This window comes from Enterobacter adelaidei, assembly GCF_041937165.1.
GTDB lineage: Bacteria > Pseudomonadota > Gammaproteobacteria > Enterobacterales > Enterobacteriaceae > Enterobacter > Enterobacter adelaidei.
Genome location: NZ_CP154353.1, coordinates 3,317,578 through 3,375,248, shown reverse-complemented (window position 1 = coordinate 3,375,248; position 57,671 = coordinate 3,317,578). Strand labels below are relative to the sequence as shown.

The 57,671-nt window shown below is 54.6% G+C and carries 51 protein-coding genes (2 of these 51 only partly in view); 26 read left to right on the top strand and 25 right to left on the bottom strand.

The window, feature by feature from the left end; all coding sequences use genetic code 11:
- A protein-coding gene (gene celB, locus AAHF05_RS16450) for a PTS cellobiose transporter subunit IIC (RefSeq protein WP_028016129.1) crosses the window boundary here: on the bottom strand, window positions 1-887 show its 5' portion. Its footprint begins 433 nt before the window's first position; the window shows 887 of its 1,320 coding nt (coding positions 1-887); the start codon lies at window positions 885-887; the stop codon falls past the left edge of the window.
- 147 nt (window positions 888-1,034) lie between these two features.
- Between celB and AAHF05_RS16445 the strand changes: the two genes are divergently transcribed.
- Window positions 1,035-1,859, top strand: coding sequence for an XRE family transcriptional regulator (locus tag AAHF05_RS16445; RefSeq protein WP_129324023.1), 825 nt, complete (start codon window positions 1,035-1,037; stop codon window positions 1,857-1,859).
- On the opposite strand, the gene arsC is transcribed toward AAHF05_RS16445, so the two are convergent.
- Entirely contained in the window at window positions 1,856-2,212 is a 357-nt protein-coding gene (gene arsC / locus AAHF05_RS16440) for an arsenate reductase (glutaredoxin) (protein WP_108090874.1), read from the bottom strand. The genes AAHF05_RS16445 and arsC overlap by 4 nt on opposite strands.
- Before the next feature lie 18 nt (window positions 2,213-2,230).
- Entirely contained in the window at window positions 2,231-3,694 is a 1,464-nt protein-coding gene (gene bepA, locus AAHF05_RS16435; RefSeq protein WP_028016132.1) for a beta-barrel assembly-enhancing protease, read from the bottom strand.
- A gap of 222 nt (window positions 3,695-3,916) precedes the next feature.
- Between bepA and AAHF05_RS16430 the strand changes: the two genes are divergently transcribed.
- Window positions 3,917-4,981, top strand: a complete 1,065-nt coding sequence (locus tag AAHF05_RS16430; protein WP_114977550.1) for an AI-2E family transporter — start codon at window positions 3,917-3,919, stop codon at window positions 4,979-4,981.
- A 95-nt stretch (window positions 4,982-5,076) separates the two neighbouring features.
- Here the strand turns inward: AAHF05_RS16430 and bcp are convergent, their stop codons facing one another.
- Both bcp and AAHF05_RS16420 read right to left on the bottom strand, forming a co-directional pair.
- Window positions 5,077-5,547 (bottom strand): thioredoxin-dependent thiol peroxidase, encoded by a 471-nt coding sequence (gene bcp / locus AAHF05_RS16425; protein ID WP_129324024.1) that lies wholly within the window; start codon window positions 5,545-5,547, stop codon window positions 5,077-5,079.
- Entirely contained in the window at window positions 5,547-6,116 is a 570-nt protein-coding gene (locus AAHF05_RS16420; RefSeq protein ID WP_028016134.1) for a glycine cleavage system transcriptional repressor, read from the bottom strand. The genes bcp and AAHF05_RS16420 overlap by 1 nt, the downstream gene beginning before the upstream one ends.
- Window positions 6,117-6,261: 145 nt before the next feature.
- Here AAHF05_RS16420 and dapA point away from each other — a divergent pair, with 145 nt between their 5' ends.
- From dapA to ypfH, 6 genes are all read left to right on the top strand, one after another.
- Complete coding sequence (gene dapA, locus AAHF05_RS16415) at window positions 6,262-7,140, top strand: 4-hydroxy-tetrahydrodipicolinate synthase (protein ID WP_049007810.1); 879 nt, start codon at window positions 6,262-6,264, stop codon at window positions 7,138-7,140.
- Between the two features lie 16 nt (window positions 7,141-7,156).
- Window positions 7,157-8,191, top strand: a complete 1,035-nt coding sequence (bamC, locus tag AAHF05_RS16410; protein ID WP_028016136.1) for an outer membrane protein assembly factor BamC — start codon at window positions 7,157-7,159, stop codon at window positions 8,189-8,191.
- 109 nt (window positions 8,192-8,300) lie between these two features.
- Window positions 8,301-9,014, top strand: coding sequence for a phosphoribosylaminoimidazolesuccinocarboxamide synthase (gene purC, locus AAHF05_RS16405; RefSeq protein WP_014071282.1), 714 nt, complete (start codon window positions 8,301-8,303; stop codon window positions 9,012-9,014).
- Between the two features lie 120 nt (window positions 9,015-9,134).
- Window positions 9,135-10,004 carry a neutral zinc metallopeptidase gene (locus tag AAHF05_RS16400; protein WP_049007811.1) on the top strand — a complete coding sequence of 290 codons (870 nt, stop codon included), beginning with the start codon at window positions 9,135-9,137 and terminating at the stop codon, window positions 10,002-10,004.
- Entirely contained in the window at window positions 10,004-11,950 is a 1,947-nt protein-coding gene (locus tag AAHF05_RS16395; RefSeq protein ID WP_108090871.1) for a tRNA(Met) cytidine acetyltransferase TmcA, read from the top strand. The genes AAHF05_RS16400 and AAHF05_RS16395 overlap by 1 nt, the downstream gene beginning before the upstream one ends.
- 73 nt (window positions 11,951-12,023) lie before the next feature.
- Window positions 12,024-12,719 (top strand): esterase, encoded by a 696-nt coding sequence (gene ypfH / locus AAHF05_RS16390; protein ID WP_028016139.1) that lies wholly within the window; start codon window positions 12,024-12,026, stop codon window positions 12,717-12,719.
- Between the two features lie 38 nt (window positions 12,720-12,757).
- Here ypfH and AAHF05_RS16385 read toward each other — a convergent pair whose 3' ends face one another.
- From AAHF05_RS16385 to AAHF05_RS16375, 3 genes are read right to left on the bottom strand one after another with little or no spacing between them, the layout of a single operon-like run.
- Complete coding sequence (locus AAHF05_RS16385; protein ID WP_014171111.1) at window positions 12,758-12,955, bottom strand: YpfN family protein; 198 nt, start codon at window positions 12,953-12,955, stop codon at window positions 12,758-12,760.
- 24 nt (window positions 12,956-12,979) lie between these two features.
- Entirely contained in the window at window positions 12,980-14,107 is a 1,128-nt protein-coding gene (gene dapE, locus AAHF05_RS16380; protein ID WP_114977553.1) for a succinyl-diaminopimelate desuccinylase, read from the bottom strand.
- A 10-nt stretch (window positions 14,108-14,117) separates the two neighbouring features.
- Window positions 14,118-14,468 (bottom strand): ArsC family reductase, encoded by a 351-nt coding sequence (locus tag AAHF05_RS16375; protein ID WP_129324025.1) that lies wholly within the window; start codon window positions 14,466-14,468, stop codon window positions 14,118-14,120.
- A gap of 387 nt (window positions 14,469-14,855) precedes the next feature.
- Between AAHF05_RS16375 and ypfM the strand changes: the two genes are divergently transcribed.
- Window positions 14,856-14,915, top strand: a complete 60-nt coding sequence (gene ypfM, locus AAHF05_RS16370) for a protein YpfM (protein WP_015572204.1) — start codon at window positions 14,856-14,858, stop codon at window positions 14,913-14,915.
- Between the two features lie 109 nt (window positions 14,916-15,024).
- Here the strand turns inward: ypfM and acrD are convergent, their stop codons facing one another.
- Together acrD and narQ are read right to left on the bottom strand one after the other, a co-directional pair.
- Window positions 15,025-18,138 (bottom strand): multidrug efflux RND transporter permease AcrD, encoded by a 3,114-nt coding sequence (acrD, locus tag AAHF05_RS16365; protein ID WP_129324026.1) that lies wholly within the window; start codon window positions 18,136-18,138, stop codon window positions 15,025-15,027.
- A 142-nt stretch (window positions 18,139-18,280) separates the two neighbouring features.
- Window positions 18,281-19,975, bottom strand: a complete 1,695-nt coding sequence (narQ, locus tag AAHF05_RS16360) for a nitrate/nitrite two-component system sensor histidine kinase NarQ (protein WP_128348018.1) — start codon at window positions 19,973-19,975, stop codon at window positions 18,281-18,283.
- 152 nt (window positions 19,976-20,127) lie between these two features.
- Here narQ and aegA point away from each other — a divergent pair, with 152 nt between their 5' ends.
- The 3 genes from aegA to AAHF05_RS16345 all read left to right on the top strand — a co-directional run bounded on the left by aegA (window position 20,128) and on the right by AAHF05_RS16345 (window position 23,908).
- Window positions 20,128-22,104, top strand: coding sequence for a formate-dependent uric acid utilization protein AegA (gene aegA / locus AAHF05_RS16355; RefSeq protein ID WP_129324027.1), 1,977 nt, complete (start codon window positions 20,128-20,130; stop codon window positions 22,102-22,104).
- A gap of 65 nt (window positions 22,105-22,169) precedes the next feature.
- Window positions 22,170-22,763 carry a GDP-mannose pyrophosphatase NudK gene (gene nudK / locus AAHF05_RS16350; RefSeq protein ID WP_028016145.1) on the top strand — a complete coding sequence of 198 codons (594 nt, stop codon included), beginning with the start codon at window positions 22,170-22,172 and terminating at the stop codon, window positions 22,761-22,763.
- A gap of 101 nt (window positions 22,764-22,864) precedes the next feature.
- On the top strand, window positions 22,865-23,908 hold the full coding sequence (locus AAHF05_RS16345; RefSeq protein WP_129324028.1) for a DUF1176 domain-containing protein: 1,044 nt from the start codon (window positions 22,865-22,867) through the stop codon (window positions 23,906-23,908).
- On the opposite strand, the gene ygjK is transcribed toward AAHF05_RS16345, so the two are convergent.
- The 6 genes from ygjK to ebgR form a co-directional block, all read right to left on the bottom strand.
- Entirely contained in the window at window positions 23,905-26,250 is a 2,346-nt protein-coding gene (gene ygjK, locus AAHF05_RS16340; protein ID WP_374936387.1) for an alpha-glucosidase, read from the bottom strand. The two genes, AAHF05_RS16345 and ygjK, sit on opposite strands and share 4 nt — an antisense overlap.
- A 13-nt stretch (window positions 26,251-26,263) precedes the next feature.
- Window positions 26,264-27,322, bottom strand: a complete 1,059-nt coding sequence (ygjJ, locus tag AAHF05_RS16335; RefSeq protein WP_028016148.1) for a protein YgjJ — start codon at window positions 27,320-27,322, stop codon at window positions 26,264-26,266.
- Between the two features lie 38 nt (window positions 27,323-27,360).
- Window positions 27,361-28,797 carry an amino acid permease gene (locus tag AAHF05_RS16330; protein ID WP_028016149.1) on the bottom strand — a complete coding sequence of 479 codons (1,437 nt, stop codon included), beginning with the start codon at window positions 28,795-28,797 and terminating at the stop codon, window positions 27,361-27,363.
- 56 nt (window positions 28,798-28,853) lie between these two features.
- A complete protein-coding gene (locus tag AAHF05_RS16325; RefSeq protein WP_028016150.1) occupies window positions 28,854-29,303 on the bottom strand; it encodes a beta-galactosidase subunit beta in 450 nt (149 codons plus the stop codon).
- Window positions 29,300-32,383, bottom strand: a complete 3,084-nt coding sequence (gene ebgA / locus AAHF05_RS16320; protein WP_332616388.1) for a beta-galactosidase subunit alpha — start codon at window positions 32,381-32,383, stop codon at window positions 29,300-29,302. Before ebgA ends, AAHF05_RS16325 begins: the two co-directional genes overlap by 4 nt.
- 146 nt (window positions 32,384-32,529) lie before the next feature.
- Complete coding sequence (ebgR, locus tag AAHF05_RS16315; RefSeq protein ID WP_129324030.1) at window positions 32,530-33,513, bottom strand: transcriptional regulator EbgR; 984 nt, start codon at window positions 33,511-33,513, stop codon at window positions 32,530-32,532.
- Window positions 33,514-33,650: 137 nt separating this feature from the next.
- On the opposite strand from ebgR, the gene AAHF05_RS16310 reads away from it, so the two are divergent.
- The gene (locus AAHF05_RS16310) at window positions 33,651-33,983 is read left to right on the top strand and encodes a tRNA-binding protein (protein WP_049007822.1); all 333 of its coding nucleotides are present in this window, start codon (window positions 33,651-33,653) and stop codon (window positions 33,981-33,983) included.
- Window positions 33,984-34,073: 90 nt separating this feature from the next.
- Here the strand turns inward: AAHF05_RS16310 and tkt are convergent, their stop codons facing one another.
- On the bottom strand, window positions 34,074-36,062 hold the full coding sequence (tkt, locus tag AAHF05_RS16305; RefSeq protein ID WP_129324031.1) for a transketolase: 1,989 nt from the start codon (window positions 36,060-36,062) through the stop codon (window positions 34,074-34,076).
- 19 nt (window positions 36,063-36,081) lie between these two features.
- Complete coding sequence (gene tal, locus AAHF05_RS16300) at window positions 36,082-37,032, bottom strand: transaldolase (RefSeq protein ID WP_129324032.1); 951 nt, start codon at window positions 37,030-37,032, stop codon at window positions 36,082-36,084.
- Between the two features lie 289 nt (window positions 37,033-37,321).
- On the opposite strand from tal, the gene maeB reads away from it, so the two are divergent.
- A complete protein-coding gene (gene maeB, locus AAHF05_RS16295; RefSeq protein ID WP_129324033.1) occupies window positions 37,322-39,601 on the top strand; it encodes an NADP-dependent oxaloacetate-decarboxylating malate dehydrogenase in 2,280 nt (759 codons plus the stop codon).
- Window positions 39,602-39,620: 19 nt separating this feature from the next.
- On the opposite strand, the gene hemF is transcribed toward maeB, so the two are convergent.
- Window positions 39,621-40,520: an oxygen-dependent coproporphyrinogen oxidase gene (gene hemF, locus AAHF05_RS16290; RefSeq protein WP_049018208.1), complete on the bottom strand. Its 900-nt coding sequence runs from the start codon at window positions 40,518-40,520 to the stop codon at window positions 39,621-39,623.
- The gene (amiA, locus tag AAHF05_RS16285; RefSeq protein ID WP_023308739.1) at window positions 40,520-41,395 is read right to left on the bottom strand and encodes an N-acetylmuramoyl-L-alanine amidase AmiA; all 876 of its coding nucleotides are present in this window, start codon (window positions 41,393-41,395) and stop codon (window positions 40,520-40,522) included. The genes hemF and amiA overlap by 1 nt, the downstream gene beginning before the upstream one ends.
- A 212-nt stretch (window positions 41,396-41,607) precedes the next feature.
- Between amiA and AAHF05_RS16280 the strand changes: the two genes are divergently transcribed.
- From AAHF05_RS16280 to pdxK, 10 genes are all read left to right on the top strand, one after another.
- Window positions 41,608-42,033, top strand: coding sequence for a GNAT family acetyltransferase (locus tag AAHF05_RS16280; RefSeq protein WP_023308738.1), 426 nt, complete (start codon window positions 41,608-41,610; stop codon window positions 42,031-42,033).
- Window positions 42,020-42,469 (top strand): DUF2919 domain-containing protein, encoded by a 450-nt coding sequence (locus AAHF05_RS16275; protein ID WP_028016158.1) that lies wholly within the window; start codon window positions 42,020-42,022, stop codon window positions 42,467-42,469. The genes AAHF05_RS16280 and AAHF05_RS16275 overlap by 14 nt, the downstream gene beginning before the upstream one ends.
- 63 nt (window positions 42,470-42,532) lie before the next feature.
- Window positions 42,533-43,108: an RpoE-regulated lipoprotein gene (locus AAHF05_RS16270; RefSeq protein ID WP_129324034.1), complete on the top strand. Its 576-nt coding sequence runs from the start codon at window positions 42,533-42,535 to the stop codon at window positions 43,106-43,108.
- Window positions 43,109-43,200: 92 nt separating this feature from the next.
- Complete coding sequence (locus tag AAHF05_RS16265; protein ID WP_028016160.1) at window positions 43,201-44,100, top strand: Dyp-type peroxidase; 900 nt, start codon at window positions 43,201-43,203, stop codon at window positions 44,098-44,100.
- 176 nt (window positions 44,101-44,276) lie between these two features.
- Window positions 44,277-45,290, top strand: coding sequence for a sulfate ABC transporter substrate-binding protein (locus AAHF05_RS16260; protein ID WP_049005822.1), 1,014 nt, complete (start codon window positions 44,277-44,279; stop codon window positions 45,288-45,290).
- A complete protein-coding gene (cysT, locus tag AAHF05_RS16255; protein ID WP_028016162.1) occupies window positions 45,290-46,123 on the top strand; it encodes a sulfate/thiosulfate ABC transporter permease CysT in 834 nt (277 codons plus the stop codon). Before AAHF05_RS16260 ends, cysT begins: the two co-directional genes overlap by 1 nt.
- Complete coding sequence (cysW, locus tag AAHF05_RS16250) at window positions 46,123-46,998, top strand: sulfate/thiosulfate ABC transporter permease CysW (RefSeq protein ID WP_028016163.1); 876 nt, start codon at window positions 46,123-46,125, stop codon at window positions 46,996-46,998. The genes cysT and cysW overlap by 1 nt, the downstream gene beginning before the upstream one ends.
- Window positions 46,988-48,082, top strand: coding sequence for a sulfate/thiosulfate ABC transporter ATP-binding protein CysA (cysA, locus tag AAHF05_RS16245; RefSeq protein ID WP_129324036.1), 1,095 nt, complete (start codon window positions 46,988-46,990; stop codon window positions 48,080-48,082). Before cysW ends, cysA begins: the two co-directional genes overlap by 11 nt.
- Window positions 48,083-48,199: 117 nt before the next feature.
- Complete coding sequence (gene cysM / locus AAHF05_RS16240; protein WP_129324037.1) at window positions 48,200-49,111, top strand: cysteine synthase CysM; 912 nt, start codon at window positions 48,200-48,202, stop codon at window positions 49,109-49,111.
- A gap of 5 nt (window positions 49,112-49,116) precedes the next feature.
- Window positions 49,117-49,953 (top strand): pyridoxine/pyridoxal/pyridoxamine kinase, encoded by an 837-nt coding sequence (pdxK, locus tag AAHF05_RS16235; RefSeq protein WP_028016166.1) that lies wholly within the window; start codon window positions 49,117-49,119, stop codon window positions 49,951-49,953.
- 44 nt (window positions 49,954-49,997) lie between these two features.
- On the opposite strand, the gene crr is transcribed toward pdxK, so the two are convergent.
- The 5 genes from crr to cysZ form a co-directional block, all read right to left on the bottom strand.
- Window positions 49,998-50,507 carry a PTS glucose transporter subunit IIA gene (gene crr, locus AAHF05_RS16230; RefSeq protein WP_003861316.1) on the bottom strand — a complete coding sequence of 170 codons (510 nt, stop codon included), beginning with the start codon at window positions 50,505-50,507 and terminating at the stop codon, window positions 49,998-50,000.
- Between the two features lie 40 nt (window positions 50,508-50,547).
- Complete coding sequence (ptsI, locus tag AAHF05_RS16225) at window positions 50,548-52,275, bottom strand: phosphoenolpyruvate-protein phosphotransferase PtsI (RefSeq protein ID WP_028016167.1); 1,728 nt, start codon at window positions 52,273-52,275, stop codon at window positions 50,548-50,550.
- 44 nt (window positions 52,276-52,319) lie between these two features.
- Window positions 52,320-52,577 carry a phosphocarrier protein Hpr gene (gene ptsH / locus AAHF05_RS16220; RefSeq protein ID WP_000487600.1) on the bottom strand — a complete coding sequence of 86 codons (258 nt, stop codon included), beginning with the start codon at window positions 52,575-52,577 and terminating at the stop codon, window positions 52,320-52,322.
- 317 nt (window positions 52,578-52,894) lie between these two features.
- On the bottom strand, window positions 52,895-53,866 hold the full coding sequence (gene cysK / locus AAHF05_RS16215) for a cysteine synthase A (protein WP_014884739.1): 972 nt from the start codon (window positions 53,864-53,866) through the stop codon (window positions 52,895-52,897).
- A gap of 163 nt (window positions 53,867-54,029) precedes the next feature.
- The gene (gene cysZ / locus AAHF05_RS16210) at window positions 54,030-54,791 is read right to left on the bottom strand and encodes a sulfate transporter CysZ (RefSeq protein WP_129324038.1); all 762 of its coding nucleotides are present in this window, start codon (window positions 54,789-54,791) and stop codon (window positions 54,030-54,032) included.
- A 230-nt stretch (window positions 54,792-55,021) separates the two neighbouring features.
- On the opposite strand from cysZ, the gene zipA reads away from it, so the two are divergent.
- Together zipA and ligA are read left to right on the top strand one after the other, a co-directional pair.
- Entirely contained in the window at window positions 55,022-55,984 is a 963-nt protein-coding gene (gene zipA, locus AAHF05_RS16205) for a cell division protein ZipA (protein WP_129324039.1), read from the top strand.
- Between the two features lie 69 nt (window positions 55,985-56,053).
- Window positions 56,054-57,671, top strand: the 5' portion of a protein-coding gene (gene ligA / locus AAHF05_RS16200; RefSeq protein ID WP_374936386.1) for an NAD-dependent DNA ligase LigA. The gene runs 398 nt beyond the window's last position; only the first 1,618 of its 2,016 coding nucleotides appear in the window; it begins with the start codon at window positions 56,054-56,056; the stop codon falls past the right edge of the window.

Genomic DNA, 57,671 nt, shown 5'->3' with positions numbered 1-57,671 from the left:
GTTGCCCCTGCGCCGCCCATCCAGATCATGTCAAAAAATTGCTCAGTGATGATGTGCGGCGGGGTTGTGCCGGCCTGGATAGCAGCGATGTTGTCGGTCTGGTTCTCCATCCACAACGGACGAATAATGCCGTTGATCATCGAGCCTGAGTTAATGCCCACTGACCACAGAATAGTGATGCTGAAGACGGTCATCAGCGCGCCAAAGTAAGAGGTGCCGTAGTGACGCACCGGTGTAGCAACGACTTCATAAATGAACTGGTGAATGGTGTTGTAGTGGGTATTTTCAAAGACGATGCGAATAATCAGCACCAGAATCATCACCAGCAGCGCCGGGATCAGCGCGGCGAACGACTCCTGCACCGCTGGCGGTACGCCATCTGGCATTTTGATGACCAGATTTTTGCGCTTCAGCCAGCAGAACAGCTCCGTCCACAGCAGCGAACCTATCATCGCAACAAACAGCCCTTTACTGCCAATCCACTCAACGGGTATCACGGTGATGCCGCCGTTTTCAGCCACTTTGATAAAGGGGGTCAGGATCAGGAAAGCGACCAGCGACAGAATACCGCAGGAGATGCGATCTTCACCGTAGTGCTCGGCCAGGCGAAACGCCACCAGGAAGCTGATGAACAGCGACATGGTCGAGAACACCGCATTAAACGGGATCTCGATAATGGCACTCCAGCTTTCACCAAAGGCCTGAGACATAAACTGCTGGTAGGTTTGATTCGGGAACGACGAGATCACCAGCAGAATAGAGCCGACGATGATAAATGGCATGAATGAAACGTAGGCACCGCGAATCGCACCCAGATGACGCTGCTGAGCCGTTTTGGCCGCCAGCGGCATCAGTTTTGCTTCAAGAAATCCCAGAACATTGTTCATTGTGAACTCCGTACAAGATTGAGTGGTGTTGTTTATGTTATGTGTGTGGATTATCAGTGAAGCGTGGCGAACGAAAGGTGAAATCGGTCACAAAGCATTCGTTGATGTTATATAAGTCTTATAAGATTGGTTTCATGGAGCTTTGCGATGGAAATTAAACTGCACGCCAATGCCACGACGACACCACGTATTCGTCGCTACCTCCAGCAGTCTGATAAAAGCGACAGAGAGCTTGCGGTTGAGCTTGGGATCTCGGTGACAACCGTCAGGCGCTGGCGCAATCGCGAACAGGTTTCAGATAACCATACGACGCCAAAAGTGATACACAAAGCGATGAGACAAGAGCAGGTGACTCTGGTCAATACGCTGCGTGACATACTGGGCGCACCGCTGGATGAGTTGCTGCTTCTGGTGAATGACGTTCTGGGGATCCCCGTTTCCAGAGCGACCCTGAACCGTTATCTGAAGCCCGCCTCGGCAACACAGAAGGGGGCACCGTTGCAGGGTAAAAAGGCGCTGAAAGCTGGCATCGTGCCGCATCAGCTGGAGTTACATCATCTGCCTTTGTCGCTGCATATGGACGATGGTGGGGAGCAACACCTGCTGTGGGCACGTGAGCCGGTGAGCGGCTGGTGTTTTGCCCGGCTTTACGCGGGCGTATCACCTCAGCTCCTGACTCGCTGGGTTCAGGCGTTACTTGAAGCGTGTCCGGCACTTATACAATCTATTGAGACTTTTGGTTTTGACATAACGCTGCCGGGGCAAGATATCGCCGTAAAAGTGCATGCGCAAAAACACAGCGCCGTACAGGTTGCAGCACCTTTACAGGACATTATCCCGCGCGCGAAAAGTGTACCTGCCGGAGAGTTGCTCATTCAGCTGTGCGAATTTTACAATCAGGGTAAAGCGCAGAAAAAACTGGGAGACAGCACGCCGCAGGCGTTTTTGAACGCGCTGCGGCGGGGGAATTAGAGTATATCGAGTACGTCTTCCGGCGGGCGTCCAATGCGTGCGTGGCCGTTTGCCACGACTATCGGACGCTCGATCAGCTTAGGATTTTCAACCATAGCCTGCACAAGCTCGGCCTCAGTGAGACGGGTGTCATCCAGATTGAGCGACTTGTACAAGTCTTCTTTCTGGCGCATCAGCTCTCTTGCACTTCCCATACCCAGCATGTGCAACAGCTGGCGAATCGTCTGTGCGTCCGGCGGTGTCTCGAGATAGAGCACCACTTCCGGGTCAATACCGTTAGACTTCAGCAGGCTCAGGGTATCGCGGCTCTTGGAGCAGCGCGGATTGTGGTAAATTTTTACGGCGTCTGTCATGACGTGAATTCTCCTTTATTACATCTTCTCGTACGGCTTAAAGCGCTGTTGCAGGCCGCGAAGCTGATCGATTCGCGCGTCGTAACGGGCCTGCTGGAGGCTGCCGAGTTTGACCTGCGCGCTGGCGCTGCTGAGTGCGGAAATAGCCTGATCGAGGCGCCCCACCAGGGCAAAGCCTTCGGCACGCGCCGCCAGCTCCTGATCGCGGTTGCCCAGTTGGGCTTCCGCCTGAGCGAGCAGATCCCAGCCGTTTTGATCGTCTTTATTATTAAAGGTATAGCGGTTCAGAATGGTCGCCGCTTCAGCAGGTTGACCACCCTGTAAGTAAGCGTTCGCCAGGTTAAGCTGCAGCACCGGGTTAGTACGTACGTCCTTCGCCCCTTTCAGCCGATTAATGGCATCGGTGGTTTTCTTCTGCCCCAGATCAATATCCGTCGAGAGATCGAGATACCACGGGTTATTCGGGTCGGCGGCCAGAAGGGGTTGCAGCGCTTTACGCGCCTCGTCGTATTTGCTGGCTTCCATTGCCTGTAAAGCCTGACCATACTGGGCGGCGTTTTTTTCACGCACATTGCCTTTCGCCAGGGAATCCAGCAGATCGCTGGTGAGCTGGTTACGCCCGGAATTGTACATTCCAAGCGTTCTCACTTTCGCCATGTAGAAATCCTGCGACGACTGGACCACGACCGGGCGCATCTGGTTGGCACGGTTACGCGCATCTGACAGGCGACTTTCCGGTAAGGGGTGGGTGAGCAGAATTTCTGGTGGACGGGAAGAGTAACGTGCCTGATCGAGCAGTTTTTCCAGGAAGCTCGGCATAGCCTGTGGGTCAAAGCCAGAACGTTGCAGCACCTGAATCCCGATGCGGTCTGCTTCCTGTTCGTTTTGTTGCGTAAAGCTGATCATCCCCTGTCGCGTTCCCGCGAGGGTACCGGTTAATGCCGCCATCCCGGCCTGTGGGCTGGCCATGGCCAGCAAAATAGAACCCAGCGCTCCGACCCAGGTCAGCGGGGCATTACGTTTCTGGTCTTCCATCGCGCGTGCCAGGTGGCGTTGGGTGACGTGCGAAATTTCGTGTGCCATAACGGAAGCCAGTTGGCTTTCGTTATCGGAGTAACGGAATAATGCCGAATGCAGCACCACGTTGCCGCCAAAGAAGGCGAAGGCGTTGATTTCGTCATTATTGATTAAATAGAAGTGGAAGGGCGTTTTTACCGAGTCGGCATGCGCAACCAGACGCATCCCCAGACCGTTGATGTACTGAACAAGTAACGGGTCATTGATGAGCGGGGCGCTACCGCGCAACTGGCGAACATAGTAATCACCCATTTGCATCTCTTGCCCAATGGAGAGCGTGCTTCCTGCTGTGGTGCCCATGTCCGGCAATGAATCGGACGAGTCAGCAAAAGCGGGCAACACCTGACCGACCGTCAGTGCGGCTATCAGTGTTGCAACCAGTGTTTTTTTCAACTGCCTGAACATAACCACTGTCCTGTATGTTGGTTGTGCTAATTTGACCGATGAACCGGCATATCGTTCATCGCAGCTCGCCTTGCGAGTGTAGCCGTGTTGCAGCATGAAGAAAATCCCATTCATCAGGCTTTTGCGAATCGTGACAGTGAGACAAAAAGCGAAAGTCTTTTTTGTGACAGTTAGATACAATTCACATTCTCACTCCTGCAATTCGATTCAGGGAAGGGTTGTATGCTCGAAATGTTAATGCAGTGGTATCGGCGTCGGTTCAGCGACCCGGAAGCCATTGCTTTGCTGGTTATTCTGGTCGCCGGATTTGGCATTCTGTTCTTCTTCAGCGGTCTTCTCGCGCCCCTGCTGGTGGCGATTGTGCTGGCGTATCTGCTGGAGTGGCCAACGGTGCGGCTGGAACATATTGGCTGTTCCCGTCGCTGGGCGACCAGCATCGTACTGGTGTTGTTTGTCGGCATTCTGCTGCTGATGGCGTTTGTTGTCATGCCGGTTGCCTGGCAGCAGGGAATTAACCTGATCCGCGATATGCCGGGCATGTTGAATAAACTTTCTGATTTTGCCGCCACGCTACCGCGTCGCTATCCAGCCCTGATGGATGCAGGGATTATTGATGCGATGGCCGAAAATATGCGCGCCCGCATCATGACCATGGGCGATTCGGTAGTGAAGTACTCACTGGCCTCCCTGGTGGGATTGCTTACCCTGGCGGTTTACCTCGTGCTCGTTCCGCTGATGGTGTTCTTCCTGGTCAAAGATAAAGAGCAGATGCTGAACGCCGTCAGGCGCATTTTGCCGCGTAATCGCGGGCTGGCAGGACAGGTCTGGCAAGAGATGAACCAGCAGATCACCAACTACATTCGCGGCAAAGTGCTGGAGATGATTGTGGTCGGGGTCGCGACGTGGATCGGCTTCCTGATCTTCGGTCTGAACTACTCGCTGCTGCTGGCGGTTCTGGTGGGCCTCTCAGTCCTTATTCCGTATATCGGCGCGTTTGTGGTGACCATTCCGGTTGTGGGTGTCGCGCTGTTCCAGTTTGGCCTCGGGACTGAGTTCTGGAGCTGCTTCGCGGTGTATCTGATTATTCAGGGGCTGGATGGTAATCTGCTGGTGCCGGTACTGTTCTCAGAGGCGGTGAACCTGCATCCGCTGGTGATTATCTTATCCGTGGTAATTTTCGGTGGGTTGTGGGGATTCTGGGGCGTGTTCTTTGCCATTCCGCTGGCAACACTGATTAAAGCCGTGGTTCACGCCTGGCCGGATGTACCGGCGATAGAAGACAAGTAGTTTTTGCGCGGCCTGATGCCCTCATACCGACCCTCTCTCATGGGAGAGGGCGTAAACACTAAAAACGGCAACCTGAGTTACCGTTTTGCTGTTTATCAGGCACTTTGTTTCAGCCAGTTCAACACCACGTCGTGGTGATTGCTGGTTTTGAAGTCATCAAACACATGTTCAACTTTACCGTCAGCGTCAATCAGGAAGCTGATACGGTGAATGCCGTCGTAGGTTTTACCCATAAATGTCTTCTCGCCCCAGACGCCGAACTGCTCGCACACCTGATGGTCTTCGTCAGAAAGCAGCGTGAAGTTCAGCAGCTCTTTCTCGGCAAATCGTGACAGTTTTTCTGGTTTATCGGTGCTGATGCCCAGCACTTCCACGCCGATTTTTTTCAACTCGTCCATGTTGTCGCGTAAGCCGCAGGCCTGTACGGTGCAGCCGGGGGTCATGGCTTTCGGGTAGAAATAGACCAGAACACGCTGTCCCTGGAAGTCGGTCAAATTTACTTGCTCGCCGTCTTGATCCGGTAAGCTAAATTTCGGTGCGATATCACCGGCTTTCAGTGGATTCATTACTCAACTCCATCCTGTTCGTGCTGCGAATAATTGACGACGCTTATACTGCCTTGCGCGTTTAATTCTGTACAGAGGGCTTTGAACGCTTGCTCGATATTTGACGCATCCTGTGAGGCAGGGCTGTGTGCGGTAATTTGAATAAAGAGCGTGGGAACGGCGCTCTCGTCGCCCGGCTGTGTACGGGAAACGAGCTCAGCGATGTTCATCTGATGGCTGTCAAATAGCGCGGTAAAGCGCTCAATCAGATGGGGGGAATCAGGGACTTCAACCTGCACCCAGACAGTCGCCGGCATAGCCGGACGCGGGCGCGCGGTGGTACGTTTCATCACGATCAGCAAATCCAGCTCCGCACCTTTCAGTGGCAGGGTAGATTCGATAAGCGTAATCGCATTCCATGTTCCGGACAGCAGCATAATAAACGTGAACTCTTCGCCAAGCATCGCCAGGCGGCTGTCTTCGATATTACAGCCGCAGCTGCTCACGTGACGGGTGATGGTGTTCACGATACCCGGCCTGTCGGCACCCAGCGCAGTGATAACCAGGTAATGTTGTGATGAGGTTGTCAAACCTGTTCTTCCTTTGCATGGTTAAGTCTTCCTAAGGAAAGCATAAAAAAAACATGCATACAACCGCCTGAGGGCCTCAGGTCGCTTGCTTTTATTACAGTTCCAAACGTACCATTGAGACTCTTGTTCGCACAGAGGATGGCTCATGTTCACGGGAAGTATTGTCGCGCTTGTAACACCGATGGATGAAAAAGGTAATGTCTGCCGGTCAAGCATGAAGAAGCTGATTGATTACCATGTCGCCAATGGAACCTCGGCGATCGTTTCGGTAGGGACTACCGGTGAATCTGCAACGCTGAGCCACGAAGAGCACGGCGATGTGGTCATGCTGACCCTGGAACTGGCTGACGGACGTATTCCTGTCATCGCGGGGACAGGAGCTAATGCAACCGCAGAAGCTATCAGTCTGACCAAACGTTTTAATGACAGCGGTATTGTGGGCTGTCTGACGGTAACCCCTTACTACAACCGTCCTACTCAGGAAGGTTTGTTCCAGCACTTCAAAGCCATCGCTGAACATACTGACTTGCCACAAATTCTGTATAATGTGCCGTCCCGTACTGGCTGCGATATGCTGCCGGAAACCGTTGGTCGTCTCGCGGAAGTAAAAAATATTATCGGTATTAAAGAGGCGACAGGGAACTTAAGCCGCGTTCATCAGATCAAAGAGCTGGTTTCAGACGACTTTATCCTGTTGAGTGGTGATGATGCGACCGCGCTGGACTTTATGCAGCTCGGTGGTCATGGCGTGATCTCCGTAACGGCAAACGTTGCGGCGCGCGATATGGCTGAAATGTGCAAACTGGCAGCAGCGGGTCACTTTGATGAAGCGCGTGTCATTAATCAGCGTCTGATGCCGTTGCACAATAAATTATTTGTCGAACCCAATCCGATCCCGGTGAAATGGGCATGTAAGGAGTTGGGACTTGTAGCAACCGATACGCTGCGTCTGCCAATGACACCGATTACCGACCATGGTCGTGAAATCGTTAAGGCAGCGCTGAAGCATGCCGGTTTGCTGTAAAGTTTAGGGAGATTTGATGGCTTATTCAGTACAGAAGTCGCGCCTGGCGAAGGTTGCGAGTGTTTCGCTTGTTATGCTGCTCGCTGCCTGTAGTTCAGACTCGCGCTACAAGCGCCAGGTGAGCGGTGATGAATCCTATCTGGATGCGACCCCGCTTGCTGAACTTCACGCACCGGCTGGTATGATCCTGCCGATTCAGAACGGCGATTATAATATCCCCGTGACCAACGGCAGCGGCCTGGTCGGTAAAGCGCTTGATATTCGTCCACCAGCACAGCCTCTGGCGCTGGTAAACGGGGCGCGTACTCAGTTCACGGGTGATACGGCGTCTCTGATGGTTGAGAGCGCGCGCGGTAGCACCCTGTGGCCGCAGGTGGTGAGCGTCATTCAGTCGAAGAACTACACCATTGATAAACGTGATGACGCCAGCCAGACGTTAACCACCGACTGGATCGAATGGAACCGTCTGGATGAAGATCAGCAGTACCGTGGTCGCTATCAAGTCTCCGTTAAACCACAAGGTTATCAGCAGGCGGTTAACGTTAAGCTGTTGAACCTGGAACAGGCGGGCAAACCGGTTGCAGATGCGTCATCCCTGCAGCGTTACAGCACCGAAATGCTGAACGTGATTGCTGCGGGTCTGGATAAGACCGCGACTGATGCCGCCAACGCAGCGCAGAGCCGCAACGGCGTGACGTTCGACGTTCAGAGCGGTGCGGATGATACCGGTCTGCCAATGCTGGTCGTTCGTGCACCGTTTAACCAGACCTGGCAGCGCCTGCCAGCGACGCTGGAAAAAGTGGGCATGAAAGTGACCGACAGCACGCGTTCAACCGGCAGCATCACGGCAACGTATAAGCCGCTGTCTGACAGCGCGTGGCAGGAACTGGGCGCTAAAGATCCTCAGCTTGCCTCCGGTGACTACAAGATTCAGGTAGGCGACCTTGATAACCGCAGTAGTCTGCAGTTTATCGATCCGAAAGGTCACACGCTGACCCAGTCGCAGAACGATGCGCTGGTCGCTGTCTTCCAGGCGGCATTCAGCAAATAAATATGAGGGCTGGTTAATCCAGCCCTTTTTATTTTAGTGCTACGCAAACGTGTGCGTGGCATAATATCCCCAGTTTTGAACACAAATCATCACACCAGGAGTAATGAAGATGCAGAAGCAAGCTGAGTTGTATCGTGGCAAAGCGAAGACCGTATACAGCACGGAAAACCCGGATCTGTTGGTGCTCGAGTTCCGCAATGATACGTCAGCAGGGGATGGCGCACGCATTGAGCAGTTCGATCGTAAAGGCATGGTGAACAACAAGTTCAACCACTTCATTATGACTAAGCTGGCCGAAGCGGGTATCCCGACTCAGATGGAAGCGTTGCTGTCCGATACGGAATGTCTGGTGAAAAAGCTGGATATGGTTCCGGTTGAGTGCGTCGTTCGTAACCGTGCCGCGGGCTCCCTGGTGAAGCGTCTGGGCATTGAAGAAGGTATCGAGCTGAATCCACCGCTGTTCGACCTGTTCCTGAAAAACGATGCCATGCACGATCCGATGGTCAATGATTCCTACTGCGAAACCTTCGGCTGGGTGAATAAAGAGAACCTGGCGCGTATGAAAGAGCTGACCTATAAAGCCAACGACGTGCTGAAAAAACTGTTTGATGACGCGGGCCTGATCCTCGTCGACTTCAAGCTGGAGTTTGGCCTGTTCAAAGGTGAAGTGGTGCTGGGAGACGAATTCTCACCAGACGGCAGCCGCCTGTGGGATAAAGAAACCCTGGATAAAATGGACAAAGACCGTTTCCGTCAGAGCCTGGGTGGCCTGATTGAAGCGTACGAAGCCGTTGCTCACCGTTTAGGCGTTAAGCTCGACTAACTCCCTCAGTTGCCAAAGGATGTTCGCATCCTTTGGCGTCTTACCTTTGTTTCCTATGGTAATCTTGCCGTTAACCGCCTACGATCATAGCTATTATTAATGGAATAGTTCGAGGTGGTTATGCGCTGGCAAGGGCGTCGTGAAAGTGACAATGTAGAAGACAGACGCAGTGATGGCGGTGGCGGTCCTTCCATGGGCGGGCCCGGCTTCCGGTTACCCAGCGGGAAGGGTGGGATCATTCTGCTGATTGTGGTGCTGGTCGCGGGGTATTACGGGGTCGATCTCACCGGTTTGATGACCGGTCAGCCGTTGCAACAGCAGCAACATTCCCAGCGCTCCATCAGCCCAAATGAAGATGAAGCGGCCAAATTTACCTCCGTTATCCTCGCCACAACAGAAGACACCTGGGGTCAGTTGTTCGAGAAGATGGGGCGTTCCTACCAGCAGCCGAAGCTGGTGATGTACCGCGGTGCAACCCGCACCGGATGCGGTACCGGTCAATCTGTGATGGGGCCGTTCTACTGCCCGGCAGATGGCACAGTTTATATCGATCTCTCTTTTTACGATGACATGAAACGCAAGCTTGGCGCTGACGGTGATTTTGCCCAGGGCTACGTGATTGCGCATGAAGTCGGCCATCATGTGCAAAAGCTGCTGGGGATTGAGCCAAAAGTGCGTCAGCTTCAGCAAAATGCTTCGCAGGCTGAAGTTAACCGCCTTTCGGTAAAAATGGAGCTTCAGGCGGACTGCTTTGCCGGCGTCTGGGGCCACAGCATGCAGCAGCAGGGTGTTCTGGAGTCCGGCGATCTTGAAGAGGCGCTGAACGCCGCGCAGGCTATCGGCGATGACCGTCTTCAGCAACAGAGCCAGGGGCGCGTGGTGCCGGACAGTTTCACTCACGGTACATCGCAACAACGTTACAGCTGGTTTAAACGCGGTTTCGACAGCGGCGATCCGGCGCAGTGTAATACCTTCGGCAAAGCGATGTAATGGCGTCGTTTGAACAGCTGATCGGCGAGCTTGAGCGCACTGGTCAACGTCGGCTGGTGGTGCTGAGCGGTGATGAGCAATGGACGTTATCGCAGGCTGCGGCTCTGCGAGAGACGTTACCAGGAGACTGGGTGTGGCTGGACGAACAGCCATCAAAAGCCATCAGTAGCCTGCTGGGACGCGAGTTCCGGCACGCTGTCTTTGACGCCAGCGCCGGGTTTGATGTCGCCGCGTTTGCCGCCCTGAGCGGAACGCTGAGCGCCGGAAGTCTTCTGGTGCTGCGTGTTCCGCCGCTCGCGCACTGGGCTGAACATCCCGATCAGGATTCCCTGCGCTGGAGCGATAGCGCCGAAGCGATAGCCACTCCGCATTTTGTCCGCCATTTTTGCCGGACCGTTGCCGCCGATCCCGATGCGATTGTGTGGCTTCAGGGGCATCCTTTATCGCTTCCTTCTTTTCCCGATGCCCCCGACTGGCTGCCTGCCAGCGGGGGACCGCAACGCGAGCAGGCTGAGATCCTCAATGTGCTTGAGGGGATGTCGCCTGGCATCGTGGCCGTCACCGCCGCGCGCGGGCGCGGAAAGTCAGCCCTGGCGGGAATGTTGCTGAATCGCATTGCGGGCAGCGCAGTGGTCACCGCCCCAGCGAAGGGGGCGACGGATGTTATCGCCCGTTTTGCAGGAGAGCATTTCAATTTTATGGCCCCGGATGCGCTGCTGGCCTCTTCGTTGCAGGCTGACTGGCTAATTGTCGATGAAGCCGCCGCGATCCCCGGCCCGCTACTTGAAAAGTTGGTTCTGCGTTTTCCTCGCGTGTTGTTGACCACGACGGTTCAGGGTTATGAGGGGACGGGGAGAGGGTTCTTATTAAAATTCTGTGCCCGGTTTACCGGATTGCAGCGCTTCAGCTTATCGGTACCGATTCGCTGGGCTGCGGGCTGCCCGCTTGAGCGGGTCGTCGCCAGCGCACTGCTTTTTGACGATACGCTTCTCGATCGCCGCCCGGAAGGCGAGGTGTGTTTGACCTCTCTGGAACCGGAGGCGTGGGAACGCCAACCGGCACTTACGACAGGCGTTTACGAGCTACTCTGTGCGGCTCACTATCGCACCTCACCGCTTGATTTACGCCGCATGATGGACGCTCCCGGGCAGCATTTTGCCGTCGCCCAGACAGACTCAGATATCGCCGGAGCGCTCTGGCTGGTGGATGAGGGCGGGTTATCACCCGAGCTTAGCCGCGCCGTCTGGGCGGGGTATCGGCGTCCTCGTGGGAACCTGGTGGCACAGTCTCTGGCAGCCCATGGCGGATCGCCACTGGCGGCGATGCTCAAAGGCAGACGGGTGACTCGTATTGCTGTACACCCTTATCGTCAGCGGGAGGGTATCGGTCAGGCGCTGATTCGCAACGCCAGCGGTGAGGATTATCTGTCGGTGAGTTTTGGCTATACCGATGAGCTTTGGCATTTCTGGCAGCAATGCGGTTTTGTGCTGGTGCGGATGGGTAGCCATCGTGAAGCCAGCAGTGGCTGTTTTACCGCAATGGCGTTGCTGCCGGTGAGCAAGGCGGGGCATCAGTTGTGTGAGCAGGCGCAACTGCGTCTGAAGCGCGATGCGCGGGTGTTATCGGCCTGGAACGGTGAAAAGATCCCGGTGGACGATGGCTGGGAAGCTACCCTTAATAATGACGACTGGCTGGAGCTGGCCGGGTTTGCCTTTGCGCACCGGGCATTTTCAACCTCCGTCGCTGCGCTAACGCGTCTGCTGCTGAGTGTGGACACGCCTCTCCCGGCACTGCGCGATAAGATGGCAGGGAAAGCGGATGACCTCGGGCGAAAAGCGTTGCTGGCAAAGCTCCGCAGCGAAACGGCGCAAGCGCTTGAAAGTCTGGATAAAGCGCGCTGTCAGCAGCTGAAAAACGCTATTTTGCAATGGCAATTTTTTCAATGACTTCTTCAGTAAAGTGGCATGGTCATTCCCGCCGGGAGGCGTAGAATCCAGGTCATCTATTAAGGAGATCACCATGAAACACGACCATTTTGTTGTTCAAAGCCCTGACAAACCGGCTAAACAGTTACTGCTGCTGTTTCATGGTGTTGGTGATAATGCCGTCAACATGGGCCAGATTGGCAGCTGGTTTGCGCCTGTTTTTCCGGATGCCTTGATTATCAGCATCGGTGGCATAGAGCCATGTGGCCCGAACGGTCGGCAGTGGTTCTCTGTGCAGGGCGTGACGGAAGAGAATCGTCAGGCTCGTATTGACGCCGTCATGCCAGCGTTTATTGATATCGTGCGCTACTGGCAGCAGCAGAGCGGCGTGGGGGCTGACGCCACCGCGTTGATTGGCTTCTCACAGGGATCAATCATGTCGCTGGAAAGCGTAAAAGCACAACCGGGTCTGGTGTCACGCGTCATTGCATTTAACGGTCGTTTTGCGACGTTACCGACGATCGCCACCACGCAGACGACGATCCACCTGATCCACGGTGGTGAAGACCGCGTGATTGAGCTCTCGCATGCAGTTGCCGCCCAGGAAGCGTTGATTCGCGAAGGTGGGGATGTGACGCTGGATATCGTTGACGATTTGGGGCATGCCATTGACGATCGCAGTATACAGTTTGCGCTCGACCATCTGCGCTATACCGTACCGAAGCACTATTTTGATGAAGCGCTCAGCGGCGGTAAGCCGGATGACAATGATATTGTAGAGTTTATGTGAGGTTATCCCCTCTCCTCAGGAGAGGGGAGCCAGACTGATTACTTCTTCTGGTCCTTCTTCGGCCAGTCGTCGTCATCGTCCCACTTGTCGTTAAAATCACGGTGTGGTGGCAGATCCGGCTTGTTAGCGAGAAATTTTTTATGGTCAACGCGCTTAAGATCTTTAATCACGTTAAGCAACACGCCAACCAGAAAAACTAACACCAAAATCCACCAGTATTTTGAAAGCCAATCCATTCGCTATTCCTCTCAGAGCGTTCGTCAGGCGACGAGTTGCTCCATAATGCGTTGATACATACGGGCCAGCAGTTGCAAATCTGCGGCATTCACACACTCATTGATTTTATGAATGGTCGCGTTCACTGGCCCCAGTTCGACAACCTGGGCGCCCATGCGGGCGATAAAGCGTCCGTCAGAGGTGCCACCCGTCGTCAGCAGCTGTGGCTTAATTTCATTATAGTGCTCGATGGCGTTCACTACCGCATCCACCAGTTTGCCACGCTGCGTCAGGAACGGCTGACCGGAAAGCCACCAGTCCACGGTGTAGCGCAGGTTATATTTCTCAAGCAGGGCGACAACACGCGCTTTGATCATCTCATCGGTCAGTTCAGTGCTGAAGCGGAAGTTAAACTGGACGAAGAAATCACCCGGGATCACGTTGTTGCTGCCGGTCCCGGCCTTGAGGTTCGCAATCTGCATACTGGTCGGTGGGAAGAACTCGTTGCCTTTGTCCCACTCAATCGCCACCAGTTCGTTCAGCATCGGCGCTGCACGATGGACCGGGTTATCGGCCAGATGCGGATATGCAACATGCCCCTGAACCCCGTGAATGGTCAGGTTACAGGTCAGCGAGCCACGGCGACCATTTTTGACGACATCACCCACCACTTCGGTACTGGACGGCTCTCCGACCAGACAGTAGTCGAGACGCTCGTTTCGCGCCATCAGTGCTTCAACAACCTTCACGGTACCGTTATGGGCACTGGCCTCTTCATCTGAGGTGATTAAAAATGCGAGACGGTTTTTATGGTTCGGATGCTGGGCAACAAAACGCTCTGCTGCCACGACCATCGCCGCCAGAGAGCCTTTCATGTCTGCCGCACCGCGACCAAACAGCATGCCATCGCGGATGGTCGGTTCAAACGGCGGGTTAATCCAGCGATCCGCATCACCTGCGGGAACGACATCAGTATGTCCGGCAAAGGCCAGCGTTTCGCCCTGACCACGCCACGCCCAGAAGTTCTGGGTATCGCCAAAATCCATGCGTTCGACGGTAAAACCGATGGCACGCAGGCGCTCAATCATTAATGCCTGACAACCTGCGTCGTCCGGGCTAAGGGAAGGACGGCGAATAAGCTGCTGAGTCAGCTCAATGACCGGGCATGACATAAACTACACCTCAACGAAAAAAGTCGGAATAAAGGGTTTCACTGAAACCCAGCAGCATAGGCTGCCCGGGCGCGCAGAGCAATGGGCGTTTGATAATTGCTGGCATCTCGAGCATCAGTTTTGCCGCGCTGTCGGCGTTATTGATGCTGGCGCGCAGAGATTCATCCAGTTTACGCCAGGTGGTGCCGCGTGTATTCAGCAGGGCTTCCCAGCCCAGTTCTTTGATGGCGTTATGCAGAAATTCTGCTTCAAGCCCATCGGCGCGGTAATCATGGAAGCGGTACTCCACGTTGTTCGCGTCCAGCCAGCGGCGGGCTTTTTTGATGGTGTCACAGTTTTTAATGCCGTACATCACAACCATGGTGAATCCTTTTGTTCCTGTGGTGATAAAATGTTCAATAAATTCGAAGATATATCCTTAAGCAGAATATAACACATTCAAGAATTGTCTTAATTTACTCATCATCTTAATTCAACTCACACTTGTACGCTGAATATTCTTTCAACATTTAAGCATAGATGTCCATAAGGTTTAAATTGCCAATAAACTCAGTAAGTAAAATAAAACTCACCTGCTCGTATGGTTATTTCTAAATATTGCTTGCCGTCACAAAAAATTTAAGGTTCTCCGTTCATATTTATCATAATTCTCTGACAGTGGCGGGGTATAATCACAGCAATTGGTTAAATAGTCTTCACAATGATGATACGTTTTCGTAGAATGCGCATAATAATAAGAGAGGTTGTTATGATTGAACGTGAACTGGGGAACTGGAAAGATTTTATCGAAGGCATGCTTCGTAAATGACATTCAGTAAGAATTGCAAGAGCACTTAAATAAGTAAAATAATCATAGTGTGAATTAATCACACAATAAAAAGGCGGCCGATAAAGCCGCCTTTTTTTATTTCAATCACTTACTCCTGGCGTTCCTTTAGCGGGAAGCGGCGACGCACCAGCACAAAGAACAGCGGAACGAAATAAATGGCCAGGATAGTGGCTGAAATCATGCCGCCCATAACCCCGGTCCCTACCGCATGCTGGCTGCTGGAGCCTGCGCCGGTGCTGGTTGCCATCGGCAGTACGCCGAAAACAAATGCCAGTGACGTCATCAGGATCGGGCGCAAGCGTTGGCGACAGGCGTGCAGCGTGGCAGCCATCAGTTCGTGGCCTTTAGCATTCATCTCGTTAGCGAACTCAACGATCAGAATGGCGTTTTTCGCCGACAAACCGATAACGGTGAGTAGCCCCACCTGGAAGTAAACATCGTTCTCCAGGCCGCTCATCCAGGTTGCCAGCAGCGCGCCGATGACCCCAAGGGGAACCACCAGCATGACGGAGAACGGAACTGACCAGCTTTCATACAGTGCGGCAAGACAGAGGAAAACCACCAGCAGCGAAAGCGCATAAAGCGCGGGAGCCTGCGCCCCGGAGAGTCGCTCCTGGTATGACATGGCCGTCCACTCCAGACCAAAACCTGCAGGTAACTGTTGCACCAGTTTTTCCATGGTATCCATGGCGGTACCGGTACTGACGCCCGGCGCGGCTTCCCCGACGATCTCAACCGCAGAATAGCCATTATAGCGTTCCAGACGTGGTGAACCACTCTCCCAGTGCGAGGTGGCAAAGGCGGAGAACGGCACCATGCCGCCAGTATTATTTCGCACAAACCAGCGATTAATGTCATCCGGCAACATGCGGAACGGCGCGGCGGACTGGACATACACTTTTTTCACGCGGCCGCGATCCATAAAGTCATTTACATAGCTCGACCCCCACGCCGTTTGCAGGGTGTCGTTGATATCGTTGATCGAGACGCCCAGCGCCTGCGCCTTACGCTGGTCGATATCCACCTGGAGCTGCGGGCTGTCATCAAGACCGTTGTGACGAACGCGTGTCAGACCGGCATCCTTCCCCGCCAGCTCTAAGAGCTTATCGCGTGCCGCCATCAGCGCTGTGTGACCCGCTCCGGCGTGATCCTGCAACTCCATATCAAACCCGGCGGAGCTGCCCAGACCGCTAATCGCCGGTGGACTGCTGGCAAAGACGCGCGCTTCTTTGATATGTGCAAAGGCTTTCGTCGCGCGCTCAATAATGGCAAAGGAGGTTCCCGTTTTCGTGTCTCGCTCGTCCCAGTCTTTCAGGCGAACAAACATACGGGCGACGTTCTGCCCGTTTCCGCCAGGGCCGGAACCGACGGTGGAGAAGACCGATACAACGTTATCCTTCTCTTTCGTGAAGAAATACTGCTCCACTTTCTGAACCACTTTTAGCGTCTGCTGCTGCGTTGCGCCACTCGGGAGCTGCACCGAGGTGGTGAACATACCCCGGTCTTCCATCGGCAGGAATGAGGTCGGCAGATGGAGGAACAGCCAGACCATGCCGCCCAGCAACACCACATAAATCATCATCCAGCGCAGGCTGCGGTGAAGCACTCGCCCGACGGCAGATTCATATCGCGCGGCATTACGGTTGAACATCCGGTTAAACCAGCCGAAGAACCCTTTTTGGCCGTGATGCTCCCCTTTGTGCAGCGGCTTCAGGATTGTGGCGCAGAGCGCTGGGGTGAGGATCAATGCGACCAGCACGGAGAGCACCATTGCCGAGACGATGGTTATCGAGAACTGGCGGTAGATCGCCCCGGTGGTGCCGCCAAAGAAGGCCATCGGGATAAAGACCGCCGACAGCACCATCGCAATACCGACTAACGCCCCCTGAATTTGTCCCATGGATTTTCGCGTGGCCTGACGCGGGGAGAGTCCTTCCTCGCTCATGATTCGCTCGACGTTTTCGACCACCACAATGGCATCATCCACCAGAAGGCCAATCGCCAGCACCATTGCAAACATCGTCAGGGTGTTAATGCTGTACCCAAACGCGTAAAGCACCGCAAAGGTTCCCAGCAGGACAACAGGGACGGCGATGGTTGGGATTAGCGTTGCGCGGAAGTTTTGCAGGAACAGGTACATGACCAGGAACACCAGCGCGATCGCTTCCAGCAGGGTCTTCACCACATCTTCAATTGAGGCTTTGACGAAGGAGGTGGTTTCATAGGCGACTTTATATTCCAGCCCGTGCGGGAAATACTGTGAAAGCTCATCCAGCCGATCTAAAACCAGTTTCGCTGTGGCCATTTCATTGGCGCCGGAGGCCAGTTTAATCCCCAGGCCCGAGGCCTGATTGCCGTTAAAGCGGCTCAGGTAGTCGTACTTCTCTGCACCCATTTCCACCGTGGCGACATCGCCCAGACGTACCTCCGAACCATCCTGATTCACGCGCAGGGTAATGTCGCGGAACTGCTCCGGGGTTTGAAGAAGTGACTGCGAATTAATGGTGGCATTCAGGGATTGTTTATCGACAGATGGCGTCCCCCCTAGCTGCCCCACGGCAATCTGCGCGTTCTGGGCTTTGATGGCATTCGTTACGTCGGTTGCGGTCATCTGGTAGCTGTTGAGCTTGTTGGGATCGAGCCAGATGCGCATTGAGTATTGTGAGCCGTAAGCGTCGATATCGCCTACGCCGTTAATTCGGCTGATGGGGTCCTGGATGTTACTGGCGACGTAGTCCGCAATATCCTGCTTGTCCATGGAACCATCAGTGGAGACAAACGCGATGGTCAAAATGTTGGTATCACCGGTTTTACGCACGGTTACACCCTGGTTCTGCACCGCCTGAGGCAGCTTACGCATGGCCGACTGCAGCTGGTTTTGCACCTGCTGCACGGCTTCATCAGGATTGGTGCCGGCAGTGAAGCTCAGCGTGACCGTCGCCTGACCAGTTGCGCTGCTTTGCGAGGACATGTACATCAGGTTATCCAGACCCGTCATGTTCTGTTCGATAACCTGTGTCACGGTATTTTCCAGCGTCTGTGCGGATGCTCCTGGATAGTTAGCGGTGACGCGTACGTTAGGTGGTGCCAGATCGGGATATTGCTCAACAGGAAGTGACGTAATCGCCAGGACACCTGTCAGACATAACAGAATGGCCAGTACCCAGGCAAAAATGGGGCGATCGATGAAAAAATTCGCCATGAAAAAGTGACCTCGTTTTGCTGCACGTCATTATTGTTTATTGCCTGCATCACTTTAGCGGCAAGACGAAGACCAAACGTGGAGAAATAAAGGAGATAATGTAAATTATCATGCGCTTTTTCCTGCGCTTCCCCCTTTACCGTTATTTACCTGTTAACGGCGTGGGGACCGGGAACGTCACGCTGACCAGCGTGCCGCCGTTTTGCGGCTGCGAAAAGTGCAGCATTCCTCCGAGCCGTTGCGCGCGTTCACGCATAATATTCAACCCGTAGTGTCCCGCTGGTTCGCTGGCTTCGCCAATCCCGATGCCGTTGTCACGAATACTGACGCTGTGCGTGCCATCCACGGAGGTCACGCAGCTCACGGTAATTTCACTGGCTTGTGCATGTTTAATCGCATTCAGCACCGCCTCACGCACGATCTGTAACAGATGCACCTGCTTTTGCGCATCAAGCGCCAGCGAGGAGAGACGACAGTCAAGATGTAGCTTTGCCTGCGTCTGGCTCTGCAGAACGTCGAGAGACTCCTGGAGTGCCGCAGGTAAATTTGCGTGGTTGAGCGTCAGGCGGAAGGTGGTGAGCAGCTCGCGCAACTGATGCCAGGCGTTGTTCAGCTCGCGGGAAAAGTCGGTGATGATGGTCTGTGCCGGGGCATTGTCCTGCGGCACCGCATGTTTAAGCAGCGTAAGCTGGATCCGCAGATACGACAGCACCTGCGCCAGCGAATCATGGAGTTCACGGGCGATGGTTGCGCGCTCTTCCATCAGCAGCAGCTGCTGGTAATGTTTTTGCGCCTCGTTAAAGTACAGCCCGCGTCCGAGCATCGTCGCCACACTTCTCATCAGCGGGAGAGGAACGCTGTCCGTCTCACTTTGCCAGCGCAGCTCACCATACAGCGTATCCTGCATCAGCACCGGCAGGTTTTGCAGTGGAATACCGCTTGTTTCTGTTCCTTCACACAGCCGCCAGTCATCGCTGGTGCGTAATTCCAGATAATTCATCTGCGTATAGTCATGGACGATCTGCAGGATATGCCGGAAACACAGGCTGTCAATCTGCCCGGTGTTCAACGCCTGAGAGCATTTGAACAGCATTTCGAGCTGCTGATGGGCTTCATGCAAATGTCGCGTCTTTTCCGCCACCGAGGCTTCAAGCGAACGATAGAGAGTATGTAACTCGGCTGACATATGGTTGAAGGCGCGGGAGAGTTGGCCCAGTTCATTCGGCAGTGCGGTATCCGGGGCAGGGGTCTCAAATTCCCCTCGCTCAATCCGCTCGCTTGCCGCGACAAGATTGTTAAGCGGCAGCACTACCTGACGACGGATGCGTCGCAGAGTAAACAGCGTCAGTAGCAGGATCCCAAGCGCGCCAGCCAGAGAGAGCAGGGTAACCGTCTGGATTTTATGTTCGGTGTAGTGCTGGAGGGCGAGCACAAAGGCATCAATACGGCCGACAAAATCTTCAATGTGGCTTTGATACCACGCGATGTCGCCGCGCGCGATGCGCGTATCCATCTCCAGCCAGGCGACGTGCAGCTGCTGATAGCGCTGTTTGACGTTGTCCGGTACGTACCAGCGGTTCAACTTTTCTAATGCCGGGGCGCTTAATGTCTTCTGCCAGTTCTCGCGGTGCGCCGCCAGAGACGGGCTGTTTCCCTGCATCTCATAGCCCAGGCGGTAGCTCTGCATGCGCAGTGAACCTGCGATGTTGATGGCTTCGGCATCTCGCTGGCTACTGGCCAGCGTCAGCAGCGCAGCGCTGCTTGTCAGAATGGATAACGCAATAATCGAAACGAAAGCCCAGGCAAGGCTGCCGGAAACAGGTCGTTTAACGGTCACAGAACGGCCCTCTGAATAAAATTGATCTGCCACAGGTTCACTTGAAATAGTTTGGCGTCCTGGGCATTTGAACATTGCCCGATCGCGCCGTAATGCGTAAATACCCTATTCATACAAAGAATAAGGTTATTGAACCAAAAACAGGTGTGGTTATGAATCGTTTTATTATGGCTAACGGCCAGCAATGCATTGGGTGTCGGGCCTGCGAAGTGGCCTGCGTGATGGCGCACAACGGCGAGCAGCATGTCCTGAGCGAGCGCCATTTTCATCCTCGTATCACGGTCCTGAAATCTGGCGAGACGAGAAGCCCCGTGACCTGCCATCACTGTGAAGCTGCACCTTGCGCGCAAAGTTGCCCGAACGGTGCCATCAGCAAATGCGATGACAGCGTACAGGTGAATCAACAAAAATGCATCGGTTGTAAAGCCTGCGTGGTGGCTTGCCCGTTTGGCACGATGGAGATTATCGTCACCCCGCTTGAAAACGGCAGCGTGAAGGCATCGGCGAATAAATGCGATCTCTGCCTGACGCGCCCACAAGGCCCGGCCTGTATTGAAAATTGCCCGGCAGATGTCCTTTCGCTGGCGACGTCTGCCGTGCTGGATAATCTGGCCAAATCGCGCCGACAGCGCACTGCCAGTCTGGAGGCGCAGCCCTGGCATGCGGAGGCTGTCAGAGAGGTTATTTCGCAAACCAAACTGCAGCGGATGCAAACGACCCCGCCACGCGGTGAACCTGACAAGCTTACTGCCGCAGAACGCGTTAACCATTTTAACGAAATTTACCTGCCGTTCCGGGCTGCACAGGCCAGTCGCGAGGCATCGCGATGCCTGAAGTGCGGAGAGCACAGCATCTGCGAGTGGATCTGTCCGCTGCACAACCACATCCCGCAGTGGATTGAGCGCGTCAATGCGGGGGATATTGCGGGTGCCGTTGAGCTTTCTCATCAGACCAACTGTTTACCCGAAATTACCGGTCGCGTCTGTCCGCAGGACCGATTATGTGAAGGGGCCTGCACGCTGCACGATAGCGCGGGTTCAGTCACCATAGGGAATATTGAGCGCTATATTTCTGACCAGGCGCTGGCGATGGGCTGGAGACCGGATATGAGCGGCGTTACTCCGGTGGACAAGCGGGTTGCGATTATCGGGGCAGGGCCTGCCGGGCTGGCCTGCGCCGATGTGCTGGTGCGTAATGGTGTCAGCGTGACGGTTTATGACAGGCATCCGGAAATTGGCGGTTTGCTGACCTTTGGTATCCCGGCATTCAAGCTCGACAAATCACTGCTCGCGCGGCGCAGAGAGATATTCACTGCGATGGGCATCCGCTTCGAGCTGAACTGCGAGGTAGGCCAGGATGTGTCGATGTCTCAGTTGCAGGACGACTTTGATGCGCTGTTTATTGGCGTGGGAACCTATCGCTCGATGAAAGCGGGGATCCCGCATGAAGACGCGCCAGGCGTCTATGACGCATTGCCTTTCCTTGTGGGCAACACGCGCCATGTTATGGGGCTGGAGGCGACGGCCAGTGAACCGTTTATTGATACTCACGGGTTAAACGTCGTGGTGCTTGGTGGAGGAGACACGGCGATGGACTGCGTCCGTACTGCGTTACGCCACGGCGCGGCGAAAGTCACCTGCGCCTATCGTCGGGATGAGGCCAATATGCCGGGCTCGAAGAAGGAGGTGAAGAATGCCAAAGAAGAGGGCGCGGCGTTTGAATTTAACGTCCAGCCGGTTGAGTTGACGCGTGATCCATGCGGCAAGGTCAATGGCATCCGGATGCTGCGTACCGAACTCGGCGAACCGGATGCGCAGGGACGGCGTCGACCTGTTCCGGTGGCGGGCAGTGAGTTTGTGATGCCTGCTGATGCAGCGATCATGGCGTTTGGTTTTAACCCACACGCGATGCCGTGGCTGCAGGCGCAGGGTGTCGAAATGGATGACTGGGGGCGAATTGTGGCCTCGGTAGAGAGTCATTATCGTTACCAGACGACCAACCCGAAAATCTTCGCGGGTGGCGATGCGGTGCGTGGGGCGGATCTGGTGGTGACCGCGATGGCGGAAGGGCGTCATGCGGCCCAAGGAATACTCGACTGGCTTGGGGTTGGGGCGTCGAAACATCATTAACCGGCGGGCGACAAAGCGGGAGCCACGGCGTAGTATAGGACGACTCATTGCGCCGTGGAGCCCGTATGACCCTGAAAATTGACGTTATCAAAGACAAAATTCTCTCTGAAAACTACTTTGTCCTGCGTAACATCACCTATGATCTTACACGTAACAACGGTGAAGTGATCCGCCACAAACGCGAAGTCTATGACCGCGGTAATGGGGCAACTATTTTGCTCTATAACCGTGAAAAGCAGAGCGTGGTGCTGATCCGTCAGTTCCGGGTTGCAACATGGGTTAATGGCAACCCTGATGGTCGTTTGATTGAAACCTGTGCCGGCCTGCTTGATGATGACGAGCCGGAAGTGTGTATCCGCAAAGAGGCCGTAGAAGAGACCGGCTTTGAAGTGGGAGAGGTCAAAAAGGTCTTCGAGCTGTTTATGTCCCCAGGCGGCGTAACGGAAATTGTGCATTTCTTCATTGCGGAATACAGCGATGCGCAGCGGACTCACCGGGGCGGTGGCGTAGAAGATGAAGATATCGAAGTGCTGGAGCTCCCCTTTTCCCGTGCGCTGGAGATGATGCGTTCAGGCGAAATCAGGGATGGCAAGGCTGTGATATTACTGCAGTATTTACAAACAACCGGGCTGATGGACACTGCTTTCGAACGGATGTAGATGATTTTTCGGGTATATCTGATAAATCCGATTGAGCAACCCCGGTGGTAACACGAAGATACTGCCCAGTTAAGCGTTTTCGTTCCGGGATTGTGTCATTCATGCGCTACAGTGTTTTTTTATTCTCCCTCTTCTGCGTGCTCTTCGCTCCGCTGGGGCGGGCTGCGCCTGCTCAGCAGGCATTTTCTGACTGGCAGGTGACCTGCAATAACCAGAATTTCTGTCTGGCACGCAATACGGGTGAACACCGTGGTCTGGTTATGACGCTCACCCGAAGCGCCGGGGCGAAAACGGATGCAACGCTGCGCATCGATCTCGGCGGTCTTGACGCCCCTTCTGTTAAAGAGCCGGATATTGCTCCCCGGTTACTGCTGGATAACGTTCCCCTTAAGCTGGACAAACAGCACTGGCAGCTCACGCCATGGCATCTGAAAACGGACGATGCCGCCACCGTTACCGCCTTTTTGAAAAACATCCAGGAAGGGAAATCCCTGACCCTGCGCGACGGCAAGCAGGTGATTTCCCTGAGCGGTCTGAAAGCGGCGTTGCTGTTTATTGATGCGCAGCAAAAGCGCGTCGGGAGCGAAACCGCGTGGATCAAGAAAGGTGACGACCCGCCGTTAAGCGTTCCACCCGCTCCAGCTTTAAAAAAGGTGTCGGTCGTCAACCCGACGCCGACGCCGCTCTCCCACGCCGAACTGAACGACCTGCTGGACTATGGTACCGGACGGATGAACAGCAACCAGTGTTCGCTGGATCCTAACCGCCGGGAAGTGCGCGTCACCGCGTTAACCGATGACAAAGCGCTGCTGATCGTCAGCTGCGAGGCGGGAGCTTATAACACCGTCGATCTGGCGTGGCTGGTCTCACGTAAAAAACCGTTCACCGCCCGCAGCGTCAGGCTGCGTCTGCCCTTTACGCCATCAAGTGACGACAGCGAAATGGAATTGATGAATGCCAGCTTCGATGAGAAGACGCGCGAGCTGACAACGCTCGCGCTGGGTCGTGGTTTGGGAGATTGTGGTGTCCAGACGCGCTGGCGTTTTGACGGCCAGCGTTTTCGCTTGGTTCGTTATGCCGAGGAGCCCAGTTGTGATAACTGGAATCGACCCGACGCCTGGCCCACGTTGTGGATCACCCGTTAGTTTCTCCGGAAAAAGTCGTTATACAGCATGTACAGATGTGCCGCGCTCCACGAGAAGTTGGGTGCGCCTTGCTGTGCCCCGGTCAGCGGGTTGTAGTTTTCCTGAATTGGACCATCAGACGTTAACCCCTTCGCGTGTTTAAAGAAGTTATCTGCCAGCGTTCGTGCCTGTTCCCGATAGCCGTAGCGTTCCATCCCTTTGAGTCCAAACCAGAACTGGTCGACCCAGACGCGACCACGCCAGTAGATATCCGGACCAAATGCCGGGTTGGTTAGTGCGGCAGTCCCGAGCGGCACATACGTGTTGAACTCTTTCGGATCCAGCATCACCTTCACCACGGCATCAGCATGTTCCTGGGTTGCTGCACCGTTAAACAGAGGAGACCAGCCTTCCGGCCCTTTACCGCGCTCGGTGATAGGTTTGCCCGCACAGCCATTCTCAAGCGGTTTATCCTCAATGCGAATGTCATAGTAAAAACCGCTGTTCGCATCGAACATACAGGTATTGATGTAGGTCGCGAGTTTATCCGCCAATTGGCGATAGTGGCTGGCATCCTGCTCTTTACCCAGCAGGCTCGCCATTTGTGCCAGATAGTGATTATCGCTGTACATATAACTCGCCTGGTCGACGGACTCCTGGAGTAATGAGTAACCCAGCAGATCGCCTTCTTTACTTCGGTTTTCGGCAAACTTTACTATCCAGTCGCTGCGTTTTCCGCCTTTTGCGACATAGCTATCCAGCTGCGTTTTATCTATAAATCCGAACACGGCGGCGTCATCACGTCCGGACTCCCACGAGGCGGCAACCTGCGCCGGGATCTCCAGACTGTCGTAATGCCCTTTTTCGATTACCCGGGCGTAGTTATTCAGTCCGGAAAGCGGCTCCTCCTTATCGCCTTTTTTCACCGTAAACAGCATGTCACCGCTGGCGGTGTTATGGGCTTTGTCACGCGTTGCACCGTACTCCGGCACGCCGTTACCATTATGGTCACGGTTACGCAGCCACCAGTCATGGTAGGCCACCAGTTTAGGGTACATCTCTGCCAGCCAGGCCTTGTCATGTGTGGTGTTGTATACCTCCATCACCGACCATGCCGCCAGGCTCGGTTTGGTGTTTCGTTCGTTCCAGTTGCCACCGTCACCACCGCGTTCCGGGCTCAGGTTCCAGGCGATAAGATCAGGCACGAATCCGGCATCCTGAGGGCGCACCGGATCGTCGGGTTTAATCTGCCAGGAGAACACCGCGCGAATGTTCTCTTTGGCGATATCCGGGTTGAAATGCGACATGGCAAAGGCCTGTTTCCAGGTGTCCCATGGCCAGGTCTGGTTGCCGGAGAACCAGCGTCCGGTCACGGAGGGCGTCACCGTGTTAAAACGTACCGCACCACCCGGTGAACGCCAGTTACCGTTCAGCGTCTCGATGGCCTTCACCGCGACACGAGTTTGTTCTGGTGTCGCATTCGGGTTGGTGAGTCCCTTTTGTAAATATCCCTCCCAGCGTGTTTGCGAGGCGCTCATGAACCAGGCGGGCCGCGCCAGAATATCGCGAATTTTCGGCTGCTCGCGCGCAACGTCGTCAGCATTCAACAGATGGGAGTAGGTGGTGTACAGCGTGGTGCTGCCGGAAATGTGTGCCCGACTGATAAAGCGATGACCGTTGACGGTGGTATCGATCGGGATTGATTTATGCACCTGATATTCGGAACTGCCGGAGGTGAGGAGATCCCAAGCGGATCGCACTTTACCAAACGTCACCTTCAGGCCGTCACGGGTGGGAACCATTTTGCGCTGATAATCGGGATACGCGCCGTCTATGGTCTTATCCGAAAGCGGTTTGCCCTCTTTGGCCTCAAGTTTTTCCAGCAGCTCGCCATCCCATACCAGGTCCAGTGGCGTCTTGCTCGTAATCTGCGTTTCTAGCAATGAGGTGCGCGCGGTTGCGAAACGTAGCGTCATTTCGATTTGCACATCTTTCGCGCTCAGCTTTTGCACCAACGCGCCGGGAAGACTGAAAGCCTCAAGGGTGAAATCCACTTTTTTACCGTTTTGGTACACGCTCAGGCGATCAAAATTCGCCGCCATAAAATTGATGTACTCTTCGGTGAGCAGCGCTACGCCTGGAAATCCTCCCTGGGTTTGCGGTCCGTCAGGCAGCAGATGCCCATGCCAGGCACCCAAATCGAAAAAGGGGTTAAAACGCTGGTGGTCGTCAGCGTCGAAATCGTGCATATACTGCGGCGCACCGGTGCGGTTAATCACGTTTTTAAAGTCATTTGCCGTGGTGGCGTGGGCTGAAAAACTCAATACCAGCGCGCAGGCCAGCGGCGTAAGACAGAATTTCATGGGGAAGATCCTTTTACCAGTAGAAGTATTGCATCAGGAAGACCCGATCGCTTGGGTCGCCTGAGGCATTTTTCATATAGAAGCGGCTGTCGGCTGCGGTGGCAAAGCGTCCTCCGCCGTACTCGTACCAGATACCGAACTGCATAAAGGACGTCGTTTCGTCCCCGCCATTGTCCGGACGGTGTTTGGCATAGCTGTAGGCGGTAGAAAGGTAGACGCCTTTTAGCGCTTCCACCATGGCGCTGACCATATAGCCCGTTTCTGTCCCTGGTACATCTTTACCCCTGGCGCGTCCCGTGTGGTGCCAGGCGCGTGCGGCCAGGTTCGGCGACAACATCCCGGTTAAAAAGAGTTGTCCGGTACCGTCGGTGATTTCCAGACCGTTCATCCAGGTGACATCTTTCGCGATGTCATACTGGAGATAGCCGTTCACCATCGCCGGATAGGTATACTTGTCGTCGTAGCGATCGTATTTGCCGAAATGCAGCCAGGCCTTGCTCTCATCATGATGCCCGGCAGGCGTTGCGGTGATGCTATAGCGCAGATCGCCGGAGAGATTCTGCACCTTGAGGGCATACATTATGTCGCGGGTGTTAGGGATCACGTAGCCCAGATCCGGGGTGAAATCTCCCCACCACTGCAGGTCATCCAGAGAAGAGTCCTGGCGCAGGCTCAGCATAATTTCGGTGCTGTTAGCGGTTTTGTAGCCGCCGTAAACACGGTTAAGCCCCCCTTCGAAACCACCCCAACTGTGGTCTGGTACCCAGGCGTTACCCTGACTATCGGCCTGAACGGTCCAGCCTTCGCCATAAATCAGGCCGAACCAGTTCCCGTGCTTCATCTCCAGACCGCCCTCAATATAGGTGCCGTCACTGTATTTATGTTTATTCTTACCCTCCAGATCCATATATCCGCCGATACCCAGTTCACCATAAAAGCGAAATGAAGAGGTGGTGAGTTCCGGTGTTTTGGTATCGTCGTGTTCAGCGGGTCGGGCTTCTTCTGCGGCAAATGCGGGGCAGCAGAAAGAGAGGGCAGCGAGTGCCCCAATTGTTTTCTCTTTAATTTTCATGCACTCATCCCAAAGAAAGAATATCCATGCTTTCGGTGTTAATGAATATTTGAGGCTGGTGAGGCTTCAATTTGTTGTTGTTCTTTTGATAATCCTTTGACGTATTTGCTGTATTTCCACCAGGCAAATCCGAGGAATAAAACGATCCCTCCGACGTTATAGAAAATAATCGTCAGAATATTGCCACCGGTGGGGAAGGTTGAGGCCACAAAGCCGATAGCAAAAATCACAATCAGCATCGACACCACCACCATACCCATGGTGCGTGAGCCCATTTTGAAATCGCGCGGCAGGTGGTCGAGCTTACGACGCAGGTTCAGGTAGGCCAGCATAATGAACAGCGGCGGCAGCATGGAGGCGGCGGCGGTCATATTGATGACGGTGTTCATCAGCTCCTGAGCGGTATTTGAACCCATTGTGGGAATAATCATCAACGGGATCACAATGAGATACTGGATCCACGCCGCACGGGCCGGTACGCCATTTTCGTTCAGCGCCACGGTTTTTGGGCCAAAAATTCCGGTTGGGATCTCAGAGAAGAAGATTTTTACCGGCGTTGCGGTCCACATCAGCAGAGAACCGAACATCGCGGTAAAGGAGACCAGCCCGACAAAGCGGTTCATCAGGACTTCCGGCAGGCCAAACCACACCGCCAGACCATGGAACACCTGAACCGAACCGCCGGTAAATTTCAGTTCCTTACTGCTGATAAAGACGTTAATCAACACCGAGGAGATGGAGTACAGCACGCCGATGAAAATCCCCGCCAGAATAATCACCTTCACGAAGGATTTAGAGCCACCTTTAACGTCGTTGACATAGACCGCAACGGATTCCGCGCCACCGGCAGCCATAAATATCCAGGTGGTGATGCCGAGGAAGGCCCAGTTGAAGTTCGGGATCATTGCGTCAACGGTTATCGGGTCGGCTGGCTGCACGCCACCCACCAGCGCAGCGCCGGCCAGCAGGATATAGGAGAGAGTGAGCAGCAGCATCAGTGTGGAGGTCACTGAGGTGATCGGCCCCAGCATTTTCGCCCCGTTGGTGGAGACCCAGGTTGAGAACGCGAACAGCACCATACTCAGTACCGTGGTAGCAAACGGCGTAAGAATGTACTCATAGCCTAAAAAAGCATATGAAGCGTAGGCGATGACGCGCGGTAATAACGAGGTGAAGAAGAACAGATTCACGAACCAGTAGGTATAGGCGGTAATAAATGCCCAGCGTCCGCCCAGCGAACTTTTCACCCAGGCGTAAACTCCGGCTTCGGAGTTTTTATTCAGTGAGACAAATTCAGCGATAATTAAGCAGAACGGAATGAAATAGAACAGGGTGGCTAAAAAGAACATGGGCGCGGAGGCGAGCCCCAGCTCAATATTGTTATTGATAACGTTGTTAAAACTAAACACGGCGGCAAATGTCAGCGACAGCAGGCCGAATTTGCCGATGGTATTGCGTTTGATGGTTTCAGACATAACGTTTCTCCGGGTACAGGGAGGATAGCGGTGCTTCATTGGCACCGCTCACATTTTTATTTGTTATGGAAATAACCGTCTTCGATGGTCACATAGAGGACGACTTTTTTTGTCGGCATGTCGCTGATGAAGCGATACGCCTCGTGATTCTCACAAATCACAACTTGCCCCTCGTGGACCTGAGCGGTGTGACCCACACCTTTCAGGTATTCGCGGTCGGTTTCATCGCGATAGCACTCCACAACCTGCAGGGATGCTTTCGCGGCGTATTCAATTTTCTGCGTGCCCTGTAGGTAGTAATGCACTTCGAAATAGCGCCGATGACCGACAAATAGCGCGTCGGTACTGGCATCGCAGGAGACGCGGTAGGCCAGCGAATCACCGATCGAGTGGGCTACACCGGGTTGGATGTTGTCGATATTGTTAATCGCTTCAGAACAGCGCTGCCATTTACGCCCCGCACGGTAAAGTTTCTGGAACTGTTCCAGACTGTCGATAACGATCATTGGTCTGCCTCGCTGTGTGAATTCATGGAGAAGAAACCGGTGCCAAACTGATGGTTCGCCAGCGCCTGCGCGGCAGTTTGCCCACCTTCAAGCGGGAGCAGCGTGAAGCCGTAGCGGAACGGTCTGAACCGGACGCGCCAGGCGTCCAGCACTTCGCTTCCCCAGGAGTTAGAGCCTAAACCCAGTACCTGATGGTCAAGGTTGAGGGTGATGTCATCGCAGCGACGCAGTTCGTTGCAGTGTTGTGCTGCGTGGATGTTTTCTGCCGTGTAGTGCCATGCGCTGAAATGGATGGGTTGCTCAGGCACCACCAGCAGGCCGCTGCCGTGACGGTTGGCAAGCGTGGCCCAACGTACCTGCTGGCGGTTGCCGTTGTTCTGCGGGAACGGATAGTTTTCAAACATCTCATCTACCGTGGTGTGCCACAGATCGATGGTGCTGGCCTGTTGGCTGTCCGGATAGTTTTCCCCCGGTCCGCGTCCGTAATAGCTCACCTGGTCAAATTCGCCGTTGATGCCGAGCGTAAAGCCGATGCACGGAATGATGTGTGGATACTCGCCGTAGCGCTCACCGCTGAGTTCAACGTTGATTTGCCCATCGGCGGCGATGCGCCAGCGGTAGGTGCAGCGCATGCCAAAATCAAACACCGGCGGGGCAATCAGCGTACGGGTTGTGATAATGATCGCGTCGTCACGTTGCTCAACCTCGAAACCGCGCAGGTGCTCCTGCATGATCTGCAGGTGGTTGGGTTGCCACAGCCCTTCATACTCTTGCTTGTGGTTATCAATCATCGGCTTGAAGAAGTTAATCTTCGGCTCACGAGTGATGTTCTCTTCGCCGTTTACCTGCCAGGCGCTGAGTTTTCCCGTCACTTTAGAGAAGTTCGCGCGGAAGTTGTGTCCGGTCACGGTGCAGCTCAGGCGATCCTCTTCCAGATGAAGTGGCGTCGCGTTGGTATTGATAAGCGGTGTGGCGTGGTTTGTGCGTGCTTTTAACGGGAACTGGTACACCGCGATACTGTGCCCGGCTTCGCTGTAGCGCGTACGGCTATTTTTGCTGATGCGCACGGTCAGGAACGCTTCCCGCTCATCCAGTTCAGGTAAATTCAGGCTTATGCTGCTTTCGCTGTTGGGGGCTACTCCTGTCATCGTCAGTAGCTGGCTGTGCAGGGTTTCACCTTCCGCCCGTACCTCGACGTGCAGGGTGTAATCATCCAGGTTTGTGAACCAGAATCGGTTTTCTACGCAGAGTTTGCCGTCCTGCCAGCGTAGTTTCACCGGAGCAATTACCTGCTTGTACTCACGCAACCCCGGGCCTGGGGTTTGATCGGAGTAAATCAGCCCGTCGAGGCAGAAGTTATAGTTATTCGGGTAGTCACCAAAATCACCGCCGTAGGCGTAATACGTATTGCCGCTGGCATCAACCGCCTGAATACCGTGGTCGCACCATTCCCAGACGTAGTGGCCCTGAATGCAGTCGTGACGATCGAACACGTTCTGGTACTCGGTTAACCCGCCGGGACCGTTACCCATCGCATGAGCGTATTCACAGATAATGCGTGGTTTGGCGTGCGGGTACTCACCGAACAAATTCATCAGCGGTACGCGGGTATACATGGTGGAGATGATATCCACTACCTCGGCATCGCGATCTTCTTCATAGTGCAGCAGTCGCGTGTCATCCAGCGCTTTTGCCGCACGTGCCATGGCGCGGATGTTGCAGCCATAGCCGGATTCGTTTCCGAGCGACCAGATGATGATGGACGGGTGGTTTTTTTGCGCGTGAATGTGGCGCTCAATGCGCTCAATATAGACGTGCTCCCATGCCGGATCGTCGGTAATTCGACTCAGGTCGCCAACGTTGGCAAATCCGTGGGATTCCACATCCGTTTCCGCCATCACGAACAGGCCGTAGATATCGCACAACTCATAGAAGCGCGGATCGTTGGGGTAGTGGGCGGTGCGAACCGAGTTGATATTGTGTTGCTTCATCAGGATCAGATCGCGCTCAACGCGATCCATGCCTACCGCACGGCCTTTCAGGTGATCGTTGTCGTGACGGTTTACACCGTGGAGTTTCAGGTAGTGGTTGTTAACGTAGAACAGACCGTCGCGCACTTTGATGTCGCGGAAACCAACGCGCTGTGGGATAACCTCCAGCGTTTGCCCGTTCTCATCTTTTAGCGTCAACACCAGATGATAGAGACAGGGCGATTCTGATGACCACTGCTGAGGCTGTTTGACCTCAATGCTAAAGGCGGTTTCAGTGCTGCGGGACACGGTCAGGCCGTCGGTCGTACCCTGATGAAGTTCGACCTCGCCATCATACAGGGCATACTCCAGCGACACGGTAGAGGCGTGAGGGGCCAGGTTTTCCAGTTCCAGCTGACAGAAAAGGGTCGCATCCTTGTATGACTCGTCAAACGTGGTTTTGATCGTGACGTCGCGGACGTGTGTCGGCGTTTTACCGACCAGATAAACGTCGCGGAAAATCCCTGCGGTCCACCACATGTCCTGATCTTCAATGTAGGTGGAGTCTGCCCACTGCATCACACGCACGCACAGCAGGTTTTGTCCGCTATGTACCGCGTCGCTGATATCAAATTCGGCAGTCAGTCGACTTCCCTTACTGAAACCGATGTAGCGGCCATTCACGTAGACTTCGAAGTAGGTTTCGACGCCGTCAAACTTGATGATTGTCTGTTTACCCTGCCAGTTGTCTGACAGAGTGAACCAGCGCTGATATGCCCCGGTGGGGTTATCGGTGGGCACCCACGGCACGTCTACCGGGAAGGGGAAACCCTCATCGGTGTATTGCAGTTGACCGTGACCTTCCATCTGCCACATGCCCGGTACGGTAATCTGGCCCCAGTCAGCCATGTACTGTGTGGTGAAGTTTTCCGGTACCAGCAGCGGGTTCGGGAAAAAATGAAAGTTCCACTGGCCGCTTAGCGACAGAAAATGGCTGCTGACCTCGCGGGCAAAGGTGAGAGCCTGGGCGACAGTGTCATAAGAGAAGAAGTACGCACGCGGCGGAAGCCGGTTTTCATGCGTGAGTTGAATATTTTCCCAGCGATTCATGTGATCTCCCTGTAGGGGTAAAACATCATTGCTGAGGATTTTAGTAAAAATTTTACTAAATAAAATCAGTAAAACTGATTTGCTTTAACTCGATCACGAAATAAAAAAAGCCGGGCATGCCCGGCTGTGTGTTTGAAGAGGTGAAATCAGCGTGTCGTGCCGCGCAGTTTCAGGACGCTTGGCACGAAAACCTGAAGGGGGAGTGCCCGGCCATCACGGGATTTTTCCAGCAGCAGGTTAACGCCCTGACTGCCCATCATTTCGGAATGAATGCGCACGGTGGAAAGCGGCGGGAAGGTGAAGCGGGCGGTTGGGATATCGTTCACGCTAATGAGCGAGATATCCTCCGGGATCGCCAGCCCCTTTTCGTGGATAGCGCGTAATACTCCGATGGCGATGGAGTCTGACGCCACAAACAGCGCGCCTGGCCAGCTCTTCTCAGCCAGCATTTTTTTCGCCAGTTCATATCCTGAGGAGCTGGAAAATCCACCGCGCCAGATATCCTGCTCTGACACAACGCCTTTCAGGCACCCATATTCCACAAAAGCCGCTTCACGGATATCGGCTTTACCGGGTTCATCTTCTCCGCCGATAAAACCGATGCGTTTAACATCCTGCTTAATAAAGAAGTCTATGATCTGTTTGCTGATGCGGGAGAGGTCGATATCGACGGAGTCGAATTCACTGCCGGGCTCATGGAAATCAATAAAACAGACGTTGTCGGTCAACGCCATCGCAGTGCGGCGAATGGTTGTAGAAGGTTTGCCGACAATCAGTACCCCGGTGAGTTTTTTAATGTCAGGCAGGGTTGTATTGGCGTAACAGTTACTCAGTTCGACACCCAGTTTTTCACACTGTGTCTCAATGCCGTGGCGAATCGCAAGGTAGTAAGGGTCATTAATCTCCAGCTCTTGCTGATAGCTGTAGAGTGCCAGAATATGTTGCTGACCCACTGCGACAGACTGCATTTTACGGGACGTGGTGCTCTTATATTCCAGCTTTTCAGCAATCTCCAGAATGCGGTGTTTGGTCTCTTCTTTTACGTTCAACGTTGGGTCATCGTTTAAAACCCGGGATACCGTCGCCAGCGAGACGCCAGCCTCCGTCGCGATGTCTTTGAGCGTTGCCATAATTGTCCTTATTCCCCACGTGATAACCCATTGTAAAGGATGCGTTCGGACATGCATCAGTTTTTACTAAATATCCTGCGTGTTGCCTCCCACAAATATCGTGCTAATATTTAGTAAAATTTTACTAAGGAGAGAGCATGGACACGATAACTTACGATGACTTTGCAAAGCTGGAAATCCGCGTGGGGACGATCGTGGACGTTAAACGCCACGCTAACGCAGACAAACTCTATATCGCGCAGATTCATGTGGGCGACAGAACGCTGCAAACCGTCACCAGCCTGGTGCCCTATTACCGGGAAGAGGAGTTGATGGGGAAAGTGGTGGTGGTGCTGTGTAATCTGGCAAAAGCCAAAATGCGCGGCGAGACGTCTGAATGCATGTTGCTCTGTGCGGAGACTGACGATGCCAGCGAAAGCGTGCTGCTAACACCGGAGCGGGCGATAGCGGCAGGGGTAAGAGTGGTGTGAAAAAGCCGGGTGGCGGCTATGCCTTACCCGGCCTATGTTTCGGACCATGTAGGCCCGGTAAGCGTAGCACCACCGGGCACGCAGGCCGCACTAGATCACACTCAACGCCTTCTCAACCACGTTCTCAACGGTAAAGCCGAAATACGGGAACAGCTTATCGGCAGGCGCCGATTCACCGTATCCGTGCATCCCGACAATTGCCCCTTTCAGCCCTACGTACTTGTACCAGTAGTCGGCAATACCCGCCTCTACCGCTACGCGAGCCGCAACGTTTGATGGCAGAACCGATTCCCGGTACGCTTCATCCTGAGCGTCAAAGATATCCGTTGATGGCAATGAAACCACGCGCACCGCATGACCCTCGGCGGTCAGCTTCTCGGCGGCTTTCACCGTGATTTCCACCTCTGAACCGGTCGCAATCAGGATCACGTCCGGTTTACCGCCGCTGTCTTTCAGGATGTAGCCGCCGCGGGCGATGTTTTTCACCTGCTCCGGAGTACGCTCAATTTGCGCCAGGTTCTGGCGTGAAAGGATTAGCGCTGTCGGGCCAGTATGACGTTCCACTGCCAGCTTCCAGCCGACCGCCGCTTCCACCTGATCGCACGGACGCCAGGTGCTGAAGTTCGGCGTTAAGCGCAGGCTTGCCAGTTGTTCCACCGCCTGGTGCGTTGGTCCGTCTTCTCCCAGTCCAATTGAGTCATGGGTATAGACCATAATCTGTCGCGCCTTCATGAGGGCCGCCATGCGCGCCGCGTTACGGGCATACTCGACAAACATCAGGAAGGTGGCGGTGTAGGGCACGAAGCCGCCGTGATGGGCGATGCCGTTGGCAATGGCGGTCATTCCGAATTCGCGCACGCCGTAGTGAATGTAGTTCCCGGCGATGTCCTCTTTCAGTGATTTCGAGCCAGACCAGATCGTCAGGTTACTGGGTGCCAGGTCCGCTGAACCACCGAGCAGTTCGGGCAGGATAGGCCCAATGGCATTGAGCGTATTTTGAGACGCCTTACGGGTGGCGATTTTCGCCGGGTTAGCCTGCAGGTTTTCAATCAGCGCCTGGGTTTTATCGTCCCAGTCTTCCGGCAGACCGCCGCTCATGCGGCGGGAAAACTCGGCGGCCAGATCCGGGTGCGCTTTTTTGTAAGCGGAGAACTTCTCGTTCCAGGACTGCTGTGCCTTTTCACCGGTTTCTCGGGCATCCCATGCTTTGTAGATCTCTTTTGGGATTTCAAACGGCGGGTATTTCCAGCCCAGTTTTTGTCGGGTTAACGCCACTTCCTCTTCACCCAGCGCCGCGCCGTGCGCCTCCTCTTTACCTGCTTTGTTTGGCGAGCCGAAGCCGATAACCGTGCGGCAGATAATCAGCGACGGTTTGTCCTTCACGCTCTGCGCTTCCTGAATCGCTTTTTTCACTGCCTCAGGATCGTGCCCGTCGATCTCATGTACCACGTGCCAATGGTAGGCTTCGAAGCGTTTCGCCGTGTCGTCGGTGAACCAGCCTTTGGTTTCCCCGTCGATGGAGATGCCGTTGTGATCGTAGAAGCCAATCAGCTTGCCGAGCCCCAGCGTGCCCGCAAGGGAGCAGACCTCGTGGGAAATCCCCTCCATCAGGCAGCCGTCACCCATAAACACGTAGGTGTAATGGTCAACGATGTCATGCCCCGGCTGATTAAACTGCGCGCCCAGCGTACGCTCGGCAATCGCCAGCCCGACTGCATTCGCCAGCCCCTGACCGAGCGGTCCGGTGGTGGTCTCCACCCCTGGCGTATAGCCAATCTCCGGGTGCCCCGGCGTTTTGGAGTGCAGTTGGCGGAAGTTTTTCAGCTCCTCAAGCGGCAGATCGTAGCCGGAGAGGTGCAGCAGGCTGTAGAGCAGCATTGAGGCGTGGCCGTTGGAGAGAATAAAACGGTCGCGATCGTACCAGGTGGGGTCGTTGGGGTTGTGCTTCAGGAAGTCGTTCCACAATACTTCGGCAATATCAGCCATGCCCATAGGCGCGCCAGGGTGGCCGGAATTGGCTTTCTGCACGGCATCCATGCTGAGGGCGCGAATGGCATTGGCTAGCTCTTTACGGGACATAGTTCACTCCGTGGCAAGGTTAAAGTTTGGCGGCGAGAAGGTCTTCAAGTTTGCGCTGATCGACGGCGAACAGGCGGATACCTTCCGCCAGTTTTTCTACGGCCATGGCGTCCTGATTATGTTCCCAGCGGAACTCGGCTTCGGTCATGGCTTTCGGTTTTGGCAGAACGGTGGATGTCGGTACCAGTTTGCGGATCACCGTCTCTTCTTTGTCCTGCAGCTCTTTGAGGAGATTAGGGGAAATGGTCAGGCGGTCGCAGCCTGCCAGGGCGAGGATCTGCTCGGTACGGCGGAAGCTGGCACCCATCACGATAGTGTCGTAGCGGTGCTGTTTAAAGTAATCATAGATATTACGAACCGATTTCACGCCCGGATCCTCATCGACCACGTACGGATCCATCGGCTGTTTTGCCTGATACCAGTCGTAGATGCGTCCGACAAACGGCGAGACGAGGAACACCCCCGCTTCGGCACAGGCGCGTGCCTGAGCAAACGAGAACAGCAGCGTCAGGTTGCAGTGGATACCCTCTTTTTCCAGCACTTCCGCCGCACGAATGCCTTCCCACGTCGACGCCAGTTTGATCAGGATGCGAGATTTATCGATCCCCTGTTCCTGGTAGAGTTCAACCAGACGGCGAGCCTTGTGAATACTCTTTTCTTTATCGAAAGAGAGGCGGGCGTCGACTTCGGTCGAGACGCGTCCGGGGATGCTTTTCAGAATTTCTGCACCAAAATTAACGGCCAGCTTGTCGCTGGCTTCGGTGACCTGCTGCTCCTGGGTTTTCCCGCGCTGTTTACCGTAGGCAATGGCGTCATCAATCAGATGACTAAAATGCGCAAGCCCGGCGGCTTTAAGCAGTAGCGAAGGGTTGGTGGTCGCATCCTCCGGCTGATAGTGGCGAATCGACTCGATATCGCCGCTGTCTGCGACCACGGTGGTGAATTGTTTGATGCCGTCTAGCTGGTTCATAAATAATTACTCCATGAAAATAAAAGAGTTAGATGAGTGCGTTAGTTCACACTTCTGGAAAAATCATGATGGACTTAACAAAAAAGCATAGCAGACGGGGGAGGCATTGCTTTTGAGACGGGTAACATGGCTGTTATAAATTGATAACAATTTTTAATGTGTGATGGTGAGAGTTTGGCAGCCTTCAAAGTTTATGTGGCGGCCTGCGGCGATACTAGGCGGCACACCAGGGTGTGCAACAGGATCGCTTACGTCACCCTTTTGACCGATACGTGAAAGGAAAAAGAAGATGGATGAGCAGTTAAAACAGAGTGCCCTCGATTTTCACGAGTTCCCTGTCCCGGGTAAAATCCAGGTTTCCCCCACGAAGCCACTGGCAACGCAGCGCGATCTGGCGCTGGCCTATTCGCCGGGCGTTGCTGCACCGTGTCTGGAAATCGAAAAAGATCCGCTGGCGGCCTACAAATATACCGCGCGTGGCAACCTTGTTGCCGTTATCTCTAACGGCACGGCGGTATTAGGTCTTGGCAACATTGGTGCGCTGGCGGGTAAACCCGTGATGGAAGGGAAGGGTGTTCTGTTCAAGAAATTCGCCGGTATCGACGTGTTTGATATCGAGGTGGATGAACTCGATCCCGATAAATTCATCAACGTGGTGGCTGCGCTGGAGCCGACCTTCGGCGGTATCAACCTGGAAGACATCAAAGCGCCGGAATGTTTCTATATCGAGCAGAAACTGCGCGAGCGTATGAACATTCCCGTGTTCCATGATGACCAGCACGGCACTGCGATTATCAGTACCGCCGCGATTCTGAACGGTTTGCGCGTGGTGGAGAAAAATCTCTCTGACGTGCGCATGGTAGTTTCCGGTGCGGGAGCTGCGGCCATCGCCTGTATGAACCTGCTGGTGGCGCTGGGTATGCAGAAGCACAACATTGTGGTCTGTGATTCCAAAGGCGTTATCTACAAAGGCCGCGAGCCAAACATGGCGGAAACCAAAGCGGCGTATGCGGTTGAAGACGACGGTAAACGCACGCTGGAGGATGTCATTGATGGCGCGGATATCTTCCTCGGCTGTTCAGGCCCGAAAGTGCTGACCCAGGAGATGGTGAAGAAGATGGCGCGCGCGCCAATGATCCTGGCCCTGGCTAACCCGGAACCGGAAATTTTGCCGCCTCTGGCAAAAGCGGTGCGTGAAGACGCCATCATCTGTACCGGCCGTTCCGACTACCCTAATCAGGTCAACAACGTGCTCTGCTTCCCGTTCATCTTCCGTGGGGCGCTGGATGTCGGCGCGACGGCGATCAACGAAGAGATGAAGCTTGCCGCGGTTCACGCTATCGCGGAGCTGGCGCACGCCGAGCAAAGTGAAGTGGTTGCCTCCGCCTATGGCGACCAGGATCTGAGCTTTGGCCCGGATTACATCATTCCAAAACCGTTCGACCCGCGTCTGATTGTTAAAATTGCCCCAGCGGTAGCTAAAGCGGCGATGGATTCTGGCGTGGCGACGCGCCCGATTCAGGATTTCGATGCCTACGTCGATAAACTCACCGAGTTTGTCTACAAAACCAACCTGTTCATGAAGCCGATCTTCTCTCAGGCGCGCGCCGACGCGAAGCGCGTGGTGCTGGCGGAAGGGGAAGAGGCGCGCGTGCTGCACGCCACCCAGGAGCTGATCACCTTAGGCCTGGCGAAGCCGATTCTGATTGGTCGTCCGAGCGTGATTGAGATGCGTATCCAGAAACTGGGCCTGCAGATTAAGCCGGGCGTCGACTTCGAGATCGTCAACAACGAATCCGATCCGCGCTTCAAAGAGTACTGGAGCGAATACTACGCGATCATGAAACGTCGCGGGATCACCCAGGAACAGGCGCAGAAAGCGGTGATCAGCAACACGACGGTGATCGGCGCGATCATGGTCCATCGTGGTGAAGCCGATGCGTTGATCTGCGGTACCATTGGTGACTACCACGAACACTTCAGCGTGGTGCAGGAGATCTTCGGCTATCGCGATGGCGTTCATACCGCCGGGGCGATGAATGCGCTGCTGCTGCCAAGCGGCAACACCTTTATTGCCGATACTTACGTTAACGATGACCCAACCCCGGATGAACTGGCGGAAATCACCGTGATGGCGGCGGAAACCGTGCGTCGCTTTGGTATTGAGCCGAAGGTGGCACTGCTGTCGCACTCTAACTTTGGTTCGTCCAAATCAGCGGCGGCCTGCAAAATGCGTCAGACGCTGGAGCTGGTGCGCGAGCGTGCACCGGAGCTGATGATTGACGGCGAAATGCACGGCGATGCCGCGCTGGTGGAGAGCATCCGTAACGAACGTATGCCGGACAGTCCGCTGAAAGGATCGGCGAACATCCTGATTATGCCGAACGTTGAGGCGGCGCGTATCAGCTACAACCTGCTACGCGTCTCCAGCTCTGAAGGGGTGACCGTAGGGCCAGTACTGATGGGGGTGGCGAAACCGGTGCATGTGTTAACACCGATTGCCTCCGTGCGTCGTATCGTGAATATGGTGGCGCTGGCGGTGGTTGAGGCGCAGACGCAGCCTCTTTAATCGCAGCGCCATCCGGCAGTTACACCCAGTCCCGAACCTGAATAAACTCACGCAAGGCAGCCTCCGGGCTGCCTTCTTTTGGTTCGTAACAGTACTCCCAGCGCACCAGCGGCGGCATCGACATCAGAATCGACTCCGTGCGCCCGCCGGTCTGCAGGCCGAACAGCGTCCCGCGATCCCACACCAGGTTGAATTCCACATAGCGCCCGCGGCGATAGAGCTGGAACTCGCGTTCGCGCACGCCATAGTCGGTATTTTTACGGCGCTCGACAATCGGCAGATAGGCGTCGGTATAGCCTTCGCCCACGGCGCGCATAAAGCTGAACGCGGTATCAAAATCAGGGGTATTGAGATCGTCAAAGAACAGCCCGCCAATGCCGCGCTGCTCGTCGCGGTGCTTCAGATAAAAGTAGTCATCGCACCACTTTTTAAATTTCGGGTAGATCTCTTCGCCAAACGGCAGACAAAGGTCTCGCGCGGTGGTGTGCCAGTGCACGGCGTCCTCTTCGAAGCCGTAGTAGGGCGTGAGGTCGAAACCGCCGCCAAACCACCAGACCGGATCGGCCCCTGGTTTTTCCGCAATGAAAAAGCGCACATTGGCGTGGCTGGTGGGCACAAACGGGTTGTGCGGATGCACCACCAGTGAGACGCCCATCGCTTCAAAACTGCGGCCTGCCAGTTCAGGACGGTGCGCGGTCGCAGACGCGGGCATCGCGTCGCCGTGAACGTGGGAGAAATTGACGCCCGCCTGTTCAAAGATGCCGCCGTTACGCAGCACCCGACTGCGCCCACCGCCACCGGCCTCGCGCTGCCAGTTATCTTCCTGAAATTCACCGCCGTCTGCGGCGGCCAGTTTCTGGCAAATCTCATCCTGCAGCTGTAGCAGGAAGGTTTTGACCAGTTGAGCATCGGGTTTCATCAACGTTTCCTGGAGTGCGCTTTTTGGTTATCAAACCAGTTGAAGTAGCTAATAATGCCGGAGGCGATGGCGTTGGCGATCTTCTGACGAAACGCCGTGGTGCCGAGGAGTCGCTCTTCTTCCGGGTTGGTAATGAAGGAGGTTTCCACCAGCACGGACGGGATGGACGGTGATTTCAGCACCACGAACGCCGCCTGCTCGGTGCCTTTACTGTGCAGACGATGCACCGGCTTAATCTTCTTCAGAATATGCGAGCCGAGCGTCAGGCTGTTTTTGATCGTATCCGTCTGCACGAGGTCGAACAGCACCTGCTGTAGCAGGTGGTCTTTATCGGTGGCTTTCTTCCCGGCGACTTCATCTGCCCGGTTTTCGCGATCGGAGAGATATTTCGCCATGGCGCTACTGGCACCACGGTTGGAAAGCGCAAACACCGAGGCGCCTGCCGCAGAAGGGTTGGTAAAGCCGTCGGCGTGAATCGACATAAACAGATCCGCACCGTGCTGATGGGCGATCTCCACGCGGTCATACAGAGGAATGAAGGTGTCACCGGAACGCGTCAGGCGTGCGTCAATGCCGTTACTGCGTAAAATCGCGCGCACATTTTTTGCAATCGCGAGCACGACGTGTTTTTCTTTCGAACCGTTTTTGCCGATGGCGCCGGTATCAATCCCGCCATGGCCCGGATCAAGCATCACCAGACGCTTCGCGCCCGGCTTTTTGGTTTTCGGTTTACTGTGTCCGTTACTGGTTTTGAGCGTGCTCTCGTCTTTTGCCTGAGCCTGCTTTGCGATGCCCGTTAACGTTAAGGCCGCCAGCCCCGCTTTGAGAACCTGACGACGCGATGTGAGTGCTTTTAATGGTTTGAATGTGCTCATGCGGCCTGAATTGTAAAAATTGGAGTCCTGGTGTTATATCGTATCGTGATTAGCGTTACGACAGTCCTTATTGGCAATTGTTTTACTTTTCATTTCAATACGTGACAAAGTGACATTATGCCAAATTTTGGTGAGATTTTCCCCGGTTATTGGCTAAACGAGAGGTTCACGCCATAATCACTGTTTTTAAACCCGAAAAGGCGGTTAATACCATGGAGATACGCGTTTTTCGCCAGGAAGATTTCGAAGAGGTGATCACCCTTTGGGAGCGCTGCGATCTGCTGCGTCCGTGGAACGATCCGGAAATGGATATCGAGCGGAAGGTGAATCACGATGTCAGTCTGTTTCTGGTCGCGGAAGTGAACGGCGAGGTGGTGGGGACGGTAATGGGCGGTTACGACGGTCATCGCGGGTCGGCCTATTATCTGGGCGTGCACCCTGAGTACCGTGGTCGTGGCATCGCCAATGCATTGCTTAATCGTCTTGAGAAAAAGCTCATTGCCCGCGGTTGCCCGAAAATTCAGATCATGGTGCGGGAAGATAACGACGTCGTACTGGGCATGTATGAGCGTCTGGGCTATGAGCATTCTGACGTGTTGAGTTTAGGAAAACGTCTGATCGAAGATGAAGAGTACTGAGATCCATCCGGCAGATTATGACGCGCAGGGCCGCGTCAGGCTGCCCTTTTTATTCTGGTGCGTTCTGCTGCTCCAGGCCCGCACCTGGGTGCTGTTTGTGATGGCCGGCGCGTCGCGCGGGCAGGGCGACACGCTGCTAAACCTTTTTTACCCCGATCACGATGCGTTCTGGCTTGGCTTATTGCCGGGCGTACCAGCGGTAGTGGCTTTTTTGTGCAGCGGACGACGGCATACGCTCCCTCGTTTGTGGCGCGCGCTTCGCTGGCTATTGATCTTTGCCCAGATCGTGCTGCTCTGCTGGCAACCGGTACTCTGGTGGTACGGTGAACCGCTTACGGGTATCGGCGTTGCGCTGGTAGTTGCCGATATTGTTGCGCTGCTGTGGCTGCTGACCAACCCGCGTCTTCGCGCCTGTTTTACGCATCAGGATGATTAATACGGCACTTTTTGCCGATGTCGCACTCCAACAAGCGTTGATTTAACAAGTAAGGACGTTTCAATGAAATCGCTGCGTTTACTTTTATGCGCTCTCCCGCTGGCGTTAACCGGGTGTTCAACGCTCTCATCCATTAACTGGTCCGCTGCGTATCCGTGGAACTGGTTTGGCTCATCAACGGAAGTGACCGAGCAGGGCGTAGGAAAAATTACCGCCGCAACGGCGCTGGACCAGAATGCTATTCAGGATGCGCTCAGCAGCGATTACCGCCTGCGCAGCGGCATGAAAGCGGAGAATGGCAATATTGTTCGCTATTACGAAGCGCTGAAGGGCGACAAGCTGGCGCTGGTGATTAACGGTGATAAAGGCACGGTGAACCGCATTGCGGTGCTGGATGACGCTATTCCCACGGCAAGTGGGGTGAAGGTCGGTACACCGTTTAGCGATCTCTATAAACAGGCCTTCGGCAACTGCGCAAACGCCTCTTCTGACGATGGCGTGGCTGTGGAATGTAAAGCTGAGGGCAGCCAGCATATCAGTTACGTCTTCACTGGAACCTGGAGCGGTCCGGAAGGATTGATGCCGTCTGACGACACGCTGAAGAGCTGGAAAGTGAGCAAAATACTCTGGAAGCAGTAATTTGCGCCGGAACAAACCGCCTCGCTGAAATCAGGGTATAATAGCCGCCATCAATGCCACGCTGACGTGGCATCTTTATTTCAGGAGGAGCGATGTCTCAGGTTCAGAGTGGCATTTTGCCAGAACACTGCCGCGCGGCGATTTGGATTGAAGCCAATGTTAAAGGGGACGTGGATGCCCTGCGTGCGGCCAGTAAAGTATTCGTCGATAAACTGACTACCTTCCAGGCCAAATTCCCGGATGCCCACCTCGGTGCCGTTGTCGCCTTTGGCAACAACGTCTGGCGTCAGTTGAGCGGTGGCGAAGGGGCTGAGGAGCTGAAGGACTTTATCCCTTACGGCAAAGGTCTTGCGCCAGCGACACAATACGACGTGCTGATCCACATTCTCTCTTTACGTCATGATGTGAATTTCTCGGTTGCCCAGGCGGCGGTCGCGGCGTTTGGCGACAGCATTGAGGTACAGGAAGAAGTTCATGGCTTCCGTTGGGTGGAAGAGCGCGATCTGAGCGGTTTTGTCGACGGTACTGAAAATCCGGCAGGTGAAGAGACGCGTCGTGACGTTGCGGTGATCAAAGACGGTGTGGACGCGGGTGGCAGCTATGTGTTCGTCCAGCGCTGGGAGCACAACCTCAAGCAGCTTAACCGCATGAGCGTGCACGATCAGGAGATGATGATCGGCCGTACCAAAGAAGCCAACGAAGAGATTGACGGCGACGAGCGTCCTGCTACCTCTCACCTGACCCGCGTTGACCTCAAAGAAGATGGCAAAGGTCTGAAAATTGTTCGCCAGAGCCTGCCGTATGGCACGGCAAGCGGCACACACGGCCTTTATTTCTGCGCGTACTGCGCGCGCCTGCATAATATTGAGCAGCAGCTGCTGAGTATGTTCGGCGATACCGACGGCAAGCGTGACGCCATGCTGCGTTTCACCAAACCGGTGACCGGCGGCTACTACTTCGCGCCGTCCGTGGAACGTCTGCTGGCGCTGTAAAACCGCTCTCCACGCGTAGGCCGGGTAAGCGTTAGCGCCACCCGGCAATTTCTCCCGCACCCTTATTCCCTTTTCTGCTTCTAAATCACCAAACGGTATATAAAACCGTTACTCCTTTCGTCCTCGTTATAAATATTATGACTATAAGATAGTCATCACATTTATAAGGGTGCGCAATGGCCGTTACTGTAATGAAAAAAGGAACTCTGGCGCTGGCAGGTTTACTGCTGGTGGCACAGGCGCAGGCGACTGAGTTGCTTAACAGCTCATACGATGTCTCACGCGAGCTGTTTGCCGCCCTTAATCCACCGTTTGAACAGCAGTGGGCGAAAGAAAACAATGGCGATAAGCTGACCATCAAGCAGTCTCACGCCGGTTCGTCCAAGCAGGCGCTGGCGATCCTCCAGGGGCTGAAAGCGGATGTGGTGACCTACAACCAGGTGACTGACGTGCAGATCCTGCACGACAAGGGCAAGCTGATCCCGGCGGACTGGCAGAGCCGTTTGCCGAACAACAGCTCGCCGTTCTACTCCACCATGGGCTTCCTGGTGCGCAAGGGCAACCCGAAAAATATTCACGACTGGAGCGACTTGGTGCGTTCTGACGTGAAGCTGATCTTCCCGAACCCGAAAACCTCCGGTAACGCTCGCTATACCTATTTAGCCGCGTGGGGCGCGGCAGACAAGGCTGACGGTAACGATAAAGCGAAAACCGAGCAGTTCATGACCCAGTTCCTGAAAAACGTCGAAGTGTTTGATACCGGCGGACGCGGAGCGACCACGACCTTCGCTGAACGTGGTCTCGGCGATGTACTGATCAGCTTTGAATCGGAAGTGAATAACATCCGTAAACAGTATGAAGCGCAGGGCTTCGAGGTCGTTATCCCGAAAACCAACATCCTGGCCGAGTTCCCGGTGGCGTGGGTGGATAAAAACGTGCAGGCGAACGGTACCGAGAAAGCGGCAAAAGCCTATCTCAACTACCTGTACAGTCCGCAGGCGCAGACCGTCATTACCGATTATTACTACCGCGTGAATAACCCGGATGTGATGAACAAACTGAAAGATAAATTCCCGCAGACCGAACTGTTCCGCGTGGAAGACCATTTTGGCTCCTGGCCTGATGTGATGAAAACGCATTTTGCCAGCGGCGGTGAGTTAGATAAATTGCTGGCGGCGGGGCGTAAGTAATGTTTGCAGTTTCCTCCAGACGTGTGCTGCCTGGCTTTACCTTAAGCCTCGGGACCAGCCTGCTGTTCGTCTGTCTGATTTTGCTGTTACCGCTCAGCGCGCTGGTAATGCAGCTTGCTCAGATGAGCTGGGCGCAGTACTGGGACGTGGTCACCAACCCGCAAGTGGTAGCAGCCTATAAAGTGACGTTGCTGTCGGCATTTGTCGCCTCCATTTTTAACGGCGTGTTTGGCCTGCTGATGGCGTGGATCTTAACCCGCTACCGTTTTCCGGGCCGTACGTTGCTCGACGCGTTAATGGATTTACCGTTTGCGCTGCCGACGGCGGTGGCGGGCTTAACCCTCGCGTCGCTCTTCTCCGTGAACGGGCTGTACGGCGAGTGGCTGGCGAAATTTGACATCAAAGTGACCTACACCTGGCTCGGTATCGCGGTGGCGATGGCCTTTACCAGCATCCCGTTTGTGGTGCGTACCGTGCAGCCGGTACTGGAAGAGTTAGGTCCGGAATACGAAGAAGCGGCGGAAACGCTGGGCGCCACGCGCTGGCAGAGCTTCCGCAAGGTGGTTCTGCCGGAGCTGTCTCCGGCGCTGATGGCGGGTGTCGCGCTGTCGTTTACCCGCAGCCTCGGTGAGTTCGGCGCGGTGATTTTTATCGCCGGAAACATCGCCTGGAAAACAGAAGTCACCTCGCTGATGATTTTCATCCGTTTGCAGGAGTTTGATTATCCGGCGGCGAGCGCTATTGCCTCGGTGATCCTGGCGGCCTCGCTGCTGCTGCTGTACTCGATTAACACTCTGCAAAGTCGCTTTGGTCGACGTGTGGTAGGTCACTGATGGCGGAAGTTACGCAATTGAAGCGATACGATGCACCCCGCATCAACTGGGGTAAATGGTTTCTGATTGGGGCGGGGGTGCTGGTTTCCGCCCTCATTCTCGTCGTGCCGACGATTTATATTTTCGTTCAGGCGTTCAGTAAGGGCCTGATGCCCGCACTGGAAAACCTGGCGAACCCGGATATGCTGCACGCCATCTGGCTGACCGTGCTGATTGCCTTGATCACCGTGCCGGTGAACCTCGTGTTCGGTACCCTGCTGGCGTGGCTGGTGACGCGCTTTAACTTCCCGGGACGTCAGCTGCTGTTGACCCTGCTGGACATTCCTTTCGCTGTGTCACCGGTAGTGGCGGGTCTGGTGTACCTGCTCTTTTACGGCTCCAACGGCCCGTTGGGCGGCTGGCTGGATGAGCATAACCTGCAGATCATGTTCGCCTGGCCGGGCATGGTGCTGGTCACCATCTTCGTGACCTGTCCGTTTGTGGTGCGTGAACTGGTGCCGGTGATGTTGAGCCAGGGGAGCAACGAAGACGAAGCGGCGGTGCTGCTGGGCGCGTCAGGCTGGCAGATGTTCCGTCGCGTGACGCTACCGAATATCCGCTGGGCGCTGCTTTACGGCGTGGTGCTGACCAACGCCCGCGCGATTGGTGAGTTCGGCGCCGTTTCCGTCGTCTCCGGTTCTATTCGCGGTGAAACGCTGTCGCTGCCGCTACAGATTGAGCTGCTGCAGCAGGACTACAACACCATCGGTTCGTTTACTGCCGCAGCGTTGCTGACGCTGATGGCTATTTTGACCCTGTTTTTGAAGAGTGTGGTGCAGTGGCGTTTAGAAAATCAGGAAAAACGTCAGCATCAGGAGGGAAATCATGAGCATTGAGATTGCCAATATTAAGAAGTCTTTTGGTCGCACCCAGGTGCTGAATGATATCTCGCTGGATATCCCTTCCGGACAAATGGTGGCGCTGCTGGGGCCGTCTGGTTCGGGTAAAACCACGCTGCTGCGTATTATCGCCGGGCTTGAGCATCAGACCAGCGGGCATATCCGCTTCCACGGTACCGACGTGAGCCGCCTGCATGCCCGCGATCGTAAAGTAGGTTTTGTGTTCCAGCACTACGCGTTGTTCCGCCACATGACCGTATTCGATAACATCGCATTTGGCCTGACCGTGCTGCCACGGCGTGAACGCCCGGATGCGGCAACCATTAAAGCGAAAGTGACCAAACTGCTGGAAATGGTTCAGCTTGCCCATCTTGCGAACCGTTTCCCGGCCCAGCTGTCCGGTGGTCAGAAGCAGCGCGTTGCACTGGCACGTGCGCTGGCCGTAGAGCCGCAAATTCTTCTGCTGGATGAGCCGTTCGGTGCGCTGGATGCGCAGGTGCGAAAAGAGCTGCGTCGCTGGCTGCGTCAGCTTCATGAAGAGCTTAAATTTACAAGCGTCTTCGTGACCCACGATCAGGAAGAGGCGATGGAAGTCGCGGACCGTGTGGTGGTCATGAGCCAGGGTAATATTGAGCAGGTTGACGAGCCTGAGCAGCTCTGGCGTGAACCGGCGACCCGCTTCGTGCTGGAGTTTATGGGCGAGGTAAACCGTCTTCAGGGTACCATTCGCGGTGGTCAGTTCCACGTGGGCGCGCACCGCTGGCCGCTGGGATATACCTCTGCGCATCAGGGGCCGGTCGACCTGTTCCTGCGTCCGTGGGAAGTGGATGTGAGCCGTCGCACCAGCCTTGACTCACCGCTGCCGGTGCAGGTGCTGGAAGCGAGCCCTAAAGGGCACTACACCCAACTGGTGGTACAACCGCTGGGCTGGTATACCGAGCCGCTAACCGTGGTCATGCGCGATGAGGAGCCACCGCACCGGGGAGAACGCCTGTTTGTCGGTCTGCAGCATGCGCGTATTTATCACGGGAAGGAACGTATTGAGACGCGCGAGGATATTGCTCTGGCGGAGTCAGCCTGATAGGTTAGTAGGATGTTTATCGCCCGGTGGCGCTGTGCTGACCGGGCCTACAGTTATCACTGTGTCTTGTAGGCCGGGATCGCTGCGCGCCCCCGGCTTTTTTATTGAGTAAAAATCGTGAATACACTCGAAAATACCATCGGCAATACGCCTCTGGTCAAACTTCAGCGCATGGGGCCGGCTAACGGCAGCGAAATCTGGGTCAAACTTGAAGGCAATAACCCGGCGGGATCGGTGAAAGACCGCGCGGCGCTGTCGATGATTGTCCAGGCCGAAAAACGCGGAGAAATTAAGCCAGGTGACGTGCTGATTGAGGCGACCAGTGGCAACACCGGCATCGCGCTGGCAATGATTGCGGCGCTGAAAGGCTACCGCATGAAGCTGCTGATGCCGGACAACATGAGCCAGGAACGCCGCGCCGCCATGCGAGCTTACGGTGCGGAGCTGATTCTGGTGACCAAAGAGCAGGGGATGGAAGGGGCGCGTGACTTAGCGCTGGAGATGGCTGAACGCGGTGAAGGCAAGTTGCTCGATCAGTTCAACAACCCGGATAACCCGTACGCGCACTACACCACCACCGGCCCGGAAATCTGGCAGCAAACGGAAGGACGGATCACCCATTTTGTCTCCAGCATGGGCACCACGGGCACCATTACCGGCGTATCGCGTTTTCTGCGCGAGCAGGAAAAAGCCGTCACTATCGTTGGTCTGCAGCCGGAAGAGGGTAGCAGCATTCCGGGCATTCGCCGCTGGCCTGCGGAATACATGCCCGGGATCTTTAATGCGCAGCTTGTGGACCAGGTGCTGGATATTCATCAGCGCGAGGCGGAAAATACCATGCGCGAGCTGGCCGTCCGTGAAGGTATCTTCTGTGGCGTCAGTTCGGGCGGCGCGGTAATGGGTGCGATTCGGGTTGCAAAGGAAAACCCGGGTGCAGTGGTCGTGGCAATAATCTGCGATCGCGGCGATCGTTATCTGTCTACCGGCGTCTTTGGTGAAGAGAGTTATTCGCAGGGGGCAGGGATTTAAGCATCATGGAGATGATTCTTTTCCGGGATAACACCCGGGCGCAACAAACCGATATTGTCGCGGTGCAGTCGCAGGTGGTGTACGGCAGCGTGGGGAACAGCATTGCGGTACCGAATATTCGTACCCATCAGCTGAGCGTCACCGCCGTACCGACGGTGTTGTTTAGCAACACGCCGCACTATGACACCTTCTACGGCGGCGTGATCCCGGATGAGTGGTTCAGCGGTTATCTGAAAGCGCTGGAAGAGCGCGACATCCTTCGTGAGCTGAAGGCGGTGACTACCGGCTATATGGGTAGCGCCAGCCAGATTAAATTGCTCGGACAATGGCTCAGGGTCATCAAAGTACGGCACCCGGACCTGCTGGTGCTGGTCGACCCGGTCATCGGCGATATCGACAGCGGGATGTACGTGAAGCCCGAGATCCCGCAAGCGTATCGGGAGCACCTGCTGCCGCTGGCGCAGGGGATCACACCAAACGTCTATGAGCTGGAAGTGTTAAGCGGCAAGCCGTGCCGTACGCCTGAAAGCGCCATCGCGGCGGCACAGGGGTTGCTCTCCGACAGCCTGAAATGGGTGGCGATCACCAGTGCGCCGGTCGCTGACGACCCGCAAAACATTCACGTGGTGCTGGTGACGAATGAAGGCGTGACCGTCAGCGCACACCCGCGTGTTGAAACGGACCTGAAAGGGACGGGCGATCTGTTTTGTTCAGAGCTGGTAAGCGGAATTGTTGAGGGCAAAACCGTTGCCGATGCCATTCGCATGGCCGGCGATCGGGTGACGGATGTGATGATTTACACGCAGTCGAAAGGTTACGACGAGCTTATCCTGCCCGCATAAACAAAAATGGCGCCCGAAGGCGCCATTTTTCTGTGCGGCAAGAATTACTTCTTGATGCGGATAACCGGGGTTTCACCCACGGTGACGCTGCCAGACAGTTTGATCAGTTCTTTGATTTCGTCCATGTTGGAGATAACAACCGGAGTCAGGGTAGACTTGGCTTTTTCTTCCAGCAGTGGCAGATCGAATTCAATCACTGGGTCGCCAACTTTAACACGCTGGCCTTCTTCCGCGATACGTTTGAAGCCTTCGCCTTTCAGTTCAACGGTGTCGATACCGAAGTGAACGAACAGTTCGATACCGCTATCAGATTCGATAGAGAACGCATGGTTGGTTTCAAAAATTTTACCGATGGTGCCGTCAACTGGAGCAACCATTTTGTTGCCAGTTGGTTTGATAGCAATGCCATCACCAACGATTTTCTCAGCAAACACTACATCCGGCACGTCTTCGATGTTGACGATCTCGCCGGAGAGCGGAGCAACAATCTCAATAGTTCCGGAGTCTTTCTTATCATCAGAAACCAGAGATTTCAGTTTATCGAACAAACCCATGATCTTCTCCTAAGCAGTAAATTGGGCCGCATCTCGTGGATTAGCAGATTGTTTTTTCTTCAATGAACTTGTTAACCAGCGTCATTAACTCGTCCGTTGTCGGTTGAGCAAGAGCCTGCTCTGCTAACACCTTCGCATCTTCGAAGTTCGTGTTACGGATAATCTTCTTAATGCGCGGGATGGAAATGGCGCTCATAGAGAATTCGTCCAGACCCATACCCAGCAACAGAAGTGTAGCACGTTCGTCGCCTGCAAGCTCACCACACATGCCAGTCCATTTACCTTCTGCATGAGAAGCATCAATAACTTGCTTAATAAGCGTCAGTACGGACGGTGACATTGGCTGGTAGAGATGTGAAATCATATCATTACCACGGTCAACTGCCAGGGTGTACTGAGTTAAATCATTGGTACCGATACTAAAGAAATCAACTTCTTTGGCTAAATGACGCGCAATTGTCGCCGCAGCCGGTGTTTCCACCATCACGCCGATCTCGATTGACTCGTCAAATGCTTTACCTTCGTCACGCAGTTCCTGTTTGTAGATTTCGATCTCTTTCTTCAGTGCACGCACTTCTTCAACAGAGATGATCATCGGGAACATGATGCGCAGTTTACCGAAAGCAGACGCACGCAGGATGGCACGAACCTGATCGCGCAGGATCTCTTTACGATCCATCGCGATACGTACTGCACGCCAGCCCAGGAACGGGTTCTCTTCTTTCGGGAAGTTCATGTACGGCAGCTCTTTGTCGCCACCGATGTCCATGGTACGGACGATAACCGCCTGAGAGCCACAGGCTTCAGCCACGGCTTTGTATGCAGCAAACTGCTCTTCTTCAGTAGGCAGCGCGTCACGGTCCATGAACAGGAATTCTGTACGATAGAGACCGACACCTTCCGCACCGTTGCGCTCAGCGCCATCAACGTCACGTACGGTACCAATGTTTGCGCACACTTCTACCTGATGACCGTCCAGGGTGATTGCTGGCAGGTCTTTCAGCTTAGCGAGTTCCGCTTTTTCAGTCGCAACTTGCTCCTGGACCGCGCGCAGTTTTTCGATCTCTTCATTCGTTGGGTTGACGTAAACCAGATTGTTTACGGCATCCAGAATCAGATAGTCGCCGTTTTTCACCTGAGAGGTGACGCTACCGGTGCCCACGATGGCTGGCAGTTCCAGAGAACGCGCCATGATTGAGGTGTGGGAAGTACGGCCGCCTGCGTCGGTGATGAAACCGAGAACCTTTTTCAGGTTCAACTGAGCGGTTTCTGACGGGGTCAGGTCGGCAGCAACCAGAATAACTTCATCCTGAATTGCGCTCAGATCGATGATGGCCAGACCCAGGATGTTGCGCAGCAGGCGCTTACCGATGTCACGTACGTCAGCCGCACGCTCTTTCAGGTATTCGTCATCCAGTTCTTCCAGGGCAGTCGCCTGACCTTCGATAACTTCATGTGCAGCCGCGTCGGCTGTCATGCCTTTATCTTTAATCAGGGCTATGATTTCCTGCTCCAGCTCCTCATCTTCGAGCAGCATGATGTGCCCTTCGAAGATGGCTTCTTTTTCTTCACCGAAAGTTTCGCCAGCTTTAGTTTTGATTGCTTCCAGTTGCGCAGATGCCTTGGCACGACCGCTCAGAAAACGTTCAACTTCCTGATCAACCTTGTCGGCAGAAATTTTTTTCCGGTCAATGACGATCTCGTCTTCTTTCAGCAGCAGTGCTTTGCCGAAAGCGATACCCGGGGATGCTAAAATGCCTGAAATCATAACCCTACCTTACTTGTGACTGATATTTAAAAGAACCCGGAAACTTACTCGAGCTCAGCCATCAGTTTTACCAGATGCTCAACTGCTTTCTGCTCGTCTTCACCTTCTGCAGAGATGGTGACAACAGTGCCCTGAGTCAGGCCCAGAGTCTGCAGTTTGAACAGGCTTTTTGCGCTAGCGCTTTTGCCGTTGGAAGTCACAGTGATTTCAGAAGTGAAGCCTTTCGCTTCTTTAACAAACTGAGCAGCAGGGCGGGTGTGCAGACCGTTCGGAGCGGTAATGGTAACTTCTTGCTGGAACATTGTATTTCCCCAACTTATAGGTTTAGTGTTGTGGAACTAAAGTCTAGCCTGGCGACTGAACTTTAGCCTGTATTGTTAGCGCTGACGTTTCGATCGTCATTAAACATTATGCAGCGAAAGCAAGACTTGAACCAAATCATAAAATCGATTCAGCAAGGCTATTTCATTCACTGATTAATTTCACGCATCAAAATAATTGCTGGTTTAAATACCAGACCCAACGGGGTGAATCAATGCCAGGAGGGGTAAAACTTTGAAGCAGGCCACAAAAAAGCACCCGAAAAGGTGCTTTTTTACGCGTTTTTAACATGCTGGCATCACTGTTGCAGTTCTTTCTCAGTGAAGAGATCGGCAAACAGTGCAGTGCTTAAGTAACGCTCACCCGAGGATGGAAGGATAACCACAATATTCTTATTGGTAAAGGCTTCGTCTTCCTGAAGTTTGAGCGCTGCCGCAACAGCCGCACCGGAAGAGATACCTGCCAGAATGCCTTCTTCATCCATCAGACGACGCGCGGTAGAGATGGCTTCTTCGTTAGTGATAGTGACCACTTTATCGATCAGCTTCAGGTCCAGGTTACCCGGAATGAAGCCGGCACCAATGCCCTGAATTTTGTGTGGACCTGGCTTGAGCTCTTCACCCGCCAGTGCCTGAGTGATAACCGGTGAGTCGGTCGGTTCAACGGCAACAGTAATCAGATCTTTTTTACCTTTCGTGCCTTTAATATAGCGTGACACACCAGTCAGCGTACCGCCGGTACCCACGCCGGAGATAAACACGTCAACCTGACCGTCGGTATCTTCCCAGATTTCCGGGCCGGTGGTTTTTTCATGAATTTCCGGGTTTGCCGGGTTGCTGAACTGCTGCAGCAGCAGATATTTCGCCGGATCGCTGGCAACAATCTCTTCGGCTTTCTGAATGGCACCTTTCATGCCTTTCGCGCCTTCGGTCAGTACCAGGTTTGCCCCCAGCGCTTTGAGCAGCTTGCGACGTTCGATACTCATGGTTTCTGGCATGGTCAGCGTCAGTTTGTAGCCACGCGCTGCAGCAACATAGGCCAGGGCAATACCGGTGTTGCCGCTGGTTGGTTCCACCAGCTCAACGCCTGGTTTCAGTACGCCACGTTTTTCAGCATCCCAAATCATGTTTGCACCAATACGGCATTTTACGCTGAAGCTCGGGTTACGTGATTCGACCTTCGCCAGAATGCGTCCATTACCGATACGGTTCAGTCGAACCAGGGGCGTATGACCGATAGTCAGCGAGTTGTCTTCATAAATCTTACTCATGGCCTGTCCTTAACTGTATGAAATTGGGATACCGTCCCAGCATACCTGTTGAGCAGGTAGGGGGAAGTAAGGAATTCGCATATCTATATACTGCAAGGAAATAATGGGGAACAGTATGGAATAAGGGGCGGCATAAGCCACCCCTTGTTTACACATTTTTGCATTACTTCCATAACGCGTGCTTAGCACGGTAGCAGTCAACCCACATTGCCGTCGCGCCACACACCGCAACGGGCATGATGAAAAGATTGAGGAACGGAATCATCGTGAACAGGCTGGTCAGTGCGCCAAATTGCATATTGGCAACCTTCTGGGTGCGCAGGGCTGTGCGCATCGCTTTAAACGGTACTTTGTGGTTATCGAATGGATAGTCGCAGTACTGGATCGCCAGCATCCATGCGCTAAACAGGAACCACAGCACCGGAGCCACCGTTTGACCGATACCGGGCACTAAATAGAGGATAAGCAGCACAACCGCACGGGGCAGGTACCAGGCAAATTTCTGCCACTCGCGCTTCATGATACGTGGAATGTCTTTCATGATCCCCAGCACGCCCGTGTCCGGTGGCGTTGCCCCGGTAAGCCGTGCCTCCAGCTGTTCCGCCAGCAGGCCGTTAAAGGGCGCGGCTATCCAGTTCGCGATCGTTGAAAAGAAGTAACCGAATACCAGCAGTACCGAGATGACCACAACCGGCCAGAGCAGGTAGTTCAGCCACTGCAGCCACTCAGGAACATGGCTCATTAGCGAGGGGATCCAGCTTTCCAGCTTTGTGAACAGCCACCAGAACGCACCGCCCATCAGAATAATGTTGATCAACAGAGGCAGGATGACGAAACGTCGAATACCCGGCAATGAGACCAGTTTCCAGCCCTGAGAAAAATACCAGACGCCGCTGCGAGGGGGGGAAGAAGATGTTGAAACCATAGCCAGGCTGTACTCCTTTTTTCACAACCAGTGGAATTGCCCGCCTATATTATCCACTTACGGACCAATGACCAGTTAGGAAATGTTCGAAAAACCAGCAAAAAGCACGATTTCCTTCATCTTTATGCTGTGAATGCTCTGCACACACTTGCACTTGACGTAAACGGCAAATACTCTTAGTGAGTAAATGTTTGCCGTGGTGGCAAGGTGTTAGAACAACAGAGAATATAATGATGCAGGATTTGCGTCTGATATTAATCATTGTTGGCGCGATCGCCATAATCGCTTTACTGGTACATGGTTTCTGGACCAGCCGTAAAGAGCGTTCCTCGATGTTTCGCGATCGCCCACTGAAGCGCATGAAGTCCAGTCGTGACGACGATGACAGTGAAGATGACATCGATGGAAGCGACGACGACGGCGTGGGTGAAGTTCGTGTTCATCGGGTCAATACTGCCCCCGGCGCGGCTCATGGGGAGCATGAAGCGACCCGTACTGCGCAGCACCAGTATCAACCGCCGTATGCTTCCGCACAGCCGCGCCAGCCAGCGCCGCAGCCTGTGGAAGAGCCGGTGCGCCAGCCGCCGCAACAGCCTGTCCATCAGCAGCCTGCTGCACCTCAGCCGGTTCAACAGCAACCTGTGCAACAGCCAGTGCAACCGGTACAACAACCGCAGCAGCATGTGCAGCCTGCGCCGCAGCCCGCTCCGGCCCCGCACGTTGAGCCAGAGCCCGTCATCGAGCCAGAACCGGTTGTTGAAAAACCGCAGCGCAAAGAAGCGGTGATCATCATGAACGTTGCCGCACATCACGGCAGCCATCTCAACGGTGACGTGCTGCTTAACAGTATTCAGCAGGCAGGCTTCAAGTTTGGCGACATGAATATTTTCCATCGCCACCTGAGCCCAGACGGTAGTGGCCCGGCGCTGTTCAGCCTGGCCAATATGGTCAATCCTGGCACCTTTGACCCGGAAATGACCGGTGATTTCGTGACGCCGGGTGTCACAATCTTTATGCAGGTGCCGTCCTATGGTGACGAACTGCAGAACTTTAAGCTGATGCTGCAATCCGCTCAGCACATCGCTGATGAAGTGGGTGGTGTGGTGCTCGACGATCAGCGTCGAATGATGACCCCGCAGAAGCTGCGCGAGTATCAGGACCGCATCCGCGAAGTTAAGGAAGCCAACGCGTAATCGTCGCGTTTACTTCGACTCCTCCTCAACCCCCGCATGTCGGGGGTTTTTTCTCATTGATGGTGCGATATGGACTCAATCGAACAACAACTCACTGAACTGCGAACCACGCTTCGCCATCATGAATATCTCTATCATGTTATGGACGCGCCGGAATTACCGGATGCGGAGTATGACCGTCTGATGCGCGAACTCCGCGAATTAGAGGCTCAGCATCCGGAACTCATCACACCCGATTCACCCACCCAACGCGTCGGCGCTGAGCCGCTGGGGGCTTTCAGCCAGGTGCGTCATGAAGTGCCGATGCTGTCGCTGGACAACGTCTTCGATGAAGAGAGTTTTCTCGCGTTTAATAAGCGTGTGCAGGATCGCCTTAAAAGTAGCGATAACCTTACCTGGTGCTGTGAGCTGAAGCTGGACGGCCTTGCGGTAAGTCTTCTCTATGAAAACGGCGTGCTGGTGCGTGCGGCAACTCGTGGTGATGGTACCACCGGGGAAGACATCACCACCAACGTGCGCACTATCCGCGCGATCCCGCTGAAACTGCAGGGTGAGAACATTCCTGCGCGACTGGAAGTGCGCGGTGAAGTGTTCCTGCCCCAGGCGGGCTTCGAGAAAATCAACGACGAAGCGCGCCGCACTGGTGGGAAAGTGTTTGCTAACCCGCGTAATGCGGCGGCAGGCTCTCTGCGCCAGCTTGATCCACGCATCACCGCGAAGCGACCGCTTACTTTCTTCTGCTACGGCGTAGGGATTCTGGAGGGGGGCGAGCTACCGGATACGCACCTCGGACGTCTGCTGCAGTTTAAAGCGTGGGGCCTGCCGGTGAGCAACCGTGTTCAGCTTTGCGACTCCCCGGAAGCAGTACTGGCCTTCTACCACAAGGTGGAAGAGGACCGTCCAACGCTCGGCTTTGATATTGATGGCGTCGTCATTAAGGTTAACTCGTTAGCGCTTCAGGAGCAGTTAGGCTTTGTTGCGCGTGCTCCGCGCTGGGCGGTGGCGTTTAAGTTTCCTGCTCAGGAGCAGATGACCTTTGTCCGCGACGTGGAGTTCCAGGTGGGACGTACGGGAGCCATTACCCCGGTCGCCCGTCTGGAGCCGGTGCAGGTGGCGGGCGTGCTGGTGAGTAACGCCACGCTGCATAACGCCGATGAAATTGAGCGTCTTGGTCTGCGTATTGGCGACAAAGTGGTCATTCGCCGCGCGGGCGATGTTATTCCACAGGTGGTTAACGTTGTTGAGTCAGAACGTCCTGATGATACGCGCGAGATTATTTTTCCCACCCATTGCCCGGTATGCGGCTCGGACGTTGAGCGTGTGGAAGGTGAAGCGGTGGCGCGCTGTACGGGCGGTTTAATCTGCGGCGCGCAGCGTAAAGAATCGCTGAAGCACTTCGTCTCCCGTCGGGCGATGGACGTCGATGGCATGGGCGATAAAATTATCGATCAGCTGGTTGAGAAAGAGTATGTCCACACGCCGGCGGATCTCTTCAGGCTGACGGCGGGTAAACTGACGGGGCTTGATCGCATGGGGCCTAAGTCAGCGCAGAATATCGTGAATGCTCTGGAAGCCGCGAAAGAGACGACCTTCGCACGCTTCCTCTACGCGCTGGGTATTCGTGAAGTCGGCGAAGCAACGGCTGCGGGGCTGGCAGCGTACTTTGGTACGCTGGACGCGCTGGAAA

Bases quoted from the DNA above. Each gene is read 5' to 3' on its own strand.
- AAHF05_RS16445 (WP_129324023.1), top strand. From the start codon at position 1,035: ATGGAAATTAAACTGCACGCCAATGCCACGACGACACCACGTATTCGT.
- arsC (WP_108090874.1), bottom strand. From the start codon at position 2,212: ATGACAGACGCCGTAAAAATTTACCACAATCCGCGCTGCTCCAAGAGC.
- bepA (WP_028016132.1), bottom strand. From the start codon at position 3,694: ATGTTCAGGCAGTTGAAAAAAACACTGGTTGCAACACTGATAGCCGCA.
- AAHF05_RS16430 (WP_114977550.1), top strand. From the start codon at position 3,917: ATGCTCGAAATGTTAATGCAGTGGTATCGGCGTCGGTTCAGCGACCCG.
- bcp (WP_129324024.1), bottom strand. From the start codon at position 5,547: ATGAATCCACTGAAAGCCGGTGATATCGCACCGAAATTTAGCTTACCG.
- dapA (WP_049007810.1), top strand. From the start codon at position 6,262: ATGTTCACGGGAAGTATTGTCGCGCTTGTAACACCGATGGATGAAAAA.
- bamC (WP_028016136.1), top strand. From the start codon at position 7,157: ATGGCTTATTCAGTACAGAAGTCGCGCCTGGCGAAGGTTGCGAGTGTT.
- purC (WP_014071282.1), top strand. From the start codon at position 8,301: ATGCAGAAGCAAGCTGAGTTGTATCGTGGCAAAGCGAAGACCGTATAC.
- AAHF05_RS16400 (WP_049007811.1), top strand. From the start codon at position 9,135: ATGCGCTGGCAAGGGCGTCGTGAAAGTGACAATGTAGAAGACAGACGC.
- AAHF05_RS16395 (WP_108090871.1), top strand. From the start codon at position 10,004: ATGGCGTCGTTTGAACAGCTGATCGGCGAGCTTGAGCGCACTGGTCAA.
- ypfH (WP_028016139.1), top strand. From the start codon at position 12,024: ATGAAACACGACCATTTTGTTGTTCAAAGCCCTGACAAACCGGCTAAA.
- AAHF05_RS16385 (WP_014171111.1), bottom strand. From the start codon at position 12,955: ATGGATTGGCTTTCAAAATACTGGTGGATTTTGGTGTTAGTTTTTCTG.
- dapE (WP_114977553.1), bottom strand. From the start codon at position 14,107: ATGTCATGCCCGGTCATTGAGCTGACTCAGCAGCTTATTCGCCGTCCT.
- AAHF05_RS16375 (WP_129324025.1), bottom strand. From the start codon at position 14,468: ATGGTTGTGATGTACGGCATTAAAAACTGTGACACCATCAAAAAAGCC.
- acrD (WP_129324026.1), bottom strand. From the start codon at position 18,138: ATGGCGAATTTTTTCATCGATCGCCCCATTTTTGCCTGGGTACTGGCC.
- aegA (WP_129324027.1), top strand. From the start codon at position 20,128: ATGAATCGTTTTATTATGGCTAACGGCCAGCAATGCATTGGGTGTCGG.
- nudK (WP_028016145.1), top strand. From the start codon at position 22,170: ATGACCCTGAAAATTGACGTTATCAAAGACAAAATTCTCTCTGAAAAC.
- AAHF05_RS16345 (WP_129324028.1), top strand. From the start codon at position 22,865: ATGCGCTACAGTGTTTTTTTATTCTCCCTCTTCTGCGTGCTCTTCGCT.
- ygjK (WP_374936387.1), bottom strand. From the start codon at position 26,250: ATGAAATTCTGTCTTACGCCGCTGGCCTGCGCGCTGGTATTGAGTTTT.
- ygjJ (WP_028016148.1), bottom strand. From the start codon at position 27,322: ATGAAAATTAAAGAGAAAACAATTGGGGCACTCGCTGCCCTCTCTTTC.
- AAHF05_RS16330 (WP_028016149.1), bottom strand. From the start codon at position 28,797: ATGTCTGAAACCATCAAACGCAATACCATCGGCAAATTCGGCCTGCTG.
- AAHF05_RS16325 (WP_028016150.1), bottom strand. From the start codon at position 29,303: ATGATCGTTATCGACAGTCTGGAACAGTTCCAGAAACTTTACCGTGCG.
- ebgA (WP_332616388.1), bottom strand. From the start codon at position 32,383: ATGAATCGCTGGGAAAATATTCAACTCACGCATGAAAACCGGCTTCCG.
- ebgR (WP_129324030.1), bottom strand. From the start codon at position 33,513: ATGGCAACGCTCAAAGACATCGCGACGGAGGCTGGCGTCTCGCTGGCG.
- AAHF05_RS16310 (WP_049007822.1), top strand. From the start codon at position 33,651: ATGGACACGATAACTTACGATGACTTTGCAAAGCTGGAAATCCGCGTG.
- tkt (WP_129324031.1), bottom strand. From the start codon at position 36,062: ATGTCCCGTAAAGAGCTAGCCAATGCCATTCGCGCCCTCAGCATGGAT.
- tal (WP_129324032.1), bottom strand. From the start codon at position 37,032: ATGAACCAGCTAGACGGCATCAAACAATTCACCACCGTGGTCGCAGAC.
- maeB (WP_129324033.1), top strand. From the start codon at position 37,322: ATGGATGAGCAGTTAAAACAGAGTGCCCTCGATTTTCACGAGTTCCCT.
- hemF (WP_049018208.1), bottom strand. From the start codon at position 40,520: ATGAAACCCGATGCTCAACTGGTCAAAACCTTCCTGCTACAGCTGCAG.
- amiA (WP_023308739.1), bottom strand. From the start codon at position 41,395: ATGAGCACATTCAAACCATTAAAAGCACTCACATCGCGTCGTCAGGTT.
- AAHF05_RS16280 (WP_023308738.1), top strand. From the start codon at position 41,608: ATGGAGATACGCGTTTTTCGCCAGGAAGATTTCGAAGAGGTGATCACC.
- AAHF05_RS16275 (WP_028016158.1), top strand. From the start codon at position 42,020: ATGAAGAGTACTGAGATCCATCCGGCAGATTATGACGCGCAGGGCCGC.
- AAHF05_RS16270 (WP_129324034.1), top strand. From the start codon at position 42,533: ATGAAATCGCTGCGTTTACTTTTATGCGCTCTCCCGCTGGCGTTAACC.
- AAHF05_RS16265 (WP_028016160.1), top strand. From the start codon at position 43,201: ATGTCTCAGGTTCAGAGTGGCATTTTGCCAGAACACTGCCGCGCGGCG.
- AAHF05_RS16260 (WP_049005822.1), top strand. From the start codon at position 44,277: ATGGCCGTTACTGTAATGAAAAAAGGAACTCTGGCGCTGGCAGGTTTA.
- cysT (WP_028016162.1), top strand. From the start codon at position 45,290: ATGTTTGCAGTTTCCTCCAGACGTGTGCTGCCTGGCTTTACCTTAAGC.
- cysW (WP_028016163.1), top strand. From the start codon at position 46,123: ATGGCGGAAGTTACGCAATTGAAGCGATACGATGCACCCCGCATCAAC.
- cysA (WP_129324036.1), top strand. From the start codon at position 46,988: ATGAGCATTGAGATTGCCAATATTAAGAAGTCTTTTGGTCGCACCCAG.
- pdxK (WP_028016166.1), top strand. From the start codon at position 49,117: ATGGAGATGATTCTTTTCCGGGATAACACCCGGGCGCAACAAACCGAT.
- crr (WP_003861316.1), bottom strand. From the start codon at position 50,507: ATGGGTTTGTTCGATAAACTGAAATCTCTGGTTTCTGATGATAAGAAA.
- ptsI (WP_028016167.1), bottom strand. From the start codon at position 52,275: ATGATTTCAGGCATTTTAGCATCCCCGGGTATCGCTTTCGGCAAAGCA.
- ptsH (WP_000487600.1), bottom strand. From the start codon at position 52,577: ATGTTCCAGCAAGAAGTTACCATTACCGCTCCGAACGGTCTGCACACC.
- cysK (WP_014884739.1), bottom strand. From the start codon at position 53,866: ATGAGTAAGATTTATGAAGACAACTCGCTGACTATCGGTCATACGCCC.
- cysZ (WP_129324038.1), bottom strand. From the start codon at position 54,791: ATGGTTTCAACATCTTCTTCCCCCCCTCGCAGCGGCGTCTGGTATTTT.
- zipA (WP_129324039.1), top strand. From the start codon at position 55,022: ATGATGCAGGATTTGCGTCTGATATTAATCATTGTTGGCGCGATCGCC.